The sequence below is a fragment of the Chroococcidiopsis sp. CCNUC1 genome, assembly GCF_023546805.1.
Taxonomy (GTDB): domain Bacteria; phylum Cyanobacteriota; class Cyanobacteriia; order Cyanobacteriales; family Chroococcidiopsidaceae; genus Chroococcidiopsis; species Chroococcidiopsis thermalis.
This window is the reverse complement of the sequence record NZ_CP097480.1, coordinates 1,903,160-1,960,702: the sequence shown is the minus strand read 5'-3', so window position 1 is coordinate 1,960,702 and position 57,543 is coordinate 1,903,160. Positions and strand designations below refer to the sequence as shown.

Below are 57,543 nucleotides of genomic sequence, written 5' to 3'. Positions count from 1 at the left end.
GAACAAAATTCAAAATTCAAAATTGGGACAAGGGAGACAAGGAGGACAAGAAGGAGTAGACAAGAGGAAGTAAAAGCTAGTTACTATCCTCTAAATTAGGATAAGGCTGGTTCTGACTAGGCAAACATTTGCACTGCAAGAAATTTTAAATAGGTCAATCTAATAAAACTCTTACATATATAATCAAACAACGGATAATAAACGTTTTGTTCCCTCGCTCCTCACTCCTCGCTCCTCACTCCTCATCATGACTGAATCGCCCTCCAACCAACTCGACATCGAAGCCACGCTGACATCCCTGCGGCAAAAACAAGGTAGTTGGGTGGAATGGGGTCAAGCGATCGCCCAGTTGCAAAAAGCAGGGCAAACACCACAGCAGATCTTTGAAGCGACGGGATTTGAACCAGTGCAACAAAATCAGGTGATTGTAGGCGCGCAGGTTTATACTTCTTTAGAAAAAACAAATGCTTCTGAGGCAGTGCGATCGCGCTTTACTCAAAAAGGCAGCGATATTTTGTACGAACTGCGGTTGCTCAATAATGCAGAACGAGTCGCCGCAGCAGAATTTATCTTGGCTCACAACTTAGATGCGGATATGGCTAAGGAAGTGGCACGGGATATGAAAGAATTTTCTCGCCTGCGTAACTTACCCGAAGGATTTGCCGATCGTCCAGGGGATGCAATTGCTTATCAGTGTTGGCGACTGGCACGACAAAAATCAGATTTACAAGAGCGATCGCGATTAATTGCTAAGGGGCTAAGGTTTGCCGATTCGGATACGGCAAGACAAAAGATCGAACAGTTGCTTGTCGATTTTACCGTCGTTCCCAAGCGTCCGGCTCCAACCATCCCTTTTTATCGTCCAGACTCCGAAGATCAATTACCGCGATTGATTCCAGTTGTTGGGGAAATGCCGTTAAAATCGGCTGAAGTTCAAGCTGTACCAATAGTAGAAGCAGTAGAGCCTTTTCGGATTGTCAAGTTTGCTGGGGAACAGGCTTGGGTAGCCTTACCAGGTTGGCAAACAGTCCGCAGTGCTGAAGATCCGATCGCAATTTTGTGTCAAAGCGATCGCCTCCCCAATCAATCAGCTACAACATCGGAACCAGTTCTAGTCATTGCCGACCGTCACGCTAGAGAATGGGATGTCAATAGTTATTTTGTCTATGATGCAGCGGGGGAAGTTGACTTTGGTTGGTTTGAAACTCAACCAGATGTCAAGTTACTGGGAAAAATTGTTGTTGTCGTGCGTCCCAAGCACATTATTGATGAAGAGTTAACGAAGGATTCTTGGCAGATCGACGAGTAAAAAGTTACGCGCTTGAAGTTGCAGATCTCGATCCCCCCTAGCCCCCAATACGGTTCAGTTAAAAGCGATCGCTCCTCGAAGATCCCCCTAGCCCCCCTTTCAAGGGGGGAAACAAAGCCCCTTTTTTAAGGGGGTTGGGGGATCGAGTCCGATTCAAAAGGGGAAATTTAAAGCCCCCTTTTTAAGGGGGTTGGGGGATCGAGGCTGACGGTGTGTCGTTACCGCTTTTTAATGGGGGCGTAATACTCAGGATTAGAAATTAGTGTAGTTGGCGATCGCCTTTTGCATCCTTTCCAACACCGCAGGGACAGAGATCGTGCCGAGATCTGCCGATGGTTTACCAGCAGTACGAACGCGGAGACTCAAACTATCGGACTCCACTTCTTTCGCCCCTACAACCGCCATGACGGGAATTTTTGCCTTTTCAGCATTGCGGATCATTTTCGGCAAGCGATCGCCACTGGTATCGACTTCTACGCGCATGTTGAGCGATCGCATCTTGTCTGCGACTTCTTTAGCAAACATCAATTGAGCATCGCTGACGGGCATTAATCGAGCTTGGATGGGTGCTAGCCACAAGGGAAAGTCTCCTGCATACTCTTCAATTAAAATCCCAATTAATCTTTCTAACGAGCCGAATGGAGCGCGATGAATCATTACTGGGCGCTGGCGCGTGCCATCCTCTGCAACATATTCCAAGTCAAAGCGTTCGGGTAAGTTGTAATCAACTTGTACCGTACCTAACTGCCATTCCCTTTCCAAAGCATCTTGGAAAATAAAATCGAGCTTGGGACCGTAGAATGCTGCTTCCCCAATTCCTTCAAAGTGGTTCATTTCTAGCTTTTCTACAGCGCGGCGAATTGCTCCTTCAGCTTTTGACCACGCCTCGTCAGAACCAATGTACTTATCCGAAGCCGGATCGCGGAAACTCAGTCTTGCTTTGAAATTTTTCAGTTGCAACTTGTTAAATACCGACAGAATCAAATCCACCACATTGAGAAATTCGCTGTCGAGTTGTTCTGGAGTCACGAATAGGTGAGAATCATCTACCGTAAAACCACGCACCCGCGTCAAACCACCCAATTCACCCGATTGTTCGTAACGGTATACAGTTCCAAACTCTGCCAACCGCATTGGTAATTCGCGATAAGAACGTAATTCGCTCTTGTAAATTTGGATGTGAAACGGGCAGTTCATCGGCTTGAGAACGAAACCCAATTCGTGGGCTGCTGCTTCCTCATTCTCTGCCATCAATGGAAACATATCCTCTTTATATTTCTGCCAGTGACCAGAGGTTTTGAATAAATCGACTCTGGCAATGTGGGGCGTTACCACAGGAAGATAGCCGCGTTTGAGCTGTTCTTGTTTGAGAAAATCTTCTAAAAGACTGCGTAACAGCGTTCCTTTGGGAGTCCACAGAGGTAAACCCGGTCCCACCTCATCGCTAAAGATAAATAGTCCTAGTTCTTTACCTAAGCGGCGATGGTCGCGTCTGAGGGCTTCTTCCTTACGACGCTTGTACTCAGCTAATTGCTGTTCTGATTCCCAAGCCGTGCCGTAAATTCGTTGTAGCTGCGCCTTGGTTTCATCACCGCGCCAGTATGCCCCAGCAACGCTTTCTAACTCAATTGCTTTGGGTTGCAACTCTGCCGTGTTGTTAAGATGGGGTCCAGCACACAAGTCCCACCATTCATCCCCCAAATGGTAGATCGTGATTGGTTCCTGCTTAATATCTGCCAGGATTTCTAGTTTATACGGCTCTTTAATTGCCTGAATCCGCTGTTCGGCTTCCTCGCGGCTGACTTCTTCCCTAATGACAGGCAATTTACGATTGATAATCTTCACCATCTCTTTCTGGATGGCTTTGAGATCTTTTTCTGTAAACGGTTCGGGATTGTCAAAATCGTAGTAAAATCCATTCTCAATCCAGGGTCCAATAGTCACCTGTGCTTTAGGAAATAACTTTTGCACCGCCATCGCCATGACATGAGAGGTAGTGTGGCGAATTTTCTGCAATGTCTCTGATTCACTGGTGCGAGGGAGATAAATTTTTTCCTGCGGTGCTTGTTCCTGCTGTTCCGGTTGACAATGGGATTCTGAACTAGACATTTTAATTACAAAACTATGTTGATGAGACTGTAAACCAATACCGTTTGCCTTCTATTGTAAGGAGTCAGGAGTCGGGAGTGGTAATTGGTAGTTAGTAGTTGGTATTGGCTCCCTCAGCTCCCTCAACCTCCTCAGCTTCCTCAGCTCTCTTTTCTCTGCTCCCTGCTCCCTGCTCCCAGTTACTTCTAATGACAGAATGTAAAGAATCTTGAACTAAGTTAAAATTAGTGGTAGGTTAGTAATCTACTTTTCATTCATGCTTAATCAAAACTTGCCAGAACCTGAGTTGTTAAAAACCTTACTCCAACCGCTACTTGAAGATTTTAAGTATTGGTTCGGGCGATCGCAAACGTTTTTAGAAAATGAGAAAGTTTCATTTTTAGAACCGCAACAGCAATCTGAATTGTTGGCAAGAGTTAAGCAAGCCCAGCAGGAGGTAAGTACAGCACAGCTCATGTTTCAGGCAACTGGGGGACAAGTAGGCATTGACATGGCAACGCTCGTACCCTGGCATCAATTAGTGACAGAATGTTGGAAAGTCGCAATTCGCTTCCGGTCGGAGCAGGCAACACAGCCAGAGGTAGAACTTTAAAGAATTTTATTTAGATAAAGTGTTCCTTGTAATATACATGCTTGACTGAAATATTCTGAGTAGACGATTGTATATCGAAGCAAATTCTGTGATGCTAGAGATAACGGTCAATGCCTTTAGCAAAGCGGTAAAAGTTCGTAAAAACTCGCAAAAAACTGTATAGACTGGCTGGCTTGGAGAAAAAACTCGATGTTACACTTACTTTACATCCTTGCTTTTACTATCCTAGCGTTGATAGCTGTAAGCAATCTAATTCGCAACTTAATTATGTTCAGTTTCGAGCGCGATCGCACGTTTGCTGCACCGCGATCGCCCATGCAAAATAGAGGAAATCTTTCCTATATCTCAAATCGCTCCGTACCTCACCCTGAATTACTGGACGCAGCTGGTAACCCTATCGGAGAACCGCTGTTAGTCATGCGGTCTATTGATGTTGAAGATGCCCGCGCCCAATTAGACGCACTTTATGAGGCTTCTCCTGGTTGTAGTAGCGAAAGCAAGGAGGAAGAAGCATAATTTGAATCAACTCTGTCTGCTTTACATCAAGTAAAAACTTTTTAACTACAAACTTTAACTATATACATCAACTCCTATTTATTCAGGGCAAAGTCCTGCGTGATAAATGGAGTTTTTTTATGGTCATTGGATAGTTAGGAGTGAGGGGCGATCGATTTTGACTTCTGTACAGGCGGGGTTATCAAACAATTTTGAATAGGGCAAATATTTTCAGTGAACCCGCCCCTACAACTTTTGACTGTCTACGCGATCGCAGATATTTTGCATAAGAAACATTTTTATCCTTAACTTTGATGCATGAAATAATTTGAGGAATTAGATATTTGTACTTAATTTCAATCGTAGCTCGGACACCTTAATATCTCTTAACTTCAAGATTGAAATCTCAAAGAAATTAGCGATAAAGCTTATCATTATATTTCAATTCTTCTCTCTACTACTTTGTTCGATCTAAGTTGTTTTTAGCAAGATATAAAAACGAAAAATAAGCCTAACTCTAAGTAGGTGCAACTGGTAATGTTGCCTGTATGACTGAGTGATGGTGGCTAAACAACAGTTAATAACTATCGAACAAAGCGGATTTAGAGGAGGAGCAGATGGTTTTAGTAAAACATAGATGCACCGTGGGTACATTTACAACTCGTCAGGAAGCAGAACAAGCATTTGCCAAATTATATTGTGCGGGTTTTCCTATTAGTCATATTTCTGTAGCCAGTAAAGATGCAGCATTATTGGCAGATTTGAGAGCGGCAATTCAGAGAACTCAAGCTGGCGCACTCGCAACAGAACAAACAGAAAAATCGCCCTGTGCCATGATTGTCGGTAGCACAGTCGGCGCGATCGGTGGTTGTTTAGTAAGTATTGGTATTTTACTGGTACCAGGAGTTGCTCCAACGTTAGCTGTTGGCACGGTAGGAACAACTTTAGCTGCGACTTTATTCGGTACGGGAATTGGATTGGCTTGTGGTGGTGCGATCTCAACCTTAAACTGCGCTGACAGACTGACAGTAAGTCCAAATGTAGAAAGCGATCGCTCTTTCCCACAAGAGTATTTAGTCATCGTAGAAGGCACGGATGCAGAAGCACGCCGCGCCCAGAGAATTTTGACAAATGGGGCTAGCGGTTAGGTAGAATTCGGAATTCGGAATTCGGAATTCGGAATTAAATACTTGTTGACTGACTGCTAGCCGCTAATGTTTTATCGAGGGGTTGTCTGAGAACCACTTTGAGATGGAGTTTTCTTAGAGCCACTGGGCTTGCTGCTAGGGGTCATCTCCGAATCACTAGAACTATTAGGGCTAGTCATGCTACCGCTACCTGGAGTGGTGCTGCTACCCGGAGTCATCGTGCCGCTACCAGAGTTAGAAGGAGTCGTAGTGCCATTGGAATCAGAACCAGTACCCGGATAAGTGGTAGTACCTGGAGTCGTGCTGCTGCCTGGAGTCGTGCTGCTTCCTGGAGTCGTACTGCCAGGATAAGTGGTAGTACCTGGAGTGGTGCTGCTGCCTGGAGTGGTGCTGCTGCCTGGAGTGGTGCTGCTGCCTGGAGTGGTGCTGCTGCCTGGAGTGGTGCTGCCAGGATAAGTGGTAGTACCTGGAGTGGTGCTACTGCCAGGATAAGTGCTACTACCTGGAGTCGTGCTACTGCCTGGTGACATTTCTGTACCAGTAGAAGAACCACTGCCACTACTAGGGCTAGAAGTAGACTGAGCTAAAAACTGTCTGGTATTTCCATCGGAGGAATTAGGTAGAGCAAACGCTGGTAAACCGAGTAAAGCGCTAGCACCAGCAATTCCAAGTAAGCTAAAAAGTTTTGTATTCAAGCTTTTCTTAGTTATATTTCCGCCCATTTTTATTTCCTCACTTGCTGTGGTGTTACAGTCAATAACTTTGTAACTGTCTTGGCAATACTAACAAAGAAATTTCAGTGCTGACGACGATAATTATGATTTCAAATCAGCCAATTTGCTTAAATAATTGAGTCAGAAAATCATCGAAAAACGTTGCTGTGTTTGATTTAGTTCCCAATTGTTTTATAAATTGCTTTAAAGTTATACAGTAGTTTTATTTAGCTGTGCTATCGATCGCCATTCGTCTTGACCAAACCATTACTAGGATGGAGATCGAGAGAAGTACTATGCTGTTCCACAACAAAAAAAAGACCGCATCAGTGAATGCGATCGCAGGTTATGAGAATACTTAATTAGACAATGTTTTCAGGAACTTATCGTCACTTACCCTAGTCGAATTATTGTTTAGCAAATTATTGTTTGAATTGATGGCAGCAACACAATAGAAGTGGTAATTATTAGAGAGGGCAAATTATAGAGATTTACCGATGTTACTAACCACAATCCACGCACTTAAGGAATGGGCGGTTGCTGTTAACGCGATCGAACGGGGCGAAACGATCTTACTATTGCGTAAAGGTGGTATCCGTGAAAGTGGCGGACAATTTCAAGTCGATCGCGACGAGGTTCTGCTTTACCCCACTTACGAACACCAACAGCCCGAATTACTCAAGCCTGAGTATGCTTCGCAAGTGACTCCGGTAGCATCTGGTTGGCATCCTGAGACAATTAAAATCGGCAGTTGGGCAAAGATTACTGATATTGTGCCAGTGTTAGACGAGACAATTGTGAATGCTTTGCTACCGTTCCATGTTTGGAACGAAAAATTTATTCGCGATCGCCTCAAATGGAAACCCCGTCAACCCGTGTATGTCTTACTTTTGCGGGCTTATAAGTTATCCCGATCGCGTCAAATTTCCTATCGTGTTGAATATGGGGGTTGCAGATCGTGGATCGATTTAAATGAAGCGATCGATCTTGAGGCTGCTACACCAGTTTTAGATGATGTCACCTACGAGCAAAAAGTTTCAGAAATTCGGCAGGCGATCGACTATTTACCGCGACCAAATCCAGTTCCCCGCGAAGCTTTTGACCACAGCAACAATTCCCCTGCTTGACTCCCTGCTGCTAATTTTTGCCCTTGAGGATGCCAAGCTAGACAAGATAACCCATCAGTTGCATCGTCGATTAACTGCGCGATACGCTTGGCTTTTTGCCACAAACACAGCCAACCATCAACCGCCGCCGAAGCGAGAAGTAGACTACCAGGTTGAAAGGCGATCGCTTGTACGATATCTGTATGTCGCTGCAACAATCTACTATCCCAGCCTAAATTTTCATCCTCTAGTTTTTCCCATACCACAATCCCTTCAACGCTAGCTGAGGCAAGTAGCGGTGCGTCTCGTTGCGTCTTAATACTTGACCAAGCTAGGTGACGAATCTTACCAGGAAAGCCCCGCATCACCCAGGGATTGGGATTGCCCCATTCTAAAACTGTAATCGTCCGATCCATGTTTCCAGAAGCGATATATTTGCCATCAGGTGACCAAGCGATCGCCAGACTTGCCGATGGTATATCTATAACGTACGGATCGTCATCCCAATCTGTTGCATCCCAAACCTTTGCCCCCTGATATCCCGCGATCGCCAAATACTGTCCATCTGGATGCCAGTCTATTCCTAATACAGAAGAATTCTCAAAATTGAGAGTAACAACAATCTCCTCTGTATTTGCATCCCACACTTGGACGTAGCGCCCCAAACTAAAAGCTAGTTGGTTACTTCTGGGATTCCAAGCCAACTTATCCACCCAAGCAGGAGCATTTTCCAAAGTGGCAATTAATTGGCGATCGCACCAGCGCCAAATTCTAACTCGTCCATCCTGTCCTCCTGTAGCCAGAAATTGCCCGTCATGAGAGAAGGCGAGACAATCAACTGATGTACCACTATTTGTCTGTAGAGGAACGAGTGTTTCCCCATCCCACAGTGTCACCCCTCCCGCCGCGTCGCTAGCAACGATTTGACCGTCACTCGACCAAGCGATCGCGGTGACGTAATCCTCCAGAGTTGTGCATGTATGGAGTTCGAGTAATTGGTTGCTAGTTGTGGGGAATTTCATAATTTAGAAAATTGGTAATGGGTAATGGGTAGTTGGTAGTTGGTAATGGGTAATAGGTAATAGGTAATAGGTAATAGGTAATTGGAATTGGTAATTATTCCCCCTTGTCTCCCTTGTCTCCCTTGTCTCCCCCCTCTCCCTTGTCTCCCCCCTCTCCCTTGTCTCCCCCTCTCCCTTGTCTCCCCCCTCTCCCTTGTCTCCCTTGTCTCCCCCCTCTCCCTTGTCTCCCCCCTCTCCCTTCCCCGATTCCTGTACAGGCGGGTTTAGATAGCGGAACTATTTGTTGTTCGCCAGGATCTTCAAAAAAACCCGCCCCTACGACTCCCGACTCCCTTAAATCAAACAAGCCCGAAAATCTTCTTTCAGCTTGTCTGCATCTAAATTGCGCCCGATAAATACTAATTCGTTTTTTCTTTCGTCGTCAGATTTCCAGGGGCGATCGCGCGTACCTTCAAATAGCATGTGTACCCCCTGAAATACGTAGCGGTGGTCGTCTCCAGCAATATTTAAAATACCTTTCATGCGAAAGATATCGGGTCCCTGTGTTTGCAATAAGTAAGATAACCAATCGTTCAACTTTTGCATATCGAGAGTCCCTGGTTCGACAATGGCAATGGAACCTACAGTTTCATCGTGTTCGTGGGCATCTTCTCCTAAAAAGTTTGGATCGATCTCTAGGGCACGTTTGAGATCGAAGGCTTGCACGCCTAAGAGTGCATCCATACCCAATTCAGAGTTACGGGTGTGGTAGATTTTGGCGATCGCATTCATGCCACGAATTCGCCGTTCCAATTCTGCTAACTCTGTTTCTGAGACTAAATCGATCTTATTGAGCAATATCACGTCGGCAAAAGCAATCTGTTCTTGAGCTTCATCTGCTTCCCAGTGCTGCCAAATGTGCTTGGCATCTACCACTGTTACGACTGCATCTAAAGATAGCTGGGTTTGCATATCTTCATCGACAAAGAATGTCTGAATCACGGGCGCAGGATCGGCTAACCCAGTGGTTTCAATTACCAAATGGTCAAATTTATCGCGCCGCCGCATTAAATTACCAATAATCCGAATTAAGTCACCGCGCACGGTACAGCAGATGCAACCATTATTCATCTCAAAGATTTCTTCGTCTGCATCAATCACCAATTGGTTATCGATTCCTACTTCCCCAAACTCATTGACAATTACAGCTACTTTCTTACCGTGTTCGTGGGTCAGAATGCGATTGAGTAGGGTTGTCTTACCCGATCCGAGATAGCCCGTCAGTACGGTAACGGGGACTACATTATCTGCTGCTGTAGTTACCATAGCTCAACTTGTTTACCTTACATAATTTAGAATGATAACCATTCCTATACAATTTTACAGCCTGACGCGCACTACAATTTGCGCCGTAATTACTGGAGCGAGTAGCAGCCTGCGCTACAGCGACTTAAAATTAAATTTGGGCAGGCGAGCTAAATCTCTCTAACAGATAGAGACAGGGAGACAATTTCATTGTAGGGTGGGCAATGCCCACGATTAACTCAAATTACTATAGCACTCAGGGCGATAATTGTTTTCCAAAAACAATATAACAAAGATAAAATGAAGAAAGCATTCAATACTGGAAATTAAACAACAAATTTAATTCCACTTCAAGTTGTTCAAACAATTAATTAAGCCAGTCATAAAGTTATATAGCAATCCTATTTAATTCATGAACGTGGAGCAGGCTTCTAGCCTGCGGCAGGCTAGAAGCCCACTTTACAAATCATTGAGAACTGCTATATATTGCCTAATTTTAAAGAAAATCGAATATTCTTAGCTCGAATATAGATTTATTAGTCGCCGGGCAATGCCTACCCTACTAAAATCTGAAACCTTCTCACTCAGTAGATGTAAATCTCAGTTGTAGCCATAAATTGAATGACAACAAGTTTAAAAAAACATACGAACTGCTGTAAAGTAATAGAACTCTCTACTTTTAATTCTTATTTTAAGATTTTTTTGATTAAATTTTTATTTAAGGCTAACACATAACAGTTTTCAAAAAGCTAACGATTGTACTATGAAAAAATCTCATTAAAAAAAATGACTTTTAAAGTCTAAAGAATTCAATTAAAATTAAAACTGAAAAAAATCGAACTAGAAAATGGTGGGTACTGATTTGAAGGACTTGAGCAATGAGTGAGCGTATGTCCACAGGCATTTCAGGATTAGACGAAGTGCTGCATGGTGGATTAATTCCAGTTCGAGCTTATCTGGTGCGAGGAGGATCGGGCGCGGGCAAGACAACACTTGGACTCAGTTTTTTGGTTGAAGGCGTTGCTAGCGGTGAAAAGCCGCTGTATATAACTTTAGGGGAATCCGCAGAGCAAATTCGCACAAATGCCGAGCATATAGGTTTTGATACCCAAGGAATTACCTTCCTCGACCTCAGCCCAACATCAGACTTTTTTAGCCAAGTCCAGACTTACGATATTTTCTCGGCGGCGGAAGTCGAACGAGAACCGATGACGCAACAAATTGTAGAGCAGGTGCGATCGCTGCAACCGCAGCGGGTGTTTTTAGATGCGATGACTCAATTTCGCTATTTATCTAGCGATACATTTCAGTTCCGCAAACAAGTGTTGTCGTTTTTGCGGTTTTTATTAGAGAAAGGCGCAACGGTACTATTTTCTTCTGAAGATGGCGGCTCCGCACCAGATGACGATCTACAGTTTATGAGCGATGGAGCAATCCATCTCCATCAAAACTTGGAGGGACGTAGCATCAGCGTTACGAAATTCCGTGGCTCTAACTTTCGATCTGGTTTACATTTTATGCGTTTGACTGACAGAGGTATGGAAGTCTTTCCTCGCCTCCAGCCTGAAGTCCACAAGCGAGAATTTAAGTTAGAGATGATTCCTTCGGGAGTAACAGACTTAGACGAGCTAATGCATGGTGGGATAGAACGGGGAACAGTAACGTTGTTTACGGGTCCAAGTGGAGTTGGCAAGACAACCATCGGACTCCAATTTATGAAAGAAGCCGCAGGACGGGGGGAGCGATCGGTTGTTTATATGTTTGAGGAAGCGATTGATATCATGCTGCATCGTTGCGAAGCCATCAATATTCCAGTTTATGCGATGATGCAGCGACAAACGCTTTCTGTCATCCCGATCGAACCACTCCTCCACAGTCCCGATGAGTTTGCCAATATGGTGCAGCAGGAAGTAGAGCAGAAACAGGCTCGGATCGTGATGATTGATAGCGTTTCTGGTTATCGAATTTCCCTGCGCGGTCGAGATGAGGATTTAGTGACTCACTTGCACGCCCTTTGTAAGTATTTGCAAAATATGGGAGTGACGGTGATTTTAGTGAACGAAACTGAAAGCATTACGGGCAACTTTCGGGCGACGGAAATAGGCATCAGCTACATGACAGATAATATTATTTTTCTGCGTTATTTGGAGATCGAAGGCGAGATCCGCAAAGCAATTGGCGTACTAAAGAAACGGTTGTCTAGTTTTGAAAAAACTCTGCGAGAGCTAGAAGTCACTCGTTACGGAATCAAGCTTGGGCAACCCTTAACTCATTTACACAACATCCTTAGCGGTACTCCCAAATGGATCGATAAAAACGGTGAGTGATGAAAAGCCAATTATACTGAGTGTAGATCGCAACCGTCGTAATTCAGAATTGTTAGCTCAGTTTTTAGGGAAACAGGGATATCAAGTTCTTAGCGCGGCAAGTCAGGCAGAAATCGAGTCCGTGTTAGAAAATACGAATAAGATCGAGTTAGTGTTGTTAGATATTTCTGGGTTCGATCGCCAAATTTGGTCTTTATGCCAACGGTTACAAGAGAAAGCCATTCCCTTCGTCGCGATCGCAGCACCTCATCAAGCTGGAATGCAGCAGGCGTGTCTGGCTCGCGGCGCACTCGGCTTGCTAGTTAAACCATTGACTGCTCAAAACCTATTACAGTTAATTCGCAATCTGCTACAGCGAGCGTGATGATTTTACGATTAACTATTAATGATTAACTATTAACTATGGGTCGAATTCTACTGCTGCTCGAACATCAAGAAAATCGTCGTCTGTTATCGGAGTGGCTAGCACCTCGTTATTCGGTCATTCTACCGGAAGTGGCAGCAAAGATAACTGAGCCAGCAGATTTAGATTCGCAACCCTTTGACCTATGTATCCTCGATGCTAGAGCATTAGACCATTTTTGGGAATGGGTGCAAGCAAAAAGAGCTGCTGAAAAGCCAGTAATTTTACCCTTTTTACTCATAAATACGCGTCAGGATGTAGGATACGCGACTCGGCATTTATGGCAAAGTATCGACGACTTAATTACCAAACCGATTGAAAAAATAGAGTTACAGGCACGGGTAGAAGTTTTACTGCGATCGCGCCAATTTTCACTTCAACTTCAGACCACAAATCAGCAACTTCAGCAACAAATAGTCGCCCGTCAGCAAGCCGAGGCGGGAGAAGAACGAGCGATCGCCGCCCAGCACCAAAGTGAAATCCAGTTTCAGCGCTTAATTAACTCTAATTTAATTGGGGCGATCGCTGCCGATATAGAGGGGAACATTACAGATGCCAATGATGCCTTTTTAAGAATGGTCGGTTATACCCGCGAAGACTTAAAGCAGGGAAAGATCCGTTGGAATGATATGACTCCACCAGAGTATCGCGATCGCGATCGCGATTCGATCGAGGAGTTAAGAAATACGGGTGTTTGTAATGCTTTTGAGAAAGAGTATATTCGAGCTGATGGCAGTCGGGTTCCGGTGCTAATTGGAGTTACTGTGGTAGAACGCTCTCCCCGTTTAAATTGTGTTGCTTTTGTCCTCGACATTACCCAACGCAAGCAAGCAGAAGCTGAAATGCGTAATGCTTTAGAAAAAGAACGCGAATTGAACGAATTGAAATCTCGGTTTGTTTCAATGGTTTCTCATGAGTTTCGCAACCCACTGAATTTGATTTCTGGTACAGCTCAACTGTTGGTTCGCAGCAATAACAAACTATCCGAGCCGAAAAAACAAGAATTGCTCCAACGTCAGCAAGCCGCAGTCAATCGGTTGATCGAACTGTTAGATGATGTACTTACGCTCGGTCGCGCCGAGGTTGGCAAATTAGAGTTTAATCCAATTGAGCTAGAATTAGAAGCATTTTGCCGTCAGTTGGTAGCAGAAATGCAGCTGACAGCTAAAGAAGCACACGCGATCGCACTTGTATCTCCAGGCAAACGTTTCACCGCCAAAGTGGATAAAAAGCTTTTACAGCAGATATTGACCAATTTACTCTCAAATGCAATTAAATATTCACCCCAAGGTGGCGATATCACGCTTGAACTTACTTATCAAGAAAACGAGGCGATTTTCCGTGTCAAAGACGAAGGGATTGGAATTCCTCCCAAGGATCTACAAAGGCTGTTTGAATCGTTTCATCGCGCTAGTAATGTCGGTGGTATTCCTGGGACTGGATTGGGGCTAGCAGTCGTCAAGCAAGCGGTAGAATTGCATCAAGGCGCGATCGCGGTTGAGAGTGAAGAGGAAGTTGGTACTACATTTACAGTTACGCTACCGATGGATCGCTAGAGTAGAAAAGGCAAAACGATCTCTGCTAGTTCGGCGGCATACTCTTCATACAAACCCAGCGAACCTGGTAGTGTCTTTGTCTGGACTCCTGGTAAAGTTGCCAAAGCTTCCATTTCTGCCCGCGACTTGGGTGGAGACTGTTCCCCAATAACGACTAACACGGGTATAGATCCTTGAAACCAATTGAGAAAATCTTCTCGTTGTTGCACCGGATCTAAATTCCCAGTCACGAAAGCAGCTGGAGCAAATCGCGCCCCTGGTTGCTGGGTAATTTTCCATTTTTGTTGAATGAAATCGTCTGTCAGCTTTGTCTTGTCTGCATAGACGTGACTGCCGTACATGTAGCGCAAAAAGCCAGGTGTGGTATTCATCTTATACAAAGCCTGACCGAGAACAGGCGATCGCACGGCTTGCCTCACCGTCCCAGCGACCTGCTTATTGACACCCATTACTGTTAAAGGACCCCGCCAAGTAGGTGCGACGAGGACAATTTTTGAAAAAGCTTGTGGTTGACTGGCTGCCAGTTGCATTGCATAACCAGCAGCATGACCAGCAGCGATAACGATAATCGGAGTTTGAAACGTGCTATTAACAAAGTCTTTTAACAACTGCTGATATAACTCAGGGCGATAGTCGAGTGGAAGGCGAGACGATACGCCAAAGCCAATCCAATCGATCGCTACAGCTTGAAAATGCGGAGATAATAACTTTGCCAGTTGCGCCATTTCTCCTCTAGTAGAAACGGTGCTAAAGGCAGGTAAGAGTAGAACGGGCGTTCCTTGTCCCAGAGTTTCGTAGACCAACTTGAGGGATTGTCCTTGCCAAGACCAAGGAAATTCGCGCACTTCCCCACCCATAACGCTAGCTGGTTGAGTAGAGGATAGATCGGTCGATTGGGTAACAGTCATAAGACAGAATACTAAAAATTATTCTCAACACCTCTATTGTATCGGGAGTCGTAGGGGCGGGTTTTTACAGGAGATTTATGAAACAACCCAGAATTCTGTGGATAAACCCGCCCGTACAGGAGTCGGGAATGAGAGGCGATCGCATTTTTACATTTCAGCAAATTTTGAACGCCAGAACTTGTAGAAGCGGGTTCACTTAAAACACTATTTATACAGAAAAATTCCGTTTAAGATTCGCAATCGGATGTTGTTGTAGCTGGTATTAAATGTTACTGGCTGGGAACACTAAATCTATCACCAGCCACAACAACGATTGAGTATTGGTGAGGACGTAACCGACAGATAGGCTGTCGGTGTCTAGAGTCAAATGAACACGAGGTCATCGGCATTTACCCAACTACCGTTGATTGGTGTAACTTGGTGCTAGAAACTCTGCAATTTCTCGATCGTTCACCCAACCTCGCACCACAATCATCTATTGAGTAAACAGCCGTAATCTCGTAAAACCGTTACTCACTTGCTGTTTCTACAGCCGTGGTAGATTCTGGGATGGGATTCGTGGATGAACCAAAAGCAACCCGTAAAAAAGGTGGAGCCAGAAAAGTTGTCAAAATTACCATGATAATAATCGACACCTCCAACGGCTTATCCAAAATGCCGCTAGCTGAGCCGATGCCAGCAAACACTAGACCCACCTCACCTCGAGGGATCATCCCAACCCCGATCGCGAAGCGATTGATTCCGGGTAGTCCAAACACTGCCCAGCCCGTCACCAGTTTGCCAACGATCGCCACCCCTACCAAAAAGACAGCAATCAATAGTCCTGCTCGATTCTCCGGTACTGCCGGGTTCAAAACACCGAGGTCGGCACGCGCTCCCACCGTCACAAAGAAGATTGGTACTAGTAAATCGGCGATTGGTTTGATTAATTCATCTAACTCATTCCGGGCATCGGTTTCATCGAGCACTAAACCCGCTGCAAAGGCACCCAAAATCGCTTCGAGATGAATGGCGTTACCTAAAAATGCCATAAAGAAAGCGAAGATGAATGCCGGAATAACAATATTTCCACGGGTTTTGAGCCGATCTACGATCGCCACAAAACTTTTGTTAAAGACACCCCCCAACAAAATTGCTCCAATCAAGAATGCTGTAGCACTGACAATCAAGTAAATGACATTGGCGACATCAATCTCACCGGTTTTGGCTAAGCTGGCGACTACAGCCAAGACAATAATGCCAAGGACATCATCAATCACCGCCGCGCCAACAATGATTTGCCCTTCTTTGGATTTGAGTTGACCTAACTCTGCCAACACTTTAGAGGTAATGCCGATACTCGTTGCCGTTAACGCAGCTCCCGCAAAAATCGCTGGAATTGCAGCTACATGAAAGAGCATCATTAACCCTGCCGTACCCGCCGTAAAAGGTGCTGCGACTCCGACACAGGCGACAACCGTGGCTTGAATGCCCACTTCCTTCAGTTGCCGCAGATCGGATTCCAGTCCAATTTCAAACAGCAGAATAATCACGCCGATTTCAGCTAGAACCGAAATCACTTCACTTTGCGATTCAAAGATTCGGGTCAGCGCATCCGGTGCCAATTGATTTAACCCTTGCAACGCCGTCATAATTACCGAGTCAGAGGCAGACAGCCCCCTTTCGGGAAAAATCACCAGGTGCAACGCCGAAACGCCGACAATCACACCAGCGACCAGTTCCCCCAGGACGGGTGGAAAATCCAATCGCCTTGCGACCTCTGCGCCAAACTTGCTGGCTAGATAAATTACTACCAGCGTCAGCAATACGCCAGACAGAATAATAGGTGAATCCTCAGCAACAACGGTCGCCAGGAATGGTAGCGGAGTCATGAGAGCGGCTATCCCCCACTGAAAGGAGGCAGAATGTTGGACAAAATCATGAGTTTAAAGCAATGAAGGTTAAGGGTTTGAGGGAGTCATAAAACTGCGGGGGGTACTAAAGTTTGAAGTAACGGCTACCAAAAAGCCGGGGTCATGACCCGGCTTTTTGTGTCTAAGTCGTCTCGATTCAACAGCCGTCTGGTCCACAGAAACTGTGCCCGTACAGGACCTCCGCGTCACAGATGTAGATAATGCCCGCATAATCGAGGAAAAACTTCACTCCGACCTGATCCGCAATATTCTCAGCCATATCCCGATCTGGGGTAAGTATCTCGAACTTTATATTCGCCGTGGTGTCAGAAACGCTGGGTTGACCTGACGATCGCACGTTGCGACTGCCTTTACCGCCAGTCTCCACCACCGTATAACCAGTCGCCCCGGATTCATCGATAATATTGGCGATCTTTTTCAGCAAAATCTTTTCTGTGACGATGACAAGCTTTTTCGCTGGCTTAGCCATGTTAGTTACCTTCTTACCTCTGTATCTCGATCTTATATGTTGATCTACTTGGTCTGCCGAGACAAGGGAGCGCCGACAGACTGCGCCCGACTGGGACTAGCCGCCGCCGATTGCCTGGGCAAGCCCGAGGAAAAACGGTATACACAAGCCGATCGCAACGGGCGTACCGATGGCTGTGGAGGCACCGATGTAGGCGGAGGGATTAGCGGACGGGATACCAGCTCGCAACGTGGGCGGGCCTGAGATGTCTGAACTGGAGGCGGCGATGACGGCTAGAATCACGACACCGCCAAGGCTGAATCCTGTGGCGTAGTGGGCAATCAGACCGAGACCGAAGGCGATTAGCCCATGCACAAACGGTGCCACTAGGCTATACACGACATACCACTGGGCAACCTTGCGTAGTTCGCCAATCCTTGACCAAGCCTCCATACCCATAACCAGCATCAAGACCGAAAGCAAGCCGCGGAAGAGGGGGTCGTAAAAGCTTTCATAGACACTTTCCGGTCGGGTGAGGATGCCAAGAGCAATGCCGAGCAACATTGCCGATAGGGCAGGTCCCTGGAGGCTTTCCTGTACGATCGGCCAGATCTTGACTCGATTATCCGCAGAATCCTTCTGCTTGCGATACTCTTGTCGGTTGCCGGGATAATCTTGCCGATCGGGATAATCGCCTGCCGCAACGGGCTGCTTGCTGAAAGATTCCTGCTTGCTGAGATACTCGTCTGCTGTCCTACGCTTCTTCCGGTTGAGATAAATGTTGGCAACCACAATTGCAGTGACGAGTGCTGGGATATCCATGAAGGGATAGAGTGCGGCAGCCCATGCCTCATAAGACATTTTTTGTTCTTCCAGGAGCGTTAGGGAGGCAGCCATCGTAGAGCCACTCACGGCACCAAACAACCCTCCAGTCGCGATCGCATCCACGGTTTTGACCTTTGGCAGCTTGGCCAATGTATAGCGCGCGATGAATACAATGAGAATCCCGACTGCTACCGAAAACGCTGCAGGTAAAATCATTTCCGTCAGGTTGGAATTGCGGATCGCAATACCACCGGTCAGACCGATTTTGGTGAGCAGCATGAAGACGATGATCTTAACAATCGACTCTGGAATTTGCAGTTGGCTGCCGAGAGCGGCAATGACCATACCACCAATTAAAAAGCCGAGTGTTGGGGACTGCAACTGCTTAACGAAGTCCATTAAAAAATAGGACAAAAAATCCACGAGTACCTCCTTATACCTCCTCTGACGAGAAGTATTGCAATGAATGAACTAAATGAACTTTAGCGAGTTAAAGAGAGTAAGAGTGAGGCGCTTCACCCCTACAGCACAGGTGTTGCACGAGAACCTGTAGACAGGGCTTACGGCTATTGACCCGGTCGGTTCAGACGACGTTGGGGTACCGCCAAACAGAGCGGCAAAAAAGCCGCCACAAACTGCCCCATAGAGTCCACCGCGGAGACCCACCCCAAAGGCAACGCCGAATGCACAGCCGGGGGTAATGAGACAACGGCAGCCGTGACACCGCCGAAGATATCGCCCCGGAGGTTATTAAACTGGATGAGATTGGTGATTGCCATAATTGAGGTAAACGAACGGTAGATCGAACTAACTAGAAGCGACCCATTTCATAGCAAGGATCGGCTATAGATAAAAATCGGCTGGAGAATGGAACTTGGCATCTGCGATCGCGCTTAAAGAAGTCTCAACAGCAGACTGCCGAGAATGATTGTCAAACGACTTCAAGTTCTGAAAAACTAAATCGCAATAGTTAAATCATTTGTATATTTTTAACTGTACGCCACTCTGAGTAAGCTTACTTATTAATCAATCAAAAAAAAATCTTTTGTTTGCATAGAAATTTATCTATGGTTTTTAGATCGCTAGCACCGCGAAGCCAGCGGTCGGGGACAGCAGCCCAACAAGTCGTTGCAGCGGCGGAATAAAGGTTATTGTCAGAAATCATAAGTCACTAGCCGCCGCTGATTTGAGCCGTTGTGTCGCTTTCTTGTTTTGACAAAGTTCGTGTCGCTTTCTTGTTTTGACAAAGTTCGTGATGTATATTCAAGAACTATGAGTTCAAATCAACAACAATTTCTACAAAATCTTTACAATGCTTTCAACAAGCGCGAAATTGAAACAATCATTTCGTTTATGCAACCGGACGTAAAATGGGCGAACGGAATGGAAGGCGGTTTCGTTTACGGGCGCGACGCAGTGCGCGAGTATTGGACGAATCAATTCAAGATTATTCAACCGCAACTCGAACCATTAAATTACGAAACGGATGATAACAATAGAGATGTCGTAACAGTTCATCAAATCATTAGAGATTTGCAAGGCAATTTGCTCGCGGATATGACTGTTCGGCAAATCTTCACAATCGAGAACAATTTGATAAGTCTTTATGAACTCGGCGAGAGCGAAACAATACAAGCGACAATTCAGAAGGCTGGAACATCCAATTAGCGACGAAATCTTGAGCTGTTAGTTGTTCTGACAATCGCACTTCATAAGATATTTGCTTTTGAAAATAACGGTGCGGCACAACAAATCAATGGACGTGAGGGCGAAACAGCGACTTTTTTATTTACGTCTTTCATAAAATTTTGCGTTGACACTGGCGGTTTCGCCATACATCATCTCAACCGTTAGACCGCGCCAACCACTGTGAGAGTATGGGTTTTGAGCGAACTTGAGCGATCGCTATGACAAAAAAGTGAATTCTGTATAGTAAAGCAGATCGGCAAGTTAATCGATAGTTAACGCAATCTAAACTCTCCACGATTTGGCAGGGCGATCGCTTACAATTGCTGTGTCAATCGGCACATCATCAATCGCATTTCAAACTCAGCTTAGTCTATTGATTTTGTCTCCTCAATTTAGTTATAGAGGAACTAAAACTATGAAAAGACTACTTGCCCTGCTGCTGTCTAGTTCGGTACTCGCTTCAGTGCCGCTAGCAATCTCACCTCGCGTCCTAGCTCAATTTTCCACCTCCGCTCAAACGACTCTTGAAGCCGTCCATCCTAACGGCACGAGCTTACAGCTGGCAGACGTAAAATTTACCAAAACCAACATCTCGCTGAATCTTACTGCGGTCAATCGTAGCTCCCGTAAAATTCAACTCAATAGCACTAAAGGGATGGTTTTAATCGATAATTTGGGCAATCGATACTTTATGGAACCCCCAGAAACAAATCGATATTTAGCGATGAATCCTGGTAAAACCTCGCAAGGTTGGCTGACCTTTCGGGGTGGACTTGCACCTCAAGCAACCTCCCTCATGTTAGTCACGAATAGTCGCAGGGGGTTAAAGACCGATCCGACAACTCAGTATCCGCTCCTGACCCTGCAAATTCCCATCAAACAGACCGTTACTCGTGGGCAAACTGCGCCATCTCAACCGAGACGTTCTGCAAATGCTGGATGGGTGATTCCGCCATCCTACACCATTAACGGACGCAAAATTCAGCCTCCTACGGGTAATTTTGACATTCGATTACGAAATGGGGCGCGGCTGCACGTCAGGTCGCCCAACGTTAGCTCCTCTAACACCCATTCAATTCGGACGAATCGAATTAGCACTGCGTCAGCAACTGCTCCGGTGAGAACCGAACGGGCGGCTCTGTCCTACTCGGAGCAGGGCTTAAAAGTTCAACATCCCAATGGAACAGTATTACAAGTGATGGGAGTTCGCTTTGCAGCCGATCGCATCATTGTGAATGTAGCTGTCGTCAATCGATCGCCTAAAACAATTAAACTCAACACGAATCCTCAAAATTTGATTCTGATTGACAATTTGGGCAATCAATACGATGTTATTCCCGCGATCGACAATCCCAGAGTAGAAGTGGCTTCCTACAGTACATTTAACGGTGACTTGACCTTCGCCACTCGCTTAGATTCAAACGCGACTTCACTCACCCTGATTACAAATCAAGAATTTCATGGTCTACAAAGAGATACAACTTCACCTCGATTTGTCGTCGCGTTGCCACTCAATCGATGAGAAGATTCAGGCAGCTCAAAAAATCCTTCGCAAATTCACCCTGAGCCACAGCCGACACACCACCAGTCATAAAAACGCGATCGCCTACTATCTCAATATCAATTTCTCCTCCTGGCATGTGTACTTTAACCCGATCGTCAACCAAACCTAATTTATAAGCAGCACTCGCAGCCGCACAGCTACTACTACCAGAAGCCAAAGTATAACCAGCGCCTCGTTCCCAAATTTCTATTTGAATATTTTGGCGATCGAGTACTTGCAAAAACTGCACGTTTATGCGTTTAGGAAATAGCGGATGATTTTCAATTTTTGCCCCTAAAGATACAGCAAGCTCCTGAGAAACTTCCGATCCTGGGATAACGCAGTGAGGATTACCAATAGATAAACAAGTGGCTTTCAAAGTTAAATCGTTTACAGGTAAATCGATCGCAACTGTTTGGCGAGGCGAACCAGTCACCGGAATCAATTCACTTTCAAAAGTAACAGTTCCCATATCCACTTTAAACAGCGTTGCTTCTGGGTTTAAAACTTCGACAGCAACCTCACCGCCTAAAGTTGTTAATTGAAATGTTTTTGTCTTGATGTATCCAGCATCAACTAAATATCTCGAAAAAATCCGAATTCCATTACCACTTTTTTCAGCTTCACTACCATCAGGGTTAAAAATTCTCAGTTCTATCTTATCCCCTGTAAAAATAGGTCCATATAATATCCCATCTGAACCAATACCAAAATTGCGATCGCAAATTAATTGAATTGCTTTTTCACTTAAGTTAAAGTTAACTATATTTGGGTCGATAACAATATAATCGTTTCCCAAAAGCATGGTATTTATAGAAATCAGTTGTCATACTAGCAAGTCAAAAGTTAAAAGTTAAAATATTTGATTCTATCGGTATTTCTGTGGTAGATACTATTTTTTATTGGTTTTGCGATCGCATCAAAAACTCATGATTGAATTGATTTGGATCGGATCGATGCTTGATGACTACGGCGGAGAAGATCCCCCCAACCCCCCTTAAAAAGGGGGGCTAAGAGCGTGAGGGGGCTAAGAGCGATTGATTAGTGCAAGGATAAGATTATTTCGCCAATTCCTTGACTTTATTCATAATTCCTGCTGGGTCAATTCCCTGATGTGGGTATTGTTCCCACAAACCGCCACAACCTTCACGATAAGTACCGAGGTGAGCGTATTTAGGAGTATAGCCGCGCTCTAATAACCAAGAACCGAAACGACTACCCAAGCCAGTGCGACGGTTAAAGGCTTCCGCAACCACTACAAAGGAAGTTTTGCCGATTTTTGCCATCGTCTCCTCATCGACAACATTCAGCGTGGCTTTATTAATTAAACCCACATCGATTCCTTCTTGCTTCAGACGCTCTACAGCATCGAGGGAGCGGTACAAGGCATCACCAAAGCTGACGATGTAACCCGCAGTTCCTTCCCGCACGACTTCATCTTTACCAGGGACGAATTTGTAGTTGCTGCCAAATAAGTCGTTACCGTTACCGTCGAGAATGTTTGGTACTTTGGAACGGGTAGAGAAGATGAAACGCAAACCAGGATCGCTAAATACAGCATTCACGCAAGCTTTCATCTGATTGGCATCGGCGGGGAAATACAGCCGTGTTTCGTGACCGTCATCCAAGCCATTATCGGCAAACATATTGTTGATGCCAAAATGACAAGTATTATCTGCCATGTCATCAACACCTGCATGGGAAAAATGACAAAGGACATTGGAATAATTCAGCCGCGCCATCGTAATTTCAGAAATGCACATTTCTAGGAAGGCGCTGAATGTGGCAAAAACTCCTTGCTTGCCTTTTTCCATGCCAAATCCAGCCGCAGCCGAAAAGTTACCGCGCTCCATAATCCCAGAAGGAATGAAGATTTCGGGGTAAGCATCGTGAATCTTCTTCAGACCGCAGGAACCTTCTAGGTCGCTATCAATGACCATGACTTTTTCCTTGCGTTCCGTCTCGCTCATCCGACCGAGAACTTCTACCATTGCTTCGCCAAATACGTTGCGGTTAGCGCCTAATTTGTCTCCAGAACCGAGGAAAGTGTAGCTATCTTTGGGTTTTTGGATGCTCTTGATATGTTCGACAGCCGCCGCTTGTCCGCGAGATTCGAGATATTTCAGCGCCAAATCTACCGAAATCACGTCATGACCGTGGGTAGAGCCTTCTAAGCCTTCAATCCCAGGACACATGGGACGCTTGTTAATCACCGCGATCGCACCTGGTGTAGTTACAGCTTCGCACAGACGACGGTACAAATCATCAATATCTTCACCATCTCCCTCAAGTACTTTTAACCCATGACCTTGTAGGGTTTTGGCAACGCTAAAACCAGGCAAATATTTAGAAGGATGTCCGGCGATTGTTACATCATTATCGTCGATAATTAGCTTCACGTTGAGGTGTTGGGCGATCGCTAACCGTGCTGCTTCCGCGTCATTGCCTTCTTGCTGCGAACCGTCCGAACCCAAGCAAAATACTGCTTTGCCAGGATTTGCCATTGCCACACCGTTAACATAGGGCCACATATGTCCCAGCCGTCCCGAACTAAACTGCACGCCAGGAGTTAATCCTAGTTCGGGGTGTCCTGGTAGTTTAGAATTTGCTTCGCGATATTTCAGCAGTTGTTCGGCTGGTAATTCACCGCGTAAAGCTGCCATTAAATATTGAGTGCCGACTCGGTGTCCCGCTTCATCAAAGAAAATTGGCACGAATTTATCCGGCGCTCCCCGAAAGAAGGCATCGAGAATCATGACTTCTGGTACGGTGTCGTAGGGTCCACCTGTATGTCCGCCAACTCCTTTCGCAGCTCCAGTTGCCGTAAATAAAACGATCGCATCGCGACAAAGTTGAATATTTGCTTTTAAAGTTTCTCGCTGTTCGTTTGTGAGGACGGGGTTGCTTGGATCGAGTTTCAGAGGTTTGTATGCACCGAGATCGATAGGGAATTTAGTAGCGGTGATAGTCATGGCTAATATTTTAGTGAGGAACTATTACGGACGGGTCAATCGCACGAGAAGGTTGTCAGCAGGATTGCAATTCGATCGCTACAAACAGCAAAGCAGTCTGTGGGGATCGAGTCAATCGCTCGTGGCTACAAAAGCGCTGTCAAGCACGATACACTCAAACGTGCATAAGTATGCTTGAATTATGCTTGAATTCAGTTACAAGCACTGACTAACATGCAAAAACCTGCATGTTTATGAGTTTATACTTATAAGGGTGCAATTTCAAGATCGAAAACGCAATTTCAGGCAGAGCGACTATGCTAACCGCAGAGAGACGGCAATACATCTTAGATATTCTGCGCCGCGATAAAAAGGTGCTGTCATCGGAACTCAGTACGGCGTTGAATGTTTCTGAGGATACGATTCGTCGAGATTTGCGGGAATTGGCAGAGTCGGGTTTGTTGCAACGGGTGCATGGTGGGGCGCTTTTGGCTTCACCCGCGATCGCGAGTTACGCCGATCGCCAAAAACAAGCACCGAAAGAAAAAGAGGCGATCGCCCGTGCTGCGGCAAAATTAGTTTGTGCGGGGCAGGTGGTAATTTTGGATGGGGGTACGACGACGCTTCAGGTAGCTTGTCATTTACCGCTAGATTTACAAGCAACTGTCGTCACAAATAGCCCGCCAATCGCCGTTGCGTTGGCAGATCATCCCTATATTGAAGTCGTGATGTTGGGCGGACAGCTTTATAAAAAAGCCATAGTTAATGTTGGTGCGGCTACTGTTGAGGCGTTACGGATGATTCGTGCCGATTTGTGCATGTTGGGGGTGTGTAGTTTGCATCCAGAAATTGGAATTAGCGTGACGAATTTAAATGAGGCGTACGTCAAACGAGCGATGATTGCAAGGGCGGCGGAGGTGGTAGGATTGGCAACGGCTGCGAAGCTAGATACGGCTGCGCCTTATGTGGTGGAATCGATTCACGCTCTGACTTATTTGGTGACTGCACCAACGGTAGCGAATGAGGCGTTGGCTGCTTATAAGGATTTGGGGTTGGCGATCGTGCGTGAGGAGTCTATAGATTAAATTGGTTGTTGGTTGTTGGTCGAAATCACGTTAAACTAAGCCGCAGGAGTGGCTCTGCGGCTTAGTTTAACTACATGCCAGTAAATTTAATCCCTTATTTTTAGTCTGGGCTTTTCTCCCCCATGACAGGGATGAGAGAGCGACCGATCGTAGTTTACTACGATCGGTCGCTCTCTCATCCCTTATAGCTGCCCTGCCTATGCATTCTCTTAAAAAGCCATCCTACCAAGAACTAGACTTAAGGAATCAATGTATTATAACTAGGCTCATACACACTCAAGCTTTGCAATTATGCGCTGAGGCTAAGTTGCTGCGCTATCAAGCTCGTAGAATTCGTGATGAACGTCGGAATCTCAGCGCGCTCGCTCAGAAATGGGTAGTCAAAGAACGTGGCAAGCAAGTAATCGATTCTGATTTTAAAGTATAGAAATTCTCACGAGAACCCCATCAGACCATAACAACAGGGACGCACGGCTGTGCGCCCCTATAATAGGCATTTAGCCCAACAAAGATTTAGCTTTTGTCAATACATTATCGACGGTGAAACCAAATTTCTCCATACAAACATTGCCAGGAGCAGAAGAACCGTATTGATCGATGCCGATCGCAATACCTTCGGAACCAACGTAACGACACCAGCCAAAGGTCACGGCTGCTTCTACGGAAACCCGCTTTTTCACAGCTTTGGGTAGCACGGATTCTTTGTATTCTGGAGTCTGTTCTTCAAAAATTTCCCAGCAAGGCATGGAAACGACTCGCACTTTTTTGCCTTCACCGCGCAGTTGCTCGGCTGCTTTGACGCAAAGTTGAGTTTCGCTACCCGTGCCGATTAAGATGATGTCGGGTGTACCTTCGCTGTCGGATATGATATAAGCGCCTTTGGTTACGCCTTCAATCGAGCTACCAGCGAGGTTGGGTAAGGCTTGGCGAGTTAAGGCGAGTACGGAAGGACGTACTTTGTTGCCCGATCGCTTGCCTTTAGCTGCTTCGATCGCGACTTTGTAAGCTCCCGAAGTTTCGTTACCGTCAGCCGGACGAAGCACGTACAGATCGGGTATGACTCGCAAAGCTGCCATGTGTTCCACTGGTTGGTGGGTGGGACCATCTTCACCTAGCGCGATCGAGTCGTGAGTCATGACGTAGATTACGCCTGCTTCCGACAGTGCCGAAAGCCGAATCGCCGCCCGCATGTAGTCTGTGAAAACTAGGAATGTAGCGCAGTAGGGAATTAGCCCCGATCCATCTAGGGCAAGACCGTTACAAATAGAACCCATACCGTGTTCGCGCACGCCAAAGCGGATGTAGCGATTTTGGTATTGTCCTTTTTGGAAGTCGCCCGAATTCTTGAGTAGGGTATTGTTAGAAGGAGCCAGGTCAGCAGAACCACCAATCAATTCTGGCAGCACTTCCGCGATCGCATTCAAGCAATTACCGGAGTGAACGCGGGTAGCGATCGCTTTATCTTCTGGCTTGTAGGTGGGCAGAACTGAATCCCAGTTTGGGGGCAGTTCGGCTTCGTGCATCCGTTCTAGGGTGCGAGCTTCGTCAGCATATTGCTGTTTGTAGCGCTCGAACATTTGGTTCCACTCTTGTTCGAGTTTTGCACCGCGATCGATCGCTTTACGCCAGTGGTTGAGTGCATCTTCTGGTACTTCAAACGGCGGGTGATTCCAACCTAAATGTTCGCGGGTGGCTTTAACTTCATCTTCGCCTAAAGCTTCGCCGTGAGCGTGGCGAGTATCGGCTTTCTTGGGCGATCCGTAACCAATGGTTGTCCGCACTTTAATCAGAGAAGGCTTATCAGTGACGGCTTTTGCTGCTTCTATGGCTTTTTGAATGCCATCTAGATCTGTGTTACCGTCTTCTACTACCTGGACGTGCCAATTATAAGCCTCAAACCGTTTACCAACATCTTCTGTAAACGCTAGGTCGGTGGAACCGTCAATCGAAATGTGGTTGTCGTCATATAGAGCAATTAGCTTACCCAGTCCCAAGTGTCCGGCTAAAGAACAAGCTTCGCCAGAAACACCTTCCATGTTGCAACCGTCGCCTAAGATGACGTAGGTGTAGTGGTCGATGATGGGGAAATCGGGTTTGTTGAATGTGGCTGCTAGGTGAGCCTCAGCCATCGCAATTCCCACACCATTCGCGATTCCCTGTCCCAATGGACCAGTGGTAATTTCTACCCCTGGATTCATAAAGTTTTCTGGATGACCTGGGGTTTTTGATTCCCATTGACGGAACTGCTTGAGGTCATCTAAAGTTAAATCTTCATATCCAGTTAAATAGAGCAGGGCATACAGCAACATACTGCCATGTCCCGCCGACAGCAAAAAGCGATCGCGATTCAACCAAGCCGGATTTTTAGGATTAAACCGCATGAAGCGATCCCAAAGCACGAATGCCATCGGAGCAGCACCCATCGGCAGCCCAGGATGACCCGACTTTGCCTTTTCTACGGCATCAATTGCCAGAAAGCGGATTGAGTTAATACAAAGTTCTTCAAGGGATTGGGTTGCAACAGCCATAATTTCTAGTTTGTTAACGACAGTTCAGCTCGCAGTTGCGGCTCAATACATAAGATGCTAAATGCTTGGCATCGCCCTCGGCACGCATAAGCGATCGTCCCATACTTCGAGATCGCCATGCAAGCCTTTTTTTGAGGGAGCAGTGTAGAGACGTTGCATGTAACGTCTCTACACTGCTCCCTTAGACATATTTTTTAAATGCCAGGGTAACGTTGTGTCCGCCGAAGCCGAAGGAGTTGGATAGGGCAACGTTGACGGTGTGGGCGCGACTTTGATTTGGGATGTAATCTAAATCGCATTCTGGATCGGGGTTTTCCAAATTGATTGTAGGCGGAACCCGATCGTGGGCGATCGCCATGACTGTCGCAACTGCTTCAATTCCTCCCGAACCGCCGAGTAAATGACCCGTCATTGACTTGGTGGAACTGATGGCAACTTGATAAGCTGCTTCACCCAAAGCTGTTTTAATTGCCGCTGTTTCGCTCGGATCGTTGACTGGGGTACTCGTACCGTGAGCGTTGATGTAGTTTACTTGCTCTGGCTTAATTCCACCATCTTTGAGACACAGAGCGATCGCCCTGGCTGCGCCTTCTCCTTGAGGGGCAATTCCTGTCATGTGGTAAGCGTCGCAAGTCATGCCATAGCCGACAATTTCCGCATAAATTTTGGCTTTCCGACTCAGGGCGTGTCCTAATTCTTCCAGCAATAAAATTCCCGACCCTTCTCCCATCACAAAACCATCGCGATCGCGATCGAACGGACGACTGGCGTGGGTTGGATCGTCGTTGCGGAAAGATAGCGCCCGCATCGAGGCAAATCCTGCTACCGATAGGGGTGTAACAGCGGCTTCCGTACCACCACAAATCATCGCTTGGGCGTATCCGTGCTGGATCAGTCGAAATGCCTCGCCAATTGCGTTAGAACCCGCAGCACAAGCTGTTACAGGACAGGAGTTCGGTCCTTTTGCACCGACGTGAATTGCCGTTAACCCCGCCGCCATATTCGCGATCATCATCGGAACCATGAAAGGGCTACAGCGATCGGGTCCGCGATTGAGATAAATGGTTTGCTGTTCTTCTAAAACTTTAATCCCACCAATCCCCGTACCGAGCATGACACCGACTTGTTCGGCATTTAACTCGTTAATCGTAAACTGGGCATCGGCGATCGCCTGTAAACTTGCAGCAACGCCAAATTGTGCAAAACGATCCATTCGTTTCGCATCTTTGCCATCCATGTATTGCTGCGGGTCGAAACCTTTCACCTCTCCGGCAATCCGGCATCTATGCTGTGATGGATCGAATAATGTAATCGAACCAATACCATTGCGACCGCTTTGCAATCCTTCCCAGAATTCAACTGGATTATTGCCAATTGGCGTAATCGCGCCAACACCAGTCACCACAACCCGTTTTTTTTCCAAATCTGTCATAGCTCAATTCTCAGCCAGCTTCTTCACCCGTGAACTATTTGTCATATCCTTCGGGAAGGGCTATTCTTCGAGAAGCCACCCTTCGGGTGTCTACGCCCTACGTCATTCGTCATTTGTCATTGCTGGCGAACAAAGGACAAATGACAAAGGACAAGTGACTAACACTTACGCGGATGTAGCAACTTTATTGTTGATGTAGTCCACAGCTTCTTGTACCGTGGTGATCTGTTCGGCTGCTTCATCAGGAATTTCAATATCAAATTCTTCTTCTAGAGCCATGACCAGCTCTACTGTGTCCAGAGAATCGGCATTGAGATCGTTGGCAAAATGAGCCGAGGGCGTGACCTTACTGGCTTCAACACTCAGTTGCTCGGTGACGATTTTCTTTACTTTTTCAAAAATTTCCGTTTCGCTCATACGATGACTGTCCTTAACCAGTTGCTAGACCTTGAACTTAGGTAAAATGCTTTTGAGCATATTCATCTTATCGAAAAGCGCGATCGTATATCTCTCCACATGGTCTATTTTCTTTTTGTCACCAAATGAGAGGTGAGAGAGAAGGGTAGCCAGGATATCCTTTTCAGGCTCGATCTATCAGCGAACTCTGGAAGAATTACGACTTCAATCTGTTTCTGTGATGACAAAGACTGTACGGGTTAACGTAGAAACCTAGTGGAAATACTAGCGATCGCCCACGGCTATCAAACAATCACCTGCGACTATCAAAGCGTTAGCTTAGAGTTATATTCTTCTTACCCCTGACTCCTAAACCCTATTGACTATATTTACCATGTCATCTACAGCTTTAAAATACGCATATTACCCCGGTTGTGTCGCTCAGGGTGCTTGTCGGGAATTGCACCTATCAACTCAAGCGCTAACTCAAGCTTTAGGAATTGAACTAATAGAGCTAAAAAAAGCCGCTTGCTGCGGTTCTGGTACGTTTAAAGAAGATTCGCAACTGCTAGAAGATACTGTTAATGCCAGGAATATTGCTTTAGCAGAAGAATTAAACTTACCTCTTTTAACTCATTGCAGCACTTGTCAGGGTGTCATCGCTCACGTTGACGATCGCCTTAAAGAATCTCAACAAAGCGATCCAGCTTATCTAGATAAAGTTAACGGTTTTCTCCAAAAAGAAGGCTGTTCCCCCTATCGTGGCAGTACGGAAGTCAAGCATTTACTTTACGCGCTGGTGACGGATTATGGTTACAAGGCAATTCAGCAAAAAGTCACCAAGTCTTTGAGCGGTTTAAAGTGTGCGGCTTTCTATGGTTGTTACCTACTGCGCGCTCGTAAAACTATGCCCTACGACGATCCATTTAATCCTCAAGCAATGGAAAATATGTTTGAGGCAGTGGGAGCAACACCAGTATATTATCGCGGACGCACGCAATGTTGCGGTTGGCCTCTTTCTAGTTATGCCACCGAACAATCATTTAAAATGGCAGGAATGCACATTCAAGATGCGATCGCCTCTGGTGCAGATTGTATGGTGACACCTTGTCCTTTGTGTCATTTAAATCTCGATTCTCGTCAACCAGAAGTTGAGAAAGTTATCGGGAGAAAACTTGGTTTACCAGTCTTACATTTTCCACAATTAATTGCTTTGGCGTTAGGAGTTGCACCGAAACAATTAGGATTAGAACGACATATTGTTTCTACCCGTCCGGTGTTGGAAAAATTGGGATTGTGATTTTTGGATAAAAGAGGGCGGGTTTGTGAATATCCTGGCGTGAAAGAGGGCGGGTTTGTGAAGATCTTCATTTTTATCAAAGCTCGTCGATAAACCCGCCCCTACAGCATTACGGACAAAATTATGTATTTTGACTTTTAAATTTCAACTTTTAACTTTTTACAAATGGTAACTGATTTTTATAAATATCATGCTTTAGGTAACGATTATATTGTTATCCTGATGTCGATCTCATGGCAAAATCGAGTGTAGAAGGTTGCGTTTTCACTCGTAAAGATGGCAGCTTTTACAGTTAAGGATTGTAGACAACTACCAACTACCAACTATCAATTACCACATTTGAAGCCTTTAACTCCAGCGCAACTAGAAACTTGGGTAATGCAAGCACGCAGGCATACTCAAGAAGGAAAACTACCTAACTACATTCCTCTCTTAGCCCAAGCTAATCCAAATTGGTTAGCAGTGCAAATTCAAACTGTGACAGAACAAAGCTATAACGCAGGCGATACTCATTGTACTTTTCCGTTAATGAGTGTTGTCAAGCCCTTTATTTTGCTATTTTTGTTACAGCAATTAGGTGCAAAAGTAGTCTTCTCTCATGTAGGAATGAAACCATCCGATCTGCCTTTTAATTCTCTAACTCAACTGATAGCAGATGAAGGTTTTCCTCGCAATACAATGATCAATAGTGGCGCGATCGCACTTTGTTCTATCCTCCCAGGTATCAATGCATTTTCTCGCTGTGAGAATCTCCGTTTGTGGCTGAATCAAACCGCAGGTTGTCAGCTAACTCTAGATAACCAAATGCTTGATTCCGTGCGTTCTTTACCCAACGATCGCAACCTTGCGATAACTCGACTATTAACTAAAGCTGGCAATATTCACTCGCCAGAAACTACTCTAGATGCATACAATCATGTTTGCTGTTTAGCTGGTACGGTAGCTGACTTAGCACGGATAGGAATGTTACTCGTACAAGCTCATGACGCGATCGCGCCCCAAAACCGTCGTATAGTAAATGCAACTATGACGACTTGTGGTTTATACCAAGCTTCAGCACGTTTTGCCTCAGAAGTAGGCTTACCGACAAAATCGGGAGTTAGTGGGGCAATTTTATCAATTGTACCGACTCAAGGTGCGATCGCGTGTTACAGTCCTGGTTTAGACGAAACAGGTAATTCCAAAGCTGGTATATTCTTAATACAGCAACTCGCTCAAAATTTGAATTTAAGTATATTTGGCTAACCTTTATTTTTTGACGATAAGTTTTACCCAAAACACTCTACCAGTTTTTGACTTCTCACTTTTGACTTTTGACTTTTTAAGATTCATTATTCAAAGTTTCAATTAACAAATCCACTTGTTGCTGTCGTTGTTGCAAAAAAGTTTCGCACTGTTTCAACTGCTCTACAGCTTGAGTAAATTGCTCGAACACCTCTTCCAATTCTAACTCGCCTGCTTCAATCCGAGAGATAAGTGACTCAACTTCTGCTACAGCTACTTCATATTTCCAAGTATCGGGTAAAGGTGAAGTGTTTGATTTAGTTTTGGAATTGGAGTTACGAGACATACCAAAAGAATTTGCGAATAAGAGAGTTTGCTAAACGAACTTTTATTTTACATATTAGTAAGCTTACTTCAATAATAGTATAGGTGGGCAATGCCACCCTACTACTTTTGAATTTTTTCGCTATTTATACCCCACAAACAAAGGCATTCTACCAGGAAAATCCTTACTCAGTAGTTGGCGCTTCACGCCGTTCCGAGTCTCTTCTACTTGAATATCATAGTTTTTGTTCTCACCATAAGCACTGACAGAATAGATTAATGACTGACTAGAGTTATTGCTAATAAATGCAGCTTCCTGCTTTTCTTGAGCAGTAAAGTCATGTACTGGATAGATTAAAGTTCCCAAAACTTCTGTTTTACCACCTTTAGTAGTATTGATTACAGAACCCTTACCCTCCGTTTTTAGTCCCAAAATCCAGAGCGTCCCGCCTTTATTTTCAATTTTAGTACGTGCTGCATCTAAAGTTTCAACATTTAACTGCCTCGCCCAAACTTGATGAGGGTAATTAATCCGTAAACTAACTCCTACATCTTCTAAAAATAGCTTGCCAGATTTGGGAAAGTCTTTGTACTCGTAGCCACCATGTTGAATAACAACAGTGCGCGGTGAAGCGTGTTCTATTGTGACTCCATAACCAAATTGTTCGATAATCAAAGGCTTGTCGCTATTTTGCTCGACGCGAAATACAATTCCACCGCCATTCACAATAGACGAAAAGCCGACAATACGTCGAACTGAAGCCGGAACCTTGAAAACTTTTTTATCATGAGAAAAGTACGTACCGAAAGGAAAATAAATAGTCGATTTACCTGAATTGAGTGCATCTTGTAAAGAATCAGTTTCTCCGTACCATTGAGGAGAAAAAGCCATCCAATTAGCTAAATTTTTATCCTCGAAAACTGGTGTTTCTTCAATTGGTAAATTGAGCGATCGCATTGGACTATCAAACAGATTATATATTTTGTCAGAGACATATTCACTTATACTTGTACCAGAAACTATAGTTTCTTTGTGATGAATTGCCGATTTATAACCGCTAGTATTGATATTTCTCGCATATAAATAACCGTTGTTTTCAATAGCACTAGCTTTTGCCGCACCACCTTGAAAATTGCCATCTATAACAATTATCATGCCCGCTGGTGCTTGATTTTGAATGACTGGTACAGAATTTTTACTCTGAAGTTTACGAATTGCTAATGTATTACCATCATTTAAAATACCTGCAACTTTTTGCTGTTGAAGTGTAATTTCCTCGAACGTAGGACCATATTCTAAGTTTTTAGTGACAATGCCGTAGTCAAATCCATTAATTTGTACGTTCTTAATTAAACAAGGTCCTGCCCATTGTCTCGACATATCTAAACCAACTTTTCCTTGTCCGTCACCAGAGCGAATTAAAACATTCCACAGAGAACCAAAATTATTAGAAATATAGTCTATCCCGATCGCGCCTGGATTATTTTTTCCCGTATCTACGGTTAAATCTGTAATATTTTGGCGGAATGACATATTACCATCTATAGTCTGTATGACTGGTTTAGGAGCATTGCGATCGCCAAAACTTTTCGTCTTGTCTTTGAGTTGAATAATACTAATTCCTGCTCCTTGTCCCTGCCAACTCATACAGCAACCCTTCCAATTTAAAGTATTGCTGATTAAATAAGTTCCAGCCGGAAAGTACAGAGCTTTTGGCTTGCCAAAATAATCTTGTTCTTCGTCGCGTTCGTCATTTAGAGCTTTTTGAATTGCTGCCGTATCATCTGTAACGCCATCACCTTTTGCGCCATATTGAGTTTTAACATTAGCTGAGATAAAATCGCTCGGAAAAACTTTTTTTATCGGATTGCGATCGATTGTTTTATTAGTAAACGTAGTTGGCGTGATGGCATTACTAGATACTAAAATTGGAGGTTTACTCGAACTGGATTTTTCTGTGGGTGATGGAGAAATAGGCTTTTTTGAAGAATTGGTGTTAGTTATATTAGAGCTAGCTATATCTACCACTTGTAAAGGTGTGGGTCGTGAAAACTTTAGAGCTAATTGCGGGACTAGAAAAATTGCTGCTAATGCTACCCATACAAATAAAATGAACAACCAAATAAATCTACGTAGTTTTGCGGAAATTTTCATACAATACTTCTTCCTAAGCGAACGAAATTCGTGACGACAATAACTCAATTTATCTACACGAACTCAACATACTGTAGAAAGTTTTAACCTGTGCCAGTGGCTTTTGTCTGTAGGGCTAAGAATTTTAGATTTCAGATTGAGAATTCTCGATAATTTTAACTTTGATTTTTCCTTGACTGAGCTGAATTAATAACTCTTGTCCTGGCGCTAACTGAGCAGCCGAACGAGCGATCGTACCGTTTTCTTGCCGAACTACAGCGTAACCCCGTTTCAACACCGCATGAGGATCGAGGCTAGCAAGTTTCTGTGCTAATAAATGACAGTGTTGCCGTGCTTTTTGCGATCGCTGTTGAGTTACCTGAATTAACTGCTGCTTTTTCCAATTTAAAAACTCAATCTCGCGCTGAATTTCTCGGTCTAAACGCAAACGCCCCAACCGACTGCTGAGAGAATAGTAGCGATCGCCTGCCATATCTAATTGTTGCTGTACAACTGCCTGTAGCGTCTCTATCCTCTGCCGATGCTCGGCATACACAACCGCTAAATCTGGTACAACAAGTTCTGCTGCTGCTGTAGGCGTATGGGCGCATACGTCAGCCACCAAGTCTGTTAAAGTCTCGTCTCGCTGATGCCCAATCCCCGTAATCACGGGTATAGAACACTCAGCTACCGCCCGCACAACTCGTTCGTCGTTAAAACAAGCCAACTCCTCCACTGCGCCCCCACCACGGGTAAGAACCAACACCTCCGCCCTTCCGTCTCGTTCCACGCGCTCGATCGCTTTGACAATAGATGCTGGTGCTGGCTCTCCTTGCACGGTAGCAGGCGAAAACAGAACAGATAAACCAGGATAGCGGCGTTTAAGCGTTTTTTGAATATCGCCCCAAGCCGCTGCTGTTGGTGAAGTGACAACGGCGATCGCCTGGGGATGAGCTGGCAGAGTTCTCTTCCGTTCTAGATCGAATAAACCTTCTGCCTCCAGGCGATCGCGCAACTGCCGCAGTCTCAACGCCAGCAATCCCTCCCCCGCTGGTAAAGCCTGCCACACTGTCAGTTGATATTGTCCCCGCTGAGGATACAAACGAATACTACCCAAAACTACGATCTGCTCCCCTTGTACTGGTAGTTGAGCCAAGCGCGACAACTGGCTATTCCACACCACACACTTAATCTCAGCTTTTGTCTCTGGGTCTTGCAGCGTCAAAAACAAACCTTTAGAGTGACGGCTAAGACTCGAAACTTCCCCCCAACCCACACTTGCCGCAACACCTCATCATGTTCCAGCAATAATTGAATATACGATGTTAGACCAGCCACCGAGATGACTGCCTCTTCTAATTGAGACTCTGTATAGGACATGAGGACAAGGGGGACAAGGGGGACAAGGGGGACAAGGGGGACAAGGGGGAACTCGCTCTTCCCCACTCCCTTCGGTCGTGGGGATTAGGGGGCGAAGGGGGACAAGGGGGACAAGGGGACAAGGTAGATACGAAGATCTCTTCTTAGCGTTCTTCTTAGCGCCTTCGCGTCTTTGCGTGACCTAAAATCATATCTCTGCAAGTAAGCTAAGGAAAACAACAAAGCCAAAAGAAAACCGACGTAATTTTGTATATAAATCAGATAAAAACCAAAAATCAGCAAATTATCCCCAATTACGAATTACGAATTCAAAATTACGAATTAGCATATATGCTATGCTGTGCTGGATAAATCTACTAAAATAGTATATCTGCACTAGTTAAAACTAGTTAAGTAAAAGTTTTTACACCTCCTATCCTAGAGGCGCGAATGGCTATTAACAATGATGTTGCTGGCAAGCAAAAAGCCCTGAATCTAGTCCTGAATCAAATCGAACGCAATTTCGGCAAAGGGGCGATCGTGCGCTTGGGAGATGCGACCCGAATGCGCGTGGAAACTATCTCTAGCGGTTCGTTGACGCTCGACTTAGCTCTAGGCGGCGGTTTACCCAAAGGGCGGGTAATTGAAATCTACGGTCCAGAGAGTTCTGGTAAAACGACAGTAGCACTCCACGCGATCGCGGAAGTCCAAAAAGCAGGTGGAATTGCTGCCTTTGTGGACGCAGAACACGCCCTCGATCCAACTTATGCAGCGGCTTTGGGTGTAGATATTGAGAATCTCCTCGTCTCCCAGCCAGACACGGGCGAAGCTGGTCTAGAGATTGTCGATCAGTTAGTGCGATCGGCGGCGGTGGATATTGTGATTGTTGACTCTGTAGCCGCGCTAGTTCCCCGCGCTGAAATCGAAGGTGAAATGGGAGATACCCACGTCGGCTTGCAAGCACGTTTGATGAGCCAAGCTTTAAGAAAAATCACGGGTAACATCGGTAAATCTGGTTGTACCGTAATTTTCCTCAACCAGCTACGACAAAAGATTGGCGTGACCTATGGCAACCCAGAAACGACAACTGGAGGTAATGCCCTTAAGTTCTATGCCTCTGTACGTTTGGATATTCGCCGGATTCAAACCTTGAAAAAAGGCACGGAAGAATTCGGCAACCGCGTTAAAGTCAAAGTTGCTAAAAACAAAGTTGCGCCGCCATTCCGAATCGCCGAGTTTGATATTATCTTTGGCAAAGGCATTTCTACATTAGGTTGTATGGTAGACATTGCCGAGGAAACAGGCGTAATTGTACGCAAAGGTGCGTGGTACAGCTACAAAGGCGAAAACATTGCCCAAGGTCGCGACAATACGATTAAGTATTTGGAAGAAAATACTGAGGTTGCTCAAGAAATTCAGAAACTCGTCCGAGAAAAACTCGACATGGGTGCTGTAGTCTCAGCTAACTCCGTGAAAGCTCACGAAGAAGATGAAGACGAAGATACGGATATGTCTGACGACGAGTAGCTTTTTTGTTTGAATCGGAGTAGAGACGTTACATGTAACGTCTCTACATTTCCTAGATCAAACCTTCGCCTTTTCCAACCATTGCATCACCGTTTCTCCCAGACGAATTCCATTGAGTCTATCGATTTCTCGGATCCCTGTAGGGCTGGTGACGTTCACTTCAGTTAGATAGCCACCGATAACATCAATTCCGACAAAGTATAAGCCGTTTTGTTGTAGGCTGACAGCTAAATCCTTACAGATCTGATGTTCTCGGTCTGTAATTTCAGTTTTGGCTACCGTACCGCCAGCTGCCATGTTATTACGAAAGTCGTCGCTGGTGGAAATTCGATTCACAGCTCCGATGGGTTCGCCGTTGAGTAGAATAATCCGCTTGTCTCCTTCTTTCGCAGCAGGGATAAATTCTTGCACCATCACGGGCATTTTGGCTTGGTAAGTGCTAATTTCTACAATTGAGTTGAAATTGCGATCGCCCTCTTCAAGATAAATAATTCCTTCACCTGCTTTGAGTCCCAGTGGTTTGAGAATCGCTGCCCCTCTTGTTGCTAAAAATTGGCGAATCACCTTTTTATCCGCACTCACAATTGTCTCTGGCATCAAATGAGTAAATTGTAGAGCAAACATTTTTTCGTTGGCTGCCCTCAACCCTTGGGGATTATTGACAACTAAAGTTTTGCTCCGATCGATGAAGTCGAGAATGTAAGTAGCGTAGACGTAGGGAATATCTACAGGCGGATCTGTCCGCATGAACACAGCATCAAAATTTTCTAAAGGCATCCAGGTGCGATCGCTCAAATCGTACCAAACCAGTTCCGCTACCCAGCGCCCATCCACCAACTGCACGGGTTGAAGTTGTAAGCGTTCTAAAACAGCCCATGCCTTACCTTCAGCTACCCCAAGCGGCTAGCTTGAGTTATCCACACTTCATGTCCTAAAGCTTGCGCTGCTTCCATCAAAGCAACGCTCGTATCGTGACCTGGATCGAGTTTGTGGATCGGGTCGATAATAAAAACTAGTTTTAAACTCAATGGCTTACGCTCCTTGAGCCGAGGTTAGCAGCGGATCGAGTTTGCCTTGGAAATCCAGATCGTAAATGTCATCGCATCCCCCAATGTGGCGATCGTCGATAAAGATTTGGGGTACAGAACGGCGACCGTTTGCTCTGTGTGCCATCTGTTTGCGAGCGGCTTCATCACCATCAATACTGTACTCGATAAAATCAACGCCTTTTTTTGCAAGCAGTTGTTTGGCACGAATGCAAAACGGGCAGGATCTCCAGGTGTAGATTTCGACTTTAGGAGCCATAAAAATCTCCAATTTTTTAAGTTAATATTTTTTAAATTTTAGACCCTATTCCTCTGCTTCTCGATATAACTCCTGGAGAGATTGCTGTTGCGTCCGGCGAGACTGGCGGCGATATTTTTTCGTTTCTAGTTTGGGTTCGTACTGACTTTTACCCCGTTTGGTCTTCAGCTTTAAATTCGATTCAGGATTGGCTTGACGAGCTAGCTGTTCTCGATCGGCGATCGCCTCCTCCAACAAGTCCAAATAGTGCTGGTAACGTTCCCAGTCGCCCCGCACGACACAATTCGGTTCGTCGCGGTGCAAGCAATCGCTAAACTGACAACTAGCAACGGCTAAGCGTTGTTTTGCTTCTGGAAAATAGCTTGCTAACTCTTCTGGAGTACAGTCAAGATCGGGTTGGTTAAAGCCCGGAGTATCGGCTAGCAATCCCCCTGTAGGTAATTCAAACAGTTCGACGTGCCGCGTCGTGTGGCGACCCCGCAACAGTTTCCCCGATACTTCTCCGACTCGCAATCCTGCTTCTGGGATTAGCATGTTGATTAAACTCGATTTCCCCACTCCAGAGGGTCCAGCAATGACGGTTATTTTCGCTTGCAGGCGCTGGCTCACTCGATCGACTCCAAATCCTTGATGGACGCTGATAAATAAAGGTTGGTAGCCCCATTTGTTCAAGCGATCGCGCCAACTATTAATCTGCTGGGCTGAGAGCAAATCGCTTTTATTCAAGCACAGACAAATTTCTAACCCCGTAGACTCTGCTTTGACTAAAAACTTACTCAATTGATACGGGTCGAGGTCTGGTTCTGCCAAGGCAAATACCAGCAAAATTTGCTGCGCGTTAGCGATCGCCGGACGATCGAGCTGACTTTGACGGGGTAAGACTTCCCCAATTGCCCCTCGACCACCAGCCCAATCCGGTTCTTCTATGACAACGCGATCGCCAACCATGACTTGCTGTCCTAGCTTTTTCAACCGCGCCCGCCGCGTACACAAGAGAGCTGAGGGAGCTGAGGGAGCTGAGGGAGTAGTTAATTCTGAACCTGGAGCATCTAACCTTACCCAGTAGTAGTTTGCTTGTACTGCTACTACCGTACCCACTAGAGGTGAAGTGTCCTCTATGAGTTGAATTTCAGAATTGTGCAAATCATTCATGCATGACTAACAAACTCTCAAGCTTAGAAAATTAGCAAATAGCCAAGATCGTTGAAACTAATTCCGAATTCCGAATTCCGAATTCACTTAACAGGATGCCTCACCTGAAGCACGAAGAATCCCTGACGTTCTTCAATTTGCTCGATCTGATATCCAGCCATTGTCAAACTATCCGGCACTTGCTCGATTGGTTCGCCTGGGTCTAGCCAGACTTCCAGCAAGCTGCCTGGAGTCATTTTTTCCAATCGTAGCTTAGTGCGAACAAAGTTAATCGGGCAGGGAGTCCCGCGTAGATCGAGTTGAGCATCGGCAGATGACAAAAATGATTGATTCATTTGTGGAACAGATTTCCCAAAAATCCTTCTATACCACCTTTTCCAGTGCGATCGCCCCGAATTTTAGCTAGCTTTTCCAGCAATTCTCGTTCTTCGGGAGTAATGCGGGTGGGAATATCGATTGAGATTGTGATGAGGTGATCGCCTCGACTGACGGGATTACCCAAACGCGGCACGCCGTGATTTTCTAAAGTCATCACGGTGTTTGGTTGAGTACCAGCAGGCACAAGCAATTCAGTCGGACCATCTACCGTATTAACTTCTATGCGGCTGCCTAGAATTGCTTGCAAGTAACTGAGTTTAATTTCTGATAGAACGTTAATCCCGTCGCGGCGAAATTCTGCGTCTTCGTTGACAAAGATGTAAACGTATAAATCTCCTGGCGGACCGTTGCGATCGCCTGCATCACCTTCTCCAGAAATGCGCAAGCGCGTACCGTTGTCAACTCCGGCGGGAATGGTGATTTTTAACTTCTTCGTTACCTGCCTCGCACCTTTCCCGTCGCAAGCTTCGCACTTGTCTTCAATCATCTGCCCCGTACCGTTACACGTGGGACAAGTAGACACCTGCGTAAAACTCCCAAAGGGAGTGCGGGTAACGCGCCTTACCTGACCCGAGCCACTACAAGTCGTACAAGTACGCGGTCGAGTTCCAGGCTTTGCACCAGAACCGCTACAAACTTCACAAGTTTCTAGGTGAGAAATGCGAATTTCTTTCTCCCCGCCAAAGACCGCTTCTCTAAAATCTAACTTCAAATCTAACCGTAGGTCGTCACCACGGACTGGTCCGCTCCGCCGCCGCGTCCCACCTTGAGCGCCCGCACCACCAAAACCGCTAAAGAAGCTTTCAAATATGTCAGCAAAACCGCCAATATCGCCAAAGTCTTGAAAACCTGCTGCCCCAGCACCAGCTGCGACACCAGCTTCGCCAAAGCGATCGTAACGCGCCCGCATTTCCGGTTCCGATAACACTTCGTAAGCTCGGTTGATTTCTTTGAACCGCTCCTCAGCTCCAGTTTCCTTATTCACATCGGGGTGATATTTCCGAGCGAGGCGACGATAGGCGTGTTTGATTTCTTCTTTATCCGCACTGCGGGAAACACCCAGAATTTCGTAATAGTCACGAGCCATAGAGCGCTGCTGGTTTAGTGGTTAGAAGAGGGATGAATCTGTTGCTGTCCTGCGGCGATCGCGTTTCAGCATTAGTTACTAAAGTTCCATAATCACTGTAGACAAATCACCGTACTTTCAACAAGGTGGCAAAACCGATCCTTTTCAGTTATCAGTAGCTAGTGGCTGGTGACTAGAAAAGAGTCTAGCTACTAGCCACTAGCCACTAGCCACTCAAAAATAACAAATGACTACTCCTCAATTGCTTCGTAGTCTACTGCATACGTACTATCGTCTCCAAAGGAAGAAGTGAAGGTGTCGTCCATACCTGATGAAGTAAAAGAGCTACTGCGATTGGCTTGTTCGTAAACGCTGGCTCCTAGAGCAAATAAGTTTTGCTGGAAGTCTTGCAGTCTTTGTTCGATTGCTTCAATAGTGGAAGCAGGATCGGCAAAGGCTGCTTTGAGTACGGCGACTTTTTCATCTGCCTGAGCTTTAAACTCTTCAGTAATTAGGTCTTTATTATCTCTCAAGGTGACAAAATAACTTTGTAACAAGTGTTCTGCTTGGTTTTTCAGTTCGATCAGTTCCAAGCGTTTTCGATCTTGCTCAGCAAACATTTCTGCTTCTTGGCGCATCCGTTCTACTTCACTTGCACTCAACCCACCCGTATTCGTGATCCGCAAGGATTGTTCTCTGCCAGTGCCTTTGTCTGATGCTGCTACTTTTAAGATGCCGTTGACATCGATCTCAAAGGCAACTTCAATTTGGGGCGTGCCTCTAGGAGCAGGAGGAATTCCTGTGAGTACAAAACTTCCCAAAGTTTTGTTGTCTCGCGCCATCGCTCTTTCTCCCTGAAGAACTTTGATTTCCACAGAGGTTTGTCCGTCGGTAGCAGTCGAGAAAATTTGCGCTTTACTGGTGGGAATTGTGGTATTGCGTTCGATAATTTTTGTAAAGACTTCCCCTAAAGTCTCAATTCCCAGAGAGAGCGGAGTTACGTCCAGTAGCAAGACATCTTCGACTTCGCCCCCCAACACTCCACCCTGGATTGCCGCGCCTAGTGCAACAGCCTCATCGGGATTGACCGATCGCTCGGCTGTTCTGCCACCAAAAAAGTTTTGCACGGCATTTTGCACGGCTGGAATGCGGGTGGAACCACCCACAAGAACGATTTTATCGATATCTGGGGGGCGTAAACCGCAGTCTTTGAGGGCTTGCACCATCGGTTCGATCGTGGCTTGGATCAGAGGCAAGACCAACTCTTCAAACTTGGCGCGGCTTAGCTCTTGTTCTAAGTGTTTTGGTCCCGTAGCATCAGCCGTGATGAAAGGTAAATTAATTGTCGTGCTGCCAAGGGTAGACAGTTCGATTTTGGCTTTTTCTGCTGCTTCTCGTAGTCTCTGGAGTGCCATGCGGTCGGCAGTTAAGTCTACACCTTCACTGTCTTGAAAGCAAGAAATCATCCAGCGCACGATACAGTTATCGAAATCGTCACCGCCAAGTTGATTGTTGCCAGAGGTGGCTTTAACTTCAAAAACCCCGTCTCCTAGTTGCAGGATAGAAACGTCAAACGTACCGCCGCCTAAGTCGAAGACGAGAATTGTTTGGTCTCGATCTTGCTTATCCAAGCCGTAAGCTAAAGCGGCGGCTGTCGGTTCGTTGATAATACGTAAAACTTCCAGTCCCGCGATCGTGCCTGCATCTTTGGTTGCCTGCCGCTGGGCATCGGTAAAGTAGGCTGGTACGGTAATTACTGCTTGGTCTACGCTTTCTCCCAAAAAATTTTCTGCGTCCTGCTTGAGTTTTTGCAGGATCATGGCAGAAATTTCTTGAGGAGTGTAGGTGCGATCGCGAATTTGGACATCTACAGTGTCGTCGCGTCCTCTAACGGATTTGTAGGGGACGCGCTGGCGTTCTGCTTGAGTTTCGTTCCAACGCCGTCCGATAAACCGCTTGATACTGTAAACAGTGTTTTCGGCATTCGTGACGGCTTGACGCTTTGCCAACTGACCGATCAAGCGATCGCTGGCTTTACCAAAGCCAACCACGCTGGGAGTTGTTCGTCCACCTTCTGAATTGGGGATCACCAGTGGTTGACCGCCCTCTAAAATGGCAACACAACTGTTCGTTGTCCCTAAGTCAATCCCAATAACTTTTCCCATATTCAGCAGTAAGGTGGCTTTTATTGATGTAGCGTCGTCCCAGATCGCGATCGACGCAGTAAATTGGCTCTACGATATATTTCCCAGAATTTGTCTCAATGCATTCACTCCCAAGATATTTTTTCACTCAACTTTCTGTAACTTCGGGTGGAGTTTCTGCTACTACCGTTTCTGACGGTGTTTCTTCTGGGGCAGTAGCTACTTTTACCAAAGCATGACGCAACACGCGATCGCCTAAGTAGTAACCCCTGACCAATTCTTCAATCACCGTGCCTTCAGGGTACTCGCTTGTTGGTTCTCTCATGACCGCTTCATGTAGGTTCGGGTCAAACTCCTTGCCTTCAGGTCGCATTGCCGAAACACCTAGCCGCTTGAGGCAATCTACCAGTTGCTTGTATACTCCCTGATAACTTTTGTGAAGATTCATTTCAGCATCGGTTTGCGGTTTGAGCTGCGCTCTTGCCCGCTCGAAATTATCTACCACAGGTAGAATTTCTTGTAGAGTATTCTGTTTAATCTTTTGCTCTAAGTCTTCTTTGTCTTTGAGCGTGCGTTTGCGAAAATTTTCAAAATCCGCGCCCATGCGCATGTATTGACTGGTACGCTCCTCCAAGCTAGCTTTGAGTGACTCGATCTCCCGCTCCTTTTCTAACAAAGCAGCTCGATTATCGGCTTCAGGCGCGGTGGAGGAGGTATCAGGCTTTTCTACTTCGACTGGATTCTCGTTCGATGCAACGTTAGCATCTCCCTCTGGAGCGTTTGCCTGTGTTTCAAATTCTCCGAATGCATTTGAGTCCATTGTTTTGGTTGTGACCTCGTTCGTTGTTTGCTGTGTTTGCTGTTGTGGTTCTTGGTTAGTTGCGTATTCCGTTTGCTTTTCTTCGTCAATCATTATGTCCCAATCCTAAATCCTAACAACTGTGTAGCTGTGGAAGAGGCTAGAGATATGAGGTTTACTCCAGCCACTAACCTTCAGCTTGTGCGCAAACTTACCTCTTCTAGGATGCAATAATTGCAGGCGCAGTTGCACGGGGAATACAGTCATCAGTGACTAGTGGCTAGTGGCTAGTGGTTAAATGCTTCTGAACTCCGACTTCTTCTGCTTCTCGCCTCTGTAATATTTCTCTTGAGATTTGGGAACACTCTATTTGGGAATACTTGATTATGCAAAATCTTAGTAGCGATTATGTCTTACTCCTCTTCAATGCAGCGGCGTGCCTTAATTGTCAAAAATGACTTGTCTCCTTTTGGCAACAAAGTAGTTGAGACTGGGTATGTCAGTAAAGAGCAGATGAAGCAGGCTTTAAGCGAAAGTCGCTCGACTGGGCGATCGCTACCGGAGATTTTAGAAGCTATAACTGGACGACAACTGCCACCAGACTTAATTAGACAATATAAAAAACAACAGCTATTCGAGCTAAAAATTCTCTACGGTGTAGAGTTTCTCGATCCAGAAATCAATCAGATTGGCACAAGTCAAGTCGGCGAGTTGATCGATTCTTTGATCCCGATTGATATTTGTCGTCGCTATCGGCTGCTACCTATATCAAAAAGTGATGAGCCTCCGTCCATTTTGATCGCAATGGTCGATCCAGATAATTTGGATGCCCAAGATAATTTAAACCGTATTCTTCGCCCCCGCGATATTGGATTGCAAAGGACGGTCATTACACTAGAAGACTTCCAAGAACTTCTTTCTAAATATTTAGATGAAAATGTAGAAAAACAAAAACAACAGGCAGACAATCAAAGAAATAACGCTAATGCCGTCGATTTCACTGTAGAGTTAGATGGACTTGATTTACAAGATGCACCAGAGGAGGGTGACGCAGATTTAGGTGCATCTCTCAAAGATGCGGATGCTGCTCCTGTAATTGCCCTAGTGAATAAAATTCTGATCAAAGCGTTACAAGAAAAAGTTTCAGATATTCACATTGAACCCCAAGAAGAGTACTTGCGCGTCCGATTTCGTAGAGATGGAGTATTGCGGCAGGCTTTTGACCCCCTACCCAAACAAATTGTTCCTGCTGTGACAGCTCGATTTAAAATTATTGCTGAATTAGATATTGCCGAACGACGCGCACCCCAAGATGGTCGTATTCGCCGCGTATTTGAAGGACGAAAAGTTGATTTTCGCGTCAATACCTTACCCAGTCGTTACGGGGAAAAAGTTGTTTTGCGGATTTTGGATAACTCATCTACCCAACTTGGGTTAGACAAATTAATTAGCGATGTAGAGAGCCTGCAAATTGTGAGGGACTTGGCAAGTCGTCCGTTCGGACTGCTGTTGGTTACGGGTCCGACGGGAAGCGGTAAGTCGACCACTCTATACTCAATTTTGGCAGAACGCAACGATCCAGGGGTAAATATCAGCACCGCTGAAGACCCCATTGAGTATTCTCTACCAGGAATTACGCAAGTCCAGGTGATTCGAGAAAAAGGAATGGATTTTGCGTCAATTTTGCGGGCTTTTCTACGACAAGACCCAGACGTAATTCTAGTTGGTGAGACACGGGATAAGGAAACGGCAAAAACCGCTATTGAGGCAGCACTGACGGGACACTTAGTATTGACAACTCTGCACACTAATGATGCGGCTGGGGCAATTTCTCGTTTAGACGAAATGGGTGTAGAACCATTCATGGTGTCCGGTGCGCTGCTAGGGGTTGTGGCTCAACGTTTGATGCGGCGCGTCTGTTCTGATTGTCGCATTCCTTATACTCCCAGTGCCGATGAGTTAGCTCGGTTTGGACTGGCGAGTTCTAAAGATGTCGAACTCACGCTTTACAAAGCTAAATCTTTGGAGTTAGAAGAAATTCAAGCCGCTAAGGCTAAAAATCAACTTTGCTCTAAATGCGCTGGCGTTGGATATAAAGGGCGTTGTGGCGTATATGAAGTTATGCGCGTTACAGAACGACTACAAAATTTAATTACTGAAGGAGCGCCGAGCGAACGGATTAAAGAAGCAGCCGTAGAAGAGGGCATGAAAACGTTGTTAGCTTATAGTCTGGAGCTAGTGATGCAAGGTAACACGACTTTGGAAGAAGTAGAGCGCGTCACTTTCACTGATTCTGGTTTGGAAGCGGAACTGAAAGCAAAACGTAAAAGTTCATTAGAGTGTAAAACTTGTCATGCAGAGCTACAACCAGAGTGGTTTGAGTGTCCTTATTGTATGACTCCACGATTTAGTGACTAGACAATCGGTAATGGCAAGTCAAAAGTTGTAGGGGCGGGTTTTGACCAAAAATTTTCACTTAAGGTTGTCAACCTATTTGCTAAACCCGCCCGCACAAAAGTCAAAACGAACAACCACCAATTACCAATTGCCAATTACCAATTACCAACTACCAATTACCAACATAACTTTCAAGGAGATTAACTATGGAATTAATGATTGAAGACTTAATGGAAGAAGTTATTAACTCGGGTGGTTCGGACTTACACATTTCAGCAGGTTTACCGCCATATATCCGTATCAGTGGAAAGTTGACTCCAACGGAACACGAACCACTAACAGCAGAACAGTGTCAAAGACTAATTTTTAGTATGTTAAATAATACCCAGCGCAAAACTCTAGAACAAAACTGGGAACTTGACTGTTCTTACGGGATTAAGGGACTAGCTCGCTTCCGCGTCAACGTCTATAAAGACCGAGGTACGTATGCCACCTGCTTGCGAGCGCTAGCCTCCAAAATTCCCAGCATGGAAACCTTAAATTTACCCAGTATTGTGCGGGAAATCTCGGAAAAACCACGAGGATTAGTCTTGGTAACGGGACCAACTGGATCGGGTAAGTCTACTACCCTAGCGTCCATGATTAATAATATTAATACAACGCGGGCGGAACACATTATCACAGTTGAAGATCCGATTGAGTTTGTCTACGAACCAATCAAGAGTGTGATCCATCAGCGTCAAGTTGGAGAAGATACAAAAAGTTTTGCTAATGCTCTTAGAGCAGCTTTACGGGAAGATCCAGATGTAATTCTGGTAGGCGAAATGCGTGACCTAGAAACAATTCAGTTAGCGATTTCAGCAGCGGAAACAGGACACTTAGTATTTGGTACACTACACACGAGTTCTGCGGCTCAAACTGTTGACCGGATGGTAGATGTATTTCCTCCAGAACAACAGCAACAAATTCGCGTCCAGTTATCTAACTCACTTGTGGCAGTATTCAGTCAAACTCTCGTATCTAAAAAGAACCCTAAACCAGGCGAATACGGTCGAGTTATGGCTCAGGAAATTATGATTGTTACCCCTGCTATCTCTAACTTAATTCGTGAAGGAAAAACAGCTCAAATTTACTCGGCAATTCAAACTGGAGGAAATTTGAGTATGCAAACATTGGAAAAAGTTTTAGCAGATCAGTATAAAACTGGTCTAATTTCGTTTGAAGCAGCAATGTCTAAAACATCTAAGCCAGATGAATTACAGCGCTTGATTGGTAATACTCCAGGAGTCGGTGCAAAAGCTGGTATGAGAGCAGGTACTTCTATGCATTAACTAATTCTTAGAAAATCATCTGTAGAGATATATAGTTTGTATCTCTACAACTTCCATATTCTCTATCTCCTAAAAGATCTAAGACATGCCTACATTTGTTGCTCGCGTTCGTGATGCGAAAGGAAACGCTAAAAAAGAAAAAGTTGTTGCTGACACAATAGCAGCAGCACGTTCTAGTTTGAGATCGAAAGGTCTTTTTATTCAAGAACTAAAACAAGCAGAAGAATTTAAGTTGAGTGGTAATCTCAGCTTAGCACCGCTCCAAGCAGCTCTTGCAAAGGTATCTGTTAAAGATAAAGCTGTTTTTTCTCGTCAGTTTGCTGCCCTAATTAACGCAGGTGTAGCCATTGTAAGAAGCCTGGGTGTAATGGCGGAACAGTGTACTAACCCAAAACTGAAAGGAGCTTTAATTGACATTAGTTCTGATGTACAGCAGGGAATGAATTTGTCTGAAGCAATGCGGAAACACCCAGGTTGTTTCGATTACATGTATGTCAGTATGGTACAAGCTGGAGAGGTCGGTGGTGTTCTTGATGAAGTCATGAACCGATTATCTAAGTTGTTGGAAGATCGCGCTCGACTACAAAACCAAATTAAATCTGCTTTAACCTATCCTATTGCAGTTGGAATTATAGCCGTACTAATTTTTCTTGGTATGACTATATTTCTCATACCTATTTTTGCTGATATTTTTAAGCAATTAGGAGTAGAATTACCAGAACTGACCAAATTTATGTTGTGGATCAGCGCAGTTCTTAGAAGTCCAAGTGCGATAATTCCTGTAGTAGTTTTTATTGGTGGTAGTTTTGTTTATCGACAGTATTACAAAACTCGGCTGGGTCGGGAGACCATTGACCGAATTTCTCTGAAAGTTCCATTGTTTGGTGACTTAATTCAAAAATCGTCTGTAGCCCTTTTCAGTCGTACTTTTGGTGCTTTGACTCGTTCAGGAGTACCAATTTTAACTGCTCTGGAAATCGTTCGCGATACGGCTGGCAATCAGATAATTGCTAATGCTGTAGATGCAGCGCGTAAAGAGATTCAGCAAGGAGGAATGATTAGTTTAGCATTACAAAAAGAACGAGTTTTTCCCGTGATGGCAATTCAGATGATTAGTATTGGCGAGGAAACGGGTGAACTGGATAGTATGTTAATGAAAGTTGCTGATTTCTATGAAGATGAAGTCGAGCAAGCTGTTAAAGCCCTCACTAGTATTATTGAACCAATTATGATTGTAGTTTTAGGTGGTATGGTTGGGGGAATTCTTCTCTCGATGTACCTACCCATGTTCAAGGTATTTGAAAAGTTGGGTTAAGCGAATCGTTAGTAGTTAGCGACCTCTCTTGACCATTAACTACTAACTATCTATCGAATAAATTATGAATGTTAAAAAAGCTTGTTATGAAGAGTGCTTGGCAGAGTATAGCGATCGCCTAGCAGCGATCGCCTTACTGAAGCAGCATCGTCCCTATTTAGAAATGCTTCCAAGTTTGCGCCGTCCTTATGAAAGTGTCATTCCGATTCCTCTACCTATAATTCGGCTGCGAAACTCTACATCAACTAGTAAAGAACGTCAAGCAATCAAAGTTACAGAAACGACTCTGTTACCCTGTGATATCGCTTTTCTCATGTGCGATCCAGAGTGGAAAATTAAAACTGGAGTAGAAATTTTTCTATTTATTTATCGTCCCAATGAAGATTTTTCCGATTTCTTAGGACGCTGGCGACAAACCCAAGTGTTATTAGATAAAGAATACGAGTGGATTATGCCTCTTCCTTATCAACACATTTTTAGTGAAGGAGCGAATAGCATTTATCCGCTATTTATCATTTTTCCTGAAACTCCAGAACGGATTAAACGGGGTTTACAAGGAGCTAGTTTACCTTTTATCGATCGCATTCCAACTTCAGTAGAAGATCTAGAAGAGGCATTTCCTGACAATCCGGCTAGATGAAAGGAGACAGCAATGAAACCAGAATAGATAAAAGTAGGGGCGCACAGCTGTGCGCCCCTACAAATATATTGTAATCAAATGCGATCGCTATCGAGGTAAAAACCATTGCATCATCTTTGCGATCGCGACTAATACAATTAAACTAACTAAACATGATTGCACGATTTGCCAACAAGTCTCTGCTTGTCGAGAAGGCAATTGCTGTTGGCTAATTGTTGCCACTAATTGCTTTTGCATATCAACACAAGGAACCCACTCTCTACGAGCAACCATCATTTGAGTGGGATGTAGAATTTGATAGCCGCAAGCTTGATAAAAAGGTACAGCCGTAATAGAAGCTTTCACAAATAACCATTGCCATCGCCGAAATATAGCTTCTCGTTCAATCGTCTGTAATAAACGTCTACCAATACCTTGTCGAGTCCATTTTGGATGGACGTACATTGCACTTACCGTACCCTGCATCAAAGCCGAAAACCCTACAATTTCTTCGCCATACTCTGCTACTAAGACAACATCACCCCACGATTTTGTTCCATACACTTTTTTATCTTCTAGCAGAGCTTGAATTTGTGCAGGGTTATAATCAGCCGTACAAAGTTGCTGAATTGACTGACTATGCAACTGGATGATTCGATCGCGATCGCTAGTACGAGCCTGACGAATAGATATTTCTACTGGGGATGTTTCTTGCATTGAGATTCATGCATTCAAATTTGTGCGTTTAAAAGTGTGGTAGGTGCATTAGCCTTAATAATCTTATTTTTCCCGTCTACTACGTGGCGATCGCAATTATGTCCTTAGTCGCTTAACTGTGCATTTGAGTTCCGACTTTTCCGACTTCCCCGACTTAGGTTTACCGACTGTAACCGACTGACAACTATTTTTTTTACTCCTAAACTATGAGAAACAGAGCCGGGGTATTCTCCTTGATTCTCAAGCTCGTATCAGTAGGTGTATCTACATTTCCTAGATTGAAACAATCTCACTTCTCAGGAATCACACAGTAGATTATGTAAATTAATGCAGGAATCAACAACCTGAAATAAAGCTTGGCAGAAACTGACAATTTTCTTTGCGCCTCTGCGTCTTTGCGCGACATTATATCTATGAACTCTATACAATCTGAATTACCTACCGCTCTCGATCCGCAAAAATTACCCAAACACATTGCTGTAATTATGGATGGTAACGGACGCTGGGCTACCAAAAAAGGATTACCGCGTGTTGCTGGGCATCGTCAAGGAGCAAAAGTTTTAAAAGAACTACTTCGCTGCTGTAAAGATTGGGGAATTGAAGCACTAACAGCTTATGCTTTTTCGACCGAGAATTGGCGACGACCTATACAAGAAGTCGATTTTCTCATGTTACTGTTTGAGCGACTATTACAACGCGAATTAACTCAAATGCAAAAAGAAGGAGTACGAATTTCTTTTATTGGAGATTTGTCAGTCTTACCTAAGTCTTTGCAAAGAGAAATAGAACGAGCGATCGCTTACACAATTCATAACACAGCTATTCACTTTACTGTAGCTGTGAATTACGGTAGCCGCAAAGAGATTGCTCAAGTTTGTCGGCAAATTGCTTTACAAATTCAACAGCAAGAGATTGAGATTGACGAGATTAATGAAAACTCAATTGAGAAATATCTTTACACTGCTGGAACTTCTCATCCAGATTTATTAATTCGTACTAGTGGAGAAATGCGATTGAGTAATTTTTTATTGTGGCAAATGGCATATACAGAAATTTATTTTACAGATATTTTGTGGCCTGACTTCGATCGCAGTGCCTTTCATCAAGCTTTACTCGCTTATCAAAACCGCGATCGTCGTTTTGGTCAGATTGCTTCCTAATTTTTGAGCGGTGGGCAATGCCCACTACTCTACAACGACTAGAATTTAGAAGAAATACCAATTCGATAGGTTAAACCAGGTTCGTAGATTCGATTGGATTTTTCGTAGGCGCGATCTGCTAAATTTTCTAGATAGACTGTTAATCCCAAGTTGCTTGTAATTGGGATTCGCGCCCCTAAATCTAGACTCAACCAAGAGGGAGAGAAATCGGTATTGCTATCACCCGGGTTATTAAAAAAAGCTCGTCGCGCTCCACTATAATAGCTGGCAAATAAATTAACTTCCCATCCTCCCGATTGATAACCTAAACCGATTTGTCCTACGGAATAGGGAACTAAACCAAGCTGTAATCCTTCTTCAATTCCCGACTTAATTTTTGCATCGGTATAAGTATAGTTGAGAAAAGTTGACCACTGCGGATTAATTTGCCATTTCAATGCTGCTTCTAAACCATTAGTATTAACTAATCCAATGTTCGTCCACCGACCTGCTTGAATGCCCAAGCGATCTGTTAAGCTACTGCCGAAATAAGTAAACTGTCCGGTTAAATTCTCGGCAAATTTGACATCAACTCCTGCTGTCCATGAAGAACCTACTTCTGGTTCTAGATCTGGGTTTGGCAACCAATTATGTACCGTGTCGTAAACGTATAGTTGATCGATACCAGGATCGCGCTGTACTGATGCCCAACTTCCCCGTAAAGCTACACCTGGACTCATTGCCCATCGTAGCCCAACGCTAGGATTTAAATAACTACCAAACTCGCTAGTAAAATTTTGTCTCAATCCTAGATCGGCTTGAAAATTATTGGTAATTTTCCAGGTATTTAAAGCAAATAATGCAGTTTGAAATCTTTCTCTTTCTTCTTCTTCATTTAAGTTGACTCTATTCGGAGCCGTACTTAAAACATCACCATTTAAAAAGTCATTTTTGACATCTATGCCCCAGCGTAAATTATTACTAGTGTTAATTTTCCAATCGTGTTCTAATCTTGCAGTTACAGCTTGAGAATTGAGCGTTCCCGTACGATAAAAAATGTTTTGTGTAGGACCGTAGGTATTGAAATAATCTTGATTGTAGGCGACTGTAGCTCTAAGAACGGAATCTTTTCCATTGCCTAGCAGAGTTTTCCAAGATAAACCAATGTTAAAAACATCGTGGTCTAAGCGATCTCTTTGCAGGGGAAAACCAAAGTACAACAAACCGCGACGACTGCTAATTTTATATGCATCTAAACTGAGAGTATTGCGAGAATTGAGATCGAGACTGAGGCTACCAAAGTAGTTACTAGTTGCAGTATCACCGTTAAATAAACGTCCATCTGAATCTCGATTTGCTGCTCCTTCAGGGACGCGATAATTGTTCTCAGCATCGTATTGTTCAAAACCAAGACTATATTTTAAATTCCCACCACTGCCACCATAACTAATACGATAGTTATCTTGGTCATAAGAACCGTATTCTACTAAACCGTTGAGCTGGGGAATCTCAGAGCCTTGCTTAGTAACAATATTGACAACTCCGCCAAACGCTTGCGAACCATATAAAGTAGAACTCGTACCACTCGATAATTCTACTCGTTCGATAGACTCTACAGGAATACTATTTAGATCGGTAGCGCCGTGGTAAGTGTTAACATTAGACCCGATCGGTCTACCATTGAGTAAGAAAACTGACTGGTTGATCGAGCTTCCTCGATAATATGTTCCCGTATGAATATCTGCGCCAAAACCTGCATCATTAATTGCAAATCCTGGTAGATTGCGTAAAATTTCTGCAACACTATTCGGACGTTGTTTCTCAATTTCTTCTTTAGGAATGATGTAGACGGGACTTGATGTTTCAGGAATTGTCTCTCTTTTTCCTTCAACCTCGATATAAAGTTCATCAGTGTCCTCAATAGCAGGTTCTTCTACTTCAGAAGATATTGATTGTGCCACATCTATTGTTGGTGACGCTCGTTGCGTTAACCATATAGCATCAGTAGAAAACTTTTCTCGTTGGCTCAAGCGTGGTAGTTTTGGTTGTGAATTACTTCTCGCTTGATGCAGTTTCAGCTTTAGCGCGATCGCATTTTTTTTTCTATCTTCTAGTTCATTTGCGAGTGCAGCAGAGCCTACGGTTAAACTCAACAATACTGTAGGCAATAACAAAATTTTCAGTCCCATCTTCCTCAATTTGCCACTCTCATGCTTTTCTTATAGTTTCAGTTATGTCTGAGGCGATCGCATTTATCAAAAAATATCGGCTAAACGCACACAAACATACACGCAGGCTTGATATTTAGCCGCGTGGTTGAAACATTCCTCTAATTTGCTTGTTGTTTTTACGGACAAAGTGCGTTTGCACTTATACCAATCATGGCGATCGCAGTTGAATTTAGTCAAAAGACAAGCTGTCATACTTTGTCATTGGTCATTCGTCATTGGTAAAGACAAATAACGTCAGCTTCAGTAAAAAGATAAGTGTAGGCGATCGAGAAAAAACAAAGACTAATTTTTGTAATAACGTATTACAAAAAGTTTATATATATCTAAAACTTAAGGCGTATATCTGAAGTATTAGTTAGCAGCCATTACAAATAGATCGTCGGACTAATTCAACAAATTGAGGATAGAAATGAATATTACCTTACTTACCAGACGCAAAATTCTAGGTGCGTTTTTTCTGTCTGGCTTGTTGTTAACAGGTTCAGTTAGCTACATACATCAAGTTAGCGCTCAAACCCCAGCAGCAGAAACTACTACCAACAGCGAAGCATACGTTAGAGAAGAGTTGTATTTTGGGCGATCGCAACCCGGAGGAGGAGAAGTCACGGAAGAACAATGGCAAAAGTTTGTAGATACTGAAGTGACACCTCGTTTTCCCGATGGATTAACAGTAGTAGATGCCTACGGTCAGTTTCTTAACAGTGCTGGAATTCTAGCTAGAGAAGATTCTAAAGTTTTAATCTTGCTCTATGTCAGTACTCCAGAACGAGAAAGATCCATTCAGGAAATTATCGACGCTTATAAGTCAAAATTTCAACAAGAATCGGTTTTGCGCGTTACAGACGTACCCGCAAGAGTTAGTTTTTAATCGGCGATCGGTGTAGAGACGTTACATGTAACGTCTCTACACTGTTATTCTCTCTGCGTGGCGATCGCCAGTCTTGCGTTTGGTAATTGCCTCACCACATCCATCACGGATACAACTTGTCCGTGGTTGACTGATTTATCGGCATTGACTATCACGAGTGCCTCTTGGTTTGGCTGTGCTAGCTGTCGTAATTCTCCATTGAGTGCTTGGAGTTGAGTCGGCTTGCGATTGACAGCGAGTTGACCTTTGGCATCAATTGTGATTGTAATGGGTGCTTTTGGTTGCGTTTGAGCTGATTGTGACTGGGGTAAGTTGACTGACAACCCCTCAGAACGAGTAAGAAATAAGGTTGACATGATAAAAAATGTCAAAATCGCGAAGATTACGTCAATCATCGGCACGATGTTAATCTGTGCTTGAATTTCTGGCTCATCTTGCAGACGCATAAGTTTCTCCCCGTTCGTAAAGACGACGATAGAGTAGTTCTAGCTGACCACCATACTCTTGAATTGATGCCATTTGCCGCACGTACAATCCTCGAAATGTATTGGCAAATAGCAGCGTAAAGATAGCGACTACCAAGCCGGAAGCTGTTGAAACCAACGCTTCGCTGATCCCACCCGTGACTCCAGCGGTTTGGCTAGCCCCAACATTGGCAATGTTGAGGGACGCGAAGGAGGCAATCAAACCCAAAACCGTACCGAGTAGACCTAATAAGGGTGCAATGCTAATGATCGTCTCAAAGATAGTGTTAAATCGCTTCAAGACAGGAATTTCTGCTTGTGCTTCACTTTCTAGGGCAAGGCGAAACTCTTCAGGTGTGGGACGTTCGAGTTCTAAGGCAGCGAGAAATATGCGTGCCATAGGCAAGTCGGCATTTTGCTTCAGCCTTTCGATCGCGGTGACGACATTTTCTAAACGGTAGAGGTTTAATACCTCACGGATGACGCGACGCTGGCGCTTATTTATCCGTACCCAAAAAATTGCCCGCTCGATAATTAGGGCGATCGCTAAGATGGAAAATCCGAGCAGGGGCCACATAACCACGCCGCCTGCGGTGAACAGTCTGTTGAATAGCATGTATTGTCTCTGCAATTACAAGTAATTTGTTGCTAAAGATTCCTATCTACTGCAAGTCATTACAGTATTTTATCGGGTAGAGTCGCAAAAATAGATCGAGTCAAGTAGAGGAAAAGTAAATCTTTATTTTTCATATCAGTTCTGACATCATCTAAACTTGTCGGATACTCATCCCCAAAGTTGTGATGCTAAAACCTTGCACAACCAGACGAGCAGCCTTAACGAGAATTAATAGGATTTGTCAGCTATCAGTGTAGAGACGTTACATGTAACGTCTCTACAAAGCGATCGGTCAACCAATAACCATCAACCAACATTTATACATTTAAATGTTGCAAGATCGATAAGGAACTAACTTTATCGAGGGAATTTCATGACAGCACAGTTTAAGCACGTCATGTTGATGGTGACGGACGTTCTAGCAACGGTGAAGTTTTATCAAGAAGGATTAGGACTAAAAGTAAAAATGGCAAGCCCTGGATGGGCAGAATTAGATGCTGATGGCACGACGATCGCGCTACATGCTGCGGAGAGTCAAGCGCACACGGGGAATTCTCCGATTTTGAGCTTTCATGTAGACGATGTTTATGGGGCGATCGCCAATCTAGAAAATATGGGTGCTAAACTCGAAGGGCGCGTCCGAGAACCTTCTTTTGGAAAGGTCGCCGCCATGCGGACTCCTGACGGACATTTACTCAGTTTACTTCAACCCGCTTAAGAAGCCACAGCCAGGGCTTCCTGTGAGTGTCCCCGGAGTAAATCCATCAATTCGTCGCAGTAGTCGTGGAATATAGAATGACGCTTGACGGTGTGGGTGCGTTCGGGGAGTTTAATTGAAATCTCTTTTCTGACCGTACCAGGACGAGCGCCGAGAGCGTAGATCCGATTTGAGAGGAAGACAGCTTCTTCCACATCGTGGGTGATCGTGAAAATGGTGATGTTGGTACGCTGCCACAGATCCAGCATGAATTCATGCATGGACTCTTTAGTGTGAATATCTAAAGCACCAAAAGGTTCGTCCATCAGTAATACTTTAGGTTCCGAGGCGAGAGCGCGGGCGATCGCTACCCGTTGTTTCATTCCACCAGATAACTCCTTGGGTAGAGATTTGGCAAACTTAGTCAGTCCAACTACGCTGAGATAATAGCTAGCTCGTTCTCGCCGTTCCCGTTTTGACCAGCCTTGAAGTTTGAGTCCAAATTCAGCATTTTCCTGTACGTTCATCCAAGGGTAAAGCGTGTAGTGCTGAAACACCATACCCCGATCTGGTCCTGGTCCTTGAACGCGCACGCCATCGATTTTCACTTCTCCCGCTGTTGGCAAATCGAGTCCGGCAATCTGGCGCAGTAGAG

At 44.8% G+C, this 57,543-nt stretch carries 51 protein-coding genes and 3 pseudogenes (1 of these 54 running past the window's edge); 23 read left to right on the top strand and 31 right to left on the bottom strand.

What is annotated here, in order from left to right:
• Nucleotides 1–247 precede the first annotated feature (247 nt).
• A complete protein-coding gene (locus M5J74_RS09215) occupies nt 248–1,309 on the top strand; it encodes a RuBisCO accumulation factor 1 (RefSeq protein WP_015153828.1) in 1,062 nt (353 codons plus the stop codon).
• 252 nt (nt 1,310–1,561) lie between these two features.
• Here the strand turns inward: M5J74_RS09215 and thrS are convergent, their stop codons facing one another.
• A complete protein-coding gene (thrS, locus tag M5J74_RS09210) occupies nt 1,562–3,418 on the bottom strand; it encodes a threonine--tRNA ligase (protein ID WP_015153827.1) in 1,857 nt (618 codons plus the stop codon).
• Nucleotides 3,419–3,674: 256 nt separating this feature from the next.
• Here thrS and M5J74_RS09205 point away from each other — a divergent pair, with 256 nt between their 5' ends.
• The 3 genes from M5J74_RS09205 (at nt 3,675) to M5J74_RS09195 (ending at nt 5,653) form a co-directional block, all read left to right on the top strand.
• Entirely contained in the window at nt 3,675–4,010 is a 336-nt protein-coding gene (locus M5J74_RS09205; protein WP_015153826.1) for a DUF2605 domain-containing protein, read from the top strand.
• Nucleotides 4,011–4,199: 189 nt separating this feature from the next.
• On the top strand, nt 4,200–4,526 hold the full coding sequence (locus M5J74_RS09200; RefSeq protein ID WP_106169280.1) for a DUF2973 domain-containing protein: 327 nt from the start codon (nt 4,200–4,202) through the stop codon (nt 4,524–4,526).
• A 596-nt stretch (nt 4,527–5,122) separates the two neighbouring features.
• Complete coding sequence (locus tag M5J74_RS09195; RefSeq protein ID WP_250016371.1) at nt 5,123–5,653, top strand: hypothetical protein; 531 nt, start codon at nt 5,123–5,125, stop codon at nt 5,651–5,653.
• A 71-nt stretch (nt 5,654–5,724) separates the two neighbouring features.
• On the opposite strand, the gene M5J74_RS09190 is transcribed toward M5J74_RS09195, so the two are convergent.
• On the bottom strand, nt 5,725–6,375 hold the full coding sequence (locus M5J74_RS09190; RefSeq protein ID WP_250016369.1) for a hypothetical protein: 651 nt from the start codon (nt 6,373–6,375) through the stop codon (nt 5,725–5,727).
• Between the two features lie 488 nt (nt 6,376–6,863).
• On the opposite strand from M5J74_RS09190, the gene M5J74_RS09185 reads away from it, so the two are divergent.
• The gene (locus tag M5J74_RS09185) at nt 6,864–7,493 is read left to right on the top strand and encodes a DUF1802 family protein (RefSeq protein ID WP_250016367.1); all 630 of its coding nucleotides are present in this window, start codon (nt 6,864–6,866) and stop codon (nt 7,491–7,493) included.
• Here the strand turns inward: M5J74_RS09185 and M5J74_RS09180 are convergent.
• The 3 genes from M5J74_RS09180 to M5J74_RS09170 form a co-directional block, all read right to left on the bottom strand.
• Nucleotides 7,427–8,494 carry a WD40 repeat domain-containing protein gene (locus M5J74_RS09180; RefSeq protein WP_250016366.1) on the bottom strand — a complete coding sequence of 356 codons (1,068 nt, stop codon included), beginning with the start codon at nt 8,492–8,494 and terminating at the stop codon, nt 7,427–7,429. The two genes, M5J74_RS09185 and M5J74_RS09180, sit on opposite strands and share 67 nt — an antisense overlap.
• 94 nt (nt 8,495–8,588) lie before the next feature.
• A complete protein-coding gene (locus M5J74_RS09175; RefSeq protein WP_250016364.1) occupies nt 8,589–8,840 on the bottom strand; it encodes a hypothetical protein in 252 nt (83 codons plus the stop codon).
• Entirely contained in the window at nt 8,828–9,799 is a 972-nt protein-coding gene (locus tag M5J74_RS09170; protein ID WP_015153820.1) for a GTP-binding protein, read from the bottom strand. The genes M5J74_RS09175 and M5J74_RS09170 overlap by 13 nt, the downstream gene beginning before the upstream one ends.
• A gap of 857 nt (nt 9,800–10,656) precedes the next feature.
• Here M5J74_RS09170 and M5J74_RS09165 point away from each other — a divergent pair.
• Genes M5J74_RS09165 through M5J74_RS09155 form a run of 3 tightly spaced genes read left to right on the top strand, consistent with a single transcriptional unit; the run spans nt 10,657 to nt 14,064 of the window.
• On the top strand, nt 10,657–12,105 hold the full coding sequence (locus M5J74_RS09165; protein ID WP_250016362.1) for an ATPase domain-containing protein: 1,449 nt from the start codon (nt 10,657–10,659) through the stop codon (nt 12,103–12,105).
• Complete coding sequence (locus M5J74_RS09160; protein WP_250016360.1) at nt 12,098–12,469, top strand: response regulator; 372 nt, start codon at nt 12,098–12,100, stop codon at nt 12,467–12,469. The genes M5J74_RS09165 and M5J74_RS09160 overlap by 8 nt, the downstream gene beginning before the upstream one ends.
• Nucleotides 12,470–12,507: 38 nt before the next feature.
• The gene (locus M5J74_RS09155) at nt 12,508–14,064 is read left to right on the top strand and encodes an ATP-binding protein (protein ID WP_250016358.1); all 1,557 of its coding nucleotides are present in this window, start codon (nt 12,508–12,510) and stop codon (nt 14,062–14,064) included.
• On the opposite strand, the gene M5J74_RS09150 is transcribed toward M5J74_RS09155, so the two are convergent.
• Complete coding sequence (locus M5J74_RS09150; RefSeq protein ID WP_250016357.1) at nt 14,061–14,972, bottom strand: alpha/beta fold hydrolase; 912 nt, start codon at nt 14,970–14,972, stop codon at nt 14,061–14,063. The two genes, M5J74_RS09155 and M5J74_RS09150, sit on opposite strands and share 4 nt — an antisense overlap.
• 77 nt (nt 14,973–15,049) lie before the next feature.
• Between M5J74_RS09150 and M5J74_RS32610 the strand changes: the two genes are divergently transcribed.
• Nucleotides 15,050–15,172: a hypothetical protein gene (locus M5J74_RS32610; RefSeq protein ID WP_256498742.1), complete on the top strand. Its 123-nt coding sequence runs from the start codon at nt 15,050–15,052 to the stop codon at nt 15,170–15,172.
• A gap of 309 nt (nt 15,173–15,481) precedes the next feature.
• On the opposite strand, the gene M5J74_RS09145 is transcribed toward M5J74_RS32610, so the two are convergent.
• The 4 genes and pseudogenes from M5J74_RS09145 to M5J74_RS33365 all read right to left on the bottom strand — a co-directional run.
• Nucleotides 15,482–16,843, bottom strand: coding sequence for a cation:proton antiporter (locus M5J74_RS09145; protein WP_250016356.1), 1,362 nt, complete (start codon nt 16,841–16,843; stop codon nt 15,482–15,484).
• 178 nt (nt 16,844–17,021) lie between these two features.
• Nucleotides 17,022–17,354 carry a P-II family nitrogen regulator gene (locus tag M5J74_RS09140; RefSeq protein ID WP_015153814.1) on the bottom strand — a complete coding sequence of 111 codons (333 nt, stop codon included), beginning with the start codon at nt 17,352–17,354 and terminating at the stop codon, nt 17,022–17,024.
• Nucleotides 17,355–17,450: 96 nt separating this feature from the next.
• Nucleotides 17,451–18,581 carry a sodium-dependent bicarbonate transport family permease gene (locus M5J74_RS09135; protein WP_250016355.1) on the bottom strand — a complete coding sequence of 377 codons (1,131 nt, stop codon included), beginning with the start codon at nt 18,579–18,581 and terminating at the stop codon, nt 17,451–17,453.
• 138 nt (nt 18,582–18,719) lie between these two features.
• Nucleotides 18,720–18,937, bottom strand: a pseudogene (locus M5J74_RS33365) (SulP family inorganic anion transporter); the annotation flags it as partial.
• Nucleotides 18,938–19,430: 493 nt separating this feature from the next.
• Here M5J74_RS33365 and M5J74_RS09130 point away from each other — a divergent pair.
• Both M5J74_RS09130 and M5J74_RS09125 read left to right on the top strand, forming a co-directional pair.
• A complete protein-coding gene (locus M5J74_RS09130; RefSeq protein WP_015153811.1) occupies nt 19,431–19,826 on the top strand; it encodes a nuclear transport factor 2 family protein in 396 nt (131 codons plus the stop codon).
• A gap of 436 nt (nt 19,827–20,262) precedes the next feature.
• A complete protein-coding gene (locus tag M5J74_RS09125; protein ID WP_250016354.1) occupies nt 20,263–21,369 on the top strand; it encodes a hypothetical protein in 1,107 nt (368 codons plus the stop codon).
• On the opposite strand, the gene dapF is transcribed toward M5J74_RS09125, so the two are convergent.
• Nucleotides 21,359–22,195 (bottom strand): diaminopimelate epimerase, encoded by an 837-nt coding sequence (gene dapF / locus M5J74_RS09120; RefSeq protein WP_250016353.1) that lies wholly within the window; start codon nt 22,193–22,195, stop codon nt 21,359–21,361. The two genes, M5J74_RS09125 and dapF, sit on opposite strands and share 11 nt — an antisense overlap.
• A gap of 253 nt (nt 22,196–22,448) precedes the next feature.
• Nucleotides 22,449–24,362 (bottom strand): transketolase C-terminal domain-containing protein, encoded by a 1,914-nt coding sequence (locus M5J74_RS09115; protein ID WP_250016352.1) that lies wholly within the window; start codon nt 24,360–24,362, stop codon nt 22,449–22,451.
• Between M5J74_RS09115 and M5J74_RS09110 the strand changes: the two genes are divergently transcribed.
• Together M5J74_RS09110 and M5J74_RS09105 are read left to right on the top strand one after the other, a co-directional pair.
• Nucleotides 24,361–24,540 carry a hypothetical protein gene (locus M5J74_RS09110; protein WP_127024072.1) on the top strand — a complete coding sequence of 60 codons (180 nt, stop codon included), beginning with the start codon at nt 24,361–24,363 and terminating at the stop codon, nt 24,538–24,540. The genes M5J74_RS09115 and M5J74_RS09110 overlap by 2 nt on opposite strands.
• 118 nt (nt 24,541–24,658) lie before the next feature.
• A complete protein-coding gene (locus tag M5J74_RS09105; protein ID WP_250016351.1) occupies nt 24,659–25,426 on the top strand; it encodes a DeoR/GlpR family DNA-binding transcription regulator in 768 nt (255 codons plus the stop codon).
• A 497-nt stretch (nt 25,427–25,923) separates the two neighbouring features.
• Here the strand turns inward: M5J74_RS09105 and tkt are convergent, their stop codons facing one another.
• The 3 genes from tkt to acpP all read right to left on the bottom strand — a co-directional run bounded on the left by tkt (nt 25,924) and on the right by acpP (nt 29,803).
• Entirely contained in the window at nt 25,924–27,954 is a 2,031-nt protein-coding gene (gene tkt / locus M5J74_RS09100) for a transketolase (RefSeq protein ID WP_250016350.1), read from the bottom strand.
• A 181-nt stretch (nt 27,955–28,135) separates the two neighbouring features.
• Nucleotides 28,136–29,386, bottom strand: a complete 1,251-nt coding sequence (fabF, locus tag M5J74_RS09095) for a beta-ketoacyl-ACP synthase II (protein ID WP_015153805.1) — start codon at nt 29,384–29,386, stop codon at nt 28,136–28,138.
• Between the two features lie 165 nt (nt 29,387–29,551).
• Nucleotides 29,552–29,803 carry an acyl carrier protein gene (acpP, locus tag M5J74_RS09090; RefSeq protein ID WP_015153804.1) on the bottom strand — a complete coding sequence of 84 codons (252 nt, stop codon included), beginning with the start codon at nt 29,801–29,803 and terminating at the stop codon, nt 29,552–29,554.
• A gap of 373 nt (nt 29,804–30,176) precedes the next feature.
• Here acpP and M5J74_RS09085 point away from each other — a divergent pair, with 373 nt between their 5' ends.
• Together M5J74_RS09085 and glsA are read left to right on the top strand one after the other, a co-directional pair.
• The gene (locus M5J74_RS09085; RefSeq protein ID WP_106171577.1) at nt 30,177–31,082 is read left to right on the top strand and encodes a CoB--CoM heterodisulfide reductase iron-sulfur subunit B family protein; all 906 of its coding nucleotides are present in this window, start codon (nt 30,177–30,179) and stop codon (nt 31,080–31,082) included.
• A 378-nt stretch (nt 31,083–31,460) separates the two neighbouring features.
• A complete protein-coding gene (gene glsA / locus M5J74_RS09080; RefSeq protein ID WP_106169840.1) occupies nt 31,461–32,327 on the top strand; it encodes a glutaminase A in 867 nt (288 codons plus the stop codon).
• A gap of 76 nt (nt 32,328–32,403) precedes the next feature.
• Here the strand turns inward: glsA and xseB are convergent, their stop codons facing one another.
• The 3 genes and pseudogenes from xseB to xseA all read right to left on the bottom strand — a co-directional run bounded on the left by xseB (nt 32,404) and on the right by xseA (nt 36,144).
• The gene (gene xseB / locus M5J74_RS09075; protein WP_015153798.1) at nt 32,404–32,652 is read right to left on the bottom strand and encodes an exodeoxyribonuclease VII small subunit; all 249 of its coding nucleotides are present in this window, start codon (nt 32,650–32,652) and stop codon (nt 32,404–32,406) included.
• A 120-nt stretch (nt 32,653–32,772) separates the two neighbouring features.
• Nucleotides 32,773–34,785 (bottom strand): glycoside hydrolase family 55 protein, encoded by a 2,013-nt coding sequence (locus M5J74_RS09070; protein WP_250016347.1) that lies wholly within the window; start codon nt 34,783–34,785, stop codon nt 32,773–32,775.
• Between the two features lie 124 nt (nt 34,786–34,909).
• Nucleotides 34,910–36,144 (bottom strand): annotated as a pseudogene (gene xseA, locus M5J74_RS09065) (exodeoxyribonuclease VII large subunit).
• A gap of 429 nt (nt 36,145–36,573) precedes the next feature.
• Between xseA and recA the strand changes: the two are divergent.
• Complete coding sequence (gene recA, locus M5J74_RS09055; RefSeq protein ID WP_015153795.1) at nt 36,574–37,650, top strand: recombinase RecA; 1,077 nt, start codon at nt 36,574–36,576, stop codon at nt 37,648–37,650.
• A 57-nt stretch (nt 37,651–37,707) separates the two neighbouring features.
• Here recA and gshB read toward each other — a convergent pair.
• The 8 genes and pseudogenes from gshB to grpE all read right to left on the bottom strand — a co-directional run bounded on the left by gshB (nt 37,708) and on the right by grpE (nt 44,608).
• Nucleotides 37,708–38,678 (bottom strand): annotated as a pseudogene (gshB, locus tag M5J74_RS09050) (glutathione synthase).
• Between the two features lie 4 nt (nt 38,679–38,682).
• A complete protein-coding gene (grxC, locus tag M5J74_RS09045) occupies nt 38,683–38,955 on the bottom strand; it encodes a glutaredoxin 3 (protein ID WP_015153793.1) in 273 nt (90 codons plus the stop codon).
• 45 nt (nt 38,956–39,000) lie between these two features.
• On the bottom strand, nt 39,001–40,107 hold the full coding sequence (rsgA, locus tag M5J74_RS09040; protein WP_250016342.1) for a small ribosomal subunit biogenesis GTPase RsgA: 1,107 nt from the start codon (nt 40,105–40,107) through the stop codon (nt 39,001–39,003).
• 83 nt (nt 40,108–40,190) lie between these two features.
• Nucleotides 40,191–40,442, bottom strand: coding sequence for a sulfurtransferase TusA family protein (locus tag M5J74_RS09035; protein ID WP_106544895.1), 252 nt, complete (start codon nt 40,440–40,442; stop codon nt 40,191–40,193).
• Entirely contained in the window at nt 40,439–41,572 is a 1,134-nt protein-coding gene (gene dnaJ / locus M5J74_RS09030; protein ID WP_192154253.1) for a molecular chaperone DnaJ, read from the bottom strand. Before dnaJ ends, M5J74_RS09035 begins: the two co-directional genes overlap by 4 nt.
• 230 nt (nt 41,573–41,802) lie before the next feature.
• Nucleotides 41,803–43,716 carry a molecular chaperone DnaK gene (gene dnaK / locus M5J74_RS09025; RefSeq protein WP_106217497.1) on the bottom strand — a complete coding sequence of 638 codons (1,914 nt, stop codon included), beginning with the start codon at nt 43,714–43,716 and terminating at the stop codon, nt 41,803–41,805.
• Nucleotides 43,694–43,843, bottom strand: a complete 150-nt coding sequence (locus tag M5J74_RS09020; protein WP_158265874.1) for a hypothetical protein — start codon at nt 43,841–43,843, stop codon at nt 43,694–43,696. The genes dnaK and M5J74_RS09020 overlap by 23 nt, the downstream gene beginning before the upstream one ends.
• Entirely contained in the window at nt 43,844–44,608 is a 765-nt protein-coding gene (grpE, locus tag M5J74_RS09015; protein WP_015153788.1) for a nucleotide exchange factor GrpE, read from the bottom strand. It abuts the gene before it with no gap.
• 294 nt (nt 44,609–44,902) lie between these two features.
• On the opposite strand from grpE, the gene M5J74_RS09010 reads away from it, so the two are divergent.
• The 4 genes from M5J74_RS09010 (at nt 44,903) to M5J74_RS08995 (ending at nt 50,177) form a co-directional block, all read left to right on the top strand.
• The gene (locus tag M5J74_RS09010) at nt 44,903–46,912 is read left to right on the top strand and encodes a GspE/PulE family protein (protein WP_015153787.1); all 2,010 of its coding nucleotides are present in this window, start codon (nt 44,903–44,905) and stop codon (nt 46,910–46,912) included.
• Between the two features lie 185 nt (nt 46,913–47,097).
• On the top strand, nt 47,098–48,222 hold the full coding sequence (locus tag M5J74_RS09005; protein WP_015153786.1) for a type IV pilus twitching motility protein PilT: 1,125 nt from the start codon (nt 47,098–47,100) through the stop codon (nt 48,220–48,222).
• An 85-nt stretch (nt 48,223–48,307) separates the two neighbouring features.
• Complete coding sequence (locus M5J74_RS09000) at nt 48,308–49,537, top strand: type II secretion system F family protein (RefSeq protein WP_015153785.1); 1,230 nt, start codon at nt 48,308–48,310, stop codon at nt 49,535–49,537.
• 64 nt (nt 49,538–49,601) lie between these two features.
• Entirely contained in the window at nt 49,602–50,177 is a 576-nt protein-coding gene (locus tag M5J74_RS08995; RefSeq protein ID WP_250016340.1) for a hypothetical protein, read from the top strand.
• An 87-nt stretch (nt 50,178–50,264) separates the two neighbouring features.
• On the opposite strand, the gene M5J74_RS08990 is transcribed toward M5J74_RS08995, so the two are convergent.
• Nucleotides 50,265–50,873, bottom strand: a complete 609-nt coding sequence (locus M5J74_RS08990; RefSeq protein ID WP_250016338.1) for a GNAT family N-acetyltransferase — start codon at nt 50,871–50,873, stop codon at nt 50,265–50,267.
• A 413-nt stretch (nt 50,874–51,286) separates the two neighbouring features.
• Between M5J74_RS08990 and M5J74_RS08985 the strand changes: the two genes are divergently transcribed.
• Nucleotides 51,287–52,033 (top strand): isoprenyl transferase, encoded by a 747-nt coding sequence (locus M5J74_RS08985; RefSeq protein WP_250016336.1) that lies wholly within the window; start codon nt 51,287–51,289, stop codon nt 52,031–52,033.
• Nucleotides 52,034–52,071: 38 nt separating this feature from the next.
• On the opposite strand, the gene M5J74_RS08980 is transcribed toward M5J74_RS08985, so the two are convergent.
• On the bottom strand, nt 52,072–54,201 hold the full coding sequence (locus M5J74_RS08980; RefSeq protein ID WP_250016334.1) for a TonB-dependent siderophore receptor: 2,130 nt from the start codon (nt 54,199–54,201) through the stop codon (nt 52,072–52,074).
• 451 nt (nt 54,202–54,652) lie between these two features.
• Between M5J74_RS08980 and M5J74_RS08975 the strand changes: the two genes are divergently transcribed.
• Nucleotides 54,653–55,111, top strand: a complete 459-nt coding sequence (locus M5J74_RS08975) for a DUF3574 domain-containing protein (RefSeq protein WP_015153780.1) — start codon at nt 54,653–54,655, stop codon at nt 55,109–55,111.
• 44 nt (nt 55,112–55,155) lie between these two features.
• Here M5J74_RS08975 and M5J74_RS08970 read toward each other — a convergent pair whose 3' ends face one another.
• Nucleotides 55,156–55,557 (bottom strand): biopolymer transporter ExbD, encoded by a 402-nt coding sequence (locus M5J74_RS08970; RefSeq protein ID WP_015153779.1) that lies wholly within the window; start codon nt 55,555–55,557, stop codon nt 55,156–55,158.
• Entirely contained in the window at nt 55,541–56,191 is a 651-nt protein-coding gene (locus M5J74_RS08965; protein ID WP_015153778.1) for a MotA/TolQ/ExbB proton channel family protein, read from the bottom strand. Before M5J74_RS08965 ends, M5J74_RS08970 begins: the two co-directional genes overlap by 17 nt.
• A gap of 373 nt (nt 56,192–56,564) precedes the next feature.
• Here M5J74_RS08965 and M5J74_RS08960 point away from each other — a divergent pair, with 373 nt between their 5' ends.
• Nucleotides 56,565–56,909 (top strand): VOC family protein, encoded by a 345-nt coding sequence (locus tag M5J74_RS08960; protein WP_015153777.1) that lies wholly within the window; start codon nt 56,565–56,567, stop codon nt 56,907–56,909.
• Here M5J74_RS08960 and M5J74_RS08955 read toward each other — a convergent pair.
• Nucleotides 56,906–57,543, bottom strand: the 3' portion of a protein-coding gene (locus M5J74_RS08955) for an ABC transporter ATP-binding protein (RefSeq protein WP_015153776.1). It continues 139 nt past the right edge of the window; only the last 638 of its 777 coding nucleotides appear in the window; the start codon falls outside the window, past its right edge; its stop codon occupies nt 56,906–56,908. The genes M5J74_RS08960 and M5J74_RS08955 overlap by 4 nt on opposite strands.

Excerpts from the sequence above, each read along its gene's own strand:
- M5J74_RS09010 (WP_015153787.1), top strand. The coding sequence starts at position 44,903 with ATGTCTTACTCCTCTTCAATGCAGCGGCGTGCCTTAATTGTCAAAAAT.
- M5J74_RS09035 (WP_106544895.1), bottom strand. The coding sequence starts at position 40,442 with ATGAATCAATCATTTTTGTCATCTGCCGATGCTCAACTCGATCTACGC.
- M5J74_RS08990 (WP_250016338.1), bottom strand. The coding sequence starts at position 50,873 with ATGCAAGAAACATCCCCAGTAGAAATATCTATTCGTCAGGCTCGTACT.
- glsA (WP_106169840.1), top strand. The coding sequence starts at position 31,461 with ATGCAAGCACGCAGGCATACTCAAGAAGGAAAACTACCTAACTACATT.
- M5J74_RS09140 (WP_015153814.1), bottom strand. The coding sequence starts at position 17,354 with ATGGCTAAGCCAGCGAAAAAGCTTGTCATCGTCACAGAAAAGATTTTG.
- M5J74_RS09145 (WP_250016356.1), bottom strand. The coding sequence starts at position 16,843 with ATGACTCCGCTACCATTCCTGGCGACCGTTGTTGCTGAGGATTCACCT.
- tkt (WP_250016350.1), bottom strand. The coding sequence starts at position 27,954 with ATGGCTGTTGCAACCCAATCCCTTGAAGAACTTTGTATTAACTCAATC.
- M5J74_RS09125 (WP_250016354.1), top strand. The coding sequence starts at position 20,263 with ATGAAAAGACTACTTGCCCTGCTGCTGTCTAGTTCGGTACTCGCTTCA.
- grxC (WP_015153793.1), bottom strand. The coding sequence starts at position 38,955 with ATGGCTCCTAAAGTCGAAATCTACACCTGGAGATCCTGCCCGTTTTGC.
- M5J74_RS09150 (WP_250016357.1), bottom strand. The coding sequence starts at position 14,972 with ATGACTGTTACCCAATCGACCGATCTATCCTCTACTCAACCAGCTAGC.
- M5J74_RS09215 (WP_015153828.1), top strand. The coding sequence starts at position 248 with ATGACTGAATCGCCCTCCAACCAACTCGACATCGAAGCCACGCTGACA.
- acpP (WP_015153804.1), bottom strand. The coding sequence starts at position 29,803 with ATGAGCGAAACGGAAATTTTTGAAAAAGTAAAGAAAATCGTCACCGAG.
- M5J74_RS08965 (WP_015153778.1), bottom strand. The coding sequence starts at position 56,191 with ATGCTATTCAACAGACTGTTCACCGCAGGCGGCGTGGTTATGTGGCCC.
- M5J74_RS09070 (WP_250016347.1), bottom strand. The coding sequence starts at position 34,785 with ATGAAAATTTCCGCAAAACTACGTAGATTTATTTGGTTGTTCATTTTA.
- dapF (WP_250016353.1), bottom strand. The coding sequence starts at position 22,195 with ATGCTTTTGGGAAACGATTATATTGTTATCGACCCAAATATAGTTAAC.
- M5J74_RS09190 (WP_250016369.1), bottom strand. The coding sequence starts at position 6,375 with ATGGGCGGAAATATAACTAAGAAAAGCTTGAATACAAAACTTTTTAGC.
- thrS (WP_015153827.1), bottom strand. The coding sequence starts at position 3,418 with ATGTCTAGTTCAGAATCCCATTGTCAACCGGAACAGCAGGAACAAGCA.
- M5J74_RS09165 (WP_250016362.1), top strand. The coding sequence starts at position 10,657 with ATGAGTGAGCGTATGTCCACAGGCATTTCAGGATTAGACGAAGTGCTG.
- M5J74_RS09105 (WP_250016351.1), top strand. The coding sequence starts at position 24,659 with ATGCTAACCGCAGAGAGACGGCAATACATCTTAGATATTCTGCGCCGC.
- rsgA (WP_250016342.1), bottom strand. The coding sequence starts at position 40,107 with ATGAATGATTTGCACAATTCTGAAATTCAACTCATAGAGGACACTTCA.
- M5J74_RS09195 (WP_250016371.1), top strand. The coding sequence starts at position 5,123 with ATGGTTTTAGTAAAACATAGATGCACCGTGGGTACATTTACAACTCGT.
- fabF (WP_015153805.1), bottom strand. The coding sequence starts at position 29,386 with ATGACAGATTTGGAAAAAAAACGGGTTGTGGTGACTGGTGTTGGCGCG.
- M5J74_RS08970 (WP_015153779.1), bottom strand. The coding sequence starts at position 55,557 with ATGCGTCTGCAAGATGAGCCAGAAATTCAAGCACAGATTAACATCGTG.
- M5J74_RS09130 (WP_015153811.1), top strand. The coding sequence starts at position 19,431 with ATGAGTTCAAATCAACAACAATTTCTACAAAATCTTTACAATGCTTTC.
- M5J74_RS09180 (WP_250016366.1), bottom strand. The coding sequence starts at position 8,494 with ATGAAATTCCCCACAACTAGCAACCAATTACTCGAACTCCATACATGC.
- M5J74_RS08980 (WP_250016334.1), bottom strand. The coding sequence starts at position 54,201 with ATGGGACTGAAAATTTTGTTATTGCCTACAGTATTGTTGAGTTTAACC.
- M5J74_RS09170 (WP_015153820.1), bottom strand. The coding sequence starts at position 9,799 with ATGGTAACTACAGCAGCAGATAATGTAGTCCCCGTTACCGTACTGACG.
- M5J74_RS09115 (WP_250016352.1), bottom strand. The coding sequence starts at position 24,362 with ATGACTATCACCGCTACTAAATTCCCTATCGATCTCGGTGCATACAAA.
- M5J74_RS09085 (WP_106171577.1), top strand. The coding sequence starts at position 30,177 with ATGTCATCTACAGCTTTAAAATACGCATATTACCCCGGTTGTGTCGCT.
- M5J74_RS09200 (WP_106169280.1), top strand. The coding sequence starts at position 4,200 with ATGTTACACTTACTTTACATCCTTGCTTTTACTATCCTAGCGTTGATA.
- dnaK (WP_106217497.1), bottom strand. The coding sequence starts at position 43,716 with ATGGGAAAAGTTATTGGGATTGACTTAGGGACAACGAACAGTTGTGTT.
- M5J74_RS08960 (WP_015153777.1), top strand. The coding sequence starts at position 56,565 with ATGACAGCACAGTTTAAGCACGTCATGTTGATGGTGACGGACGTTCTA.
- M5J74_RS08985 (WP_250016336.1), top strand. The coding sequence starts at position 51,287 with ATGAACTCTATACAATCTGAATTACCTACCGCTCTCGATCCGCAAAAA.
- xseB (WP_015153798.1), bottom strand. The coding sequence starts at position 32,652 with ATGTCTCGTAACTCCAATTCCAAAACTAAATCAAACACTTCACCTTTA.
- recA (WP_015153795.1), top strand. The coding sequence starts at position 36,574 with ATGGCTATTAACAATGATGTTGCTGGCAAGCAAAAAGCCCTGAATCTA.
- M5J74_RS09000 (WP_015153785.1), top strand. The coding sequence starts at position 48,308 with ATGCCTACATTTGTTGCTCGCGTTCGTGATGCGAAAGGAAACGCTAAA.
- M5J74_RS09005 (WP_015153786.1), top strand. The coding sequence starts at position 47,098 with ATGGAATTAATGATTGAAGACTTAATGGAAGAAGTTATTAACTCGGGT.
- M5J74_RS32610 (WP_256498742.1), top strand. The coding sequence starts at position 15,050 with ATGAAACAACCCAGAATTCTGTGGATAAACCCGCCCGTACAGGAGTCG.
- dnaJ (WP_192154253.1), bottom strand. The coding sequence starts at position 41,572 with ATGGCTCGTGACTATTACGAAATTCTGGGTGTTTCCCGCAGTGCGGAT.
- M5J74_RS08995 (WP_250016340.1), top strand. The coding sequence starts at position 49,602 with ATGAATGTTAAAAAAGCTTGTTATGAAGAGTGCTTGGCAGAGTATAGC.
- M5J74_RS09185 (WP_250016367.1), top strand. The coding sequence starts at position 6,864 with ATGTTACTAACCACAATCCACGCACTTAAGGAATGGGCGGTTGCTGTT.
- grpE (WP_015153788.1), bottom strand. The coding sequence starts at position 44,608 with ATGATTGACGAAGAAAAGCAAACGGAATACGCAACTAACCAAGAACCA.
- M5J74_RS09155 (WP_250016358.1), top strand. The coding sequence starts at position 12,508 with ATGGGTCGAATTCTACTGCTGCTCGAACATCAAGAAAATCGTCGTCTG.
- M5J74_RS09110 (WP_127024072.1), top strand. The coding sequence starts at position 24,361 with ATGGCTAATATTTTAGTGAGGAACTATTACGGACGGGTCAATCGCACG.
- M5J74_RS09205 (WP_015153826.1), top strand. The coding sequence starts at position 3,675 with ATGCTTAATCAAAACTTGCCAGAACCTGAGTTGTTAAAAACCTTACTC.
- M5J74_RS08975 (WP_015153780.1), top strand. The coding sequence starts at position 54,653 with ATGAATATTACCTTACTTACCAGACGCAAAATTCTAGGTGCGTTTTTT.